39 protein-coding genes (2 of these 39 only partly in view) are annotated in these 57,671 nt (G+C 46.3%); 24 read left to right on the top strand and 15 right to left on the bottom strand.

Annotated features, from left to right (window positions below; all coding sequences use genetic code 11):
- From metH to ACHZA1_RS06375, 5 genes are all read right to left on the bottom strand, one after another.
- A protein-coding gene (gene metH / locus ACHZA1_RS06395; RefSeq protein WP_320054399.1) for a methionine synthase crosses the window boundary here: on the bottom strand, nt 1-1,822 show its 5' end (the start). The gene continues 1,850 nt to the left of window position 1, outside the view; only the first 1,822 of its 3,672 coding nucleotides appear in the window; its start codon is at nt 1,820-1,822; the stop codon falls past the left edge of the window.
- Between the two features lie 235 nt (nt 1,823-2,057).
- Nucleotides 2,058-2,654, bottom strand: a complete 597-nt coding sequence (locus tag ACHZA1_RS06390; RefSeq protein ID WP_320054398.1) for a hypothetical protein — start codon at nt 2,652-2,654, stop codon at nt 2,058-2,060.
- A gap of 22 nt (nt 2,655-2,676) precedes the next feature.
- The gene (locus tag ACHZA1_RS06385) at nt 2,677-3,171 is read right to left on the bottom strand and encodes a sigma-70 family RNA polymerase sigma factor (protein ID WP_320054397.1); all 495 of its coding nucleotides are present in this window, start codon (nt 3,169-3,171) and stop codon (nt 2,677-2,679) included.
- Nucleotides 3,172-3,178: 7 nt separating this feature from the next.
- Nucleotides 3,179-4,024, bottom strand: a complete 846-nt coding sequence (locus ACHZA1_RS06380) for an alpha/beta hydrolase (protein WP_320054396.1) — start codon at nt 4,022-4,024, stop codon at nt 3,179-3,181.
- Between the two features lie 157 nt (nt 4,025-4,181).
- A complete protein-coding gene (locus ACHZA1_RS06375) occupies nt 4,182-5,255 on the bottom strand; it encodes a hypothetical protein (RefSeq protein ID WP_320054395.1) in 1,074 nt (357 codons plus the stop codon).
- A 382-nt stretch (nt 5,256-5,637) separates the two neighbouring features.
- On the opposite strand from ACHZA1_RS06375, the gene ACHZA1_RS06370 reads away from it, so the two are divergent.
- The 8 genes from ACHZA1_RS06370 (at nt 5,638) to ACHZA1_RS06335 (ending at nt 24,195) form a co-directional block, all read left to right on the top strand.
- Nucleotides 5,638-7,878, top strand: coding sequence for a TonB-dependent receptor (locus ACHZA1_RS06370; RefSeq protein WP_320054394.1), 2,241 nt, complete (start codon nt 5,638-5,640; stop codon nt 7,876-7,878).
- Complete coding sequence (locus tag ACHZA1_RS06365) at nt 7,875-8,669, top strand: DUF4249 family protein (protein WP_320054393.1); 795 nt, start codon at nt 7,875-7,877, stop codon at nt 8,667-8,669. The genes ACHZA1_RS06370 and ACHZA1_RS06365 overlap by 4 nt, the downstream gene beginning before the upstream one ends.
- Nucleotides 8,670-9,073: 404 nt before the next feature.
- A complete protein-coding gene (locus tag ACHZA1_RS06360) occupies nt 9,074-9,424 on the top strand; it encodes a helix-turn-helix transcriptional regulator (protein ID WP_320054392.1) in 351 nt (116 codons plus the stop codon).
- 162 nt (nt 9,425-9,586) lie between these two features.
- On the top strand, nt 9,587-9,922 hold the full coding sequence (gene rbfA / locus ACHZA1_RS06355) for a 30S ribosome-binding factor RbfA (protein ID WP_320054391.1): 336 nt from the start codon (nt 9,587-9,589) through the stop codon (nt 9,920-9,922).
- A 29-nt stretch (nt 9,923-9,951) separates the two neighbouring features.
- Nucleotides 9,952-10,728, top strand: a complete 777-nt coding sequence (locus ACHZA1_RS06350) for a class I SAM-dependent methyltransferase (RefSeq protein ID WP_320054390.1) — start codon at nt 9,952-9,954, stop codon at nt 10,726-10,728.
- A gap of 21 nt (nt 10,729-10,749) precedes the next feature.
- Nucleotides 10,750-11,958 carry an ABC transporter permease gene (locus ACHZA1_RS06345; RefSeq protein WP_320054389.1) on the top strand — a complete coding sequence of 403 codons (1,209 nt, stop codon included), beginning with the start codon at nt 10,750-10,752 and terminating at the stop codon, nt 11,956-11,958.
- Between the two features lie 175 nt (nt 11,959-12,133).
- Entirely contained in the window at nt 12,134-23,221 is an 11,088-nt protein-coding gene (locus tag ACHZA1_RS06340) for a gliding motility-associated C-terminal domain-containing protein (protein ID WP_320054388.1), read from the top strand.
- A 17-nt stretch (nt 23,222-23,238) separates the two neighbouring features.
- Nucleotides 23,239-24,195, top strand: coding sequence for a type IX secretion system membrane protein PorP/SprF (locus tag ACHZA1_RS06335; RefSeq protein ID WP_320054387.1), 957 nt, complete (start codon nt 23,239-23,241; stop codon nt 24,193-24,195).
- Nucleotides 24,196-25,357: 1,162 nt separating this feature from the next.
- Here the strand turns inward: ACHZA1_RS06335 and ACHZA1_RS06330 are convergent.
- A complete protein-coding gene (locus ACHZA1_RS06330) occupies nt 25,358-26,737 on the bottom strand; it encodes a Xaa-Pro aminopeptidase (RefSeq protein ID WP_320054386.1) in 1,380 nt (459 codons plus the stop codon).
- Between the two features lie 324 nt (nt 26,738-27,061).
- Between ACHZA1_RS06330 and ACHZA1_RS06325 the strand changes: the two genes are divergently transcribed.
- On the top strand, nt 27,062-27,640 hold the full coding sequence (locus ACHZA1_RS06325; RefSeq protein ID WP_320054385.1) for a hypothetical protein: 579 nt from the start codon (nt 27,062-27,064) through the stop codon (nt 27,638-27,640).
- Nucleotides 27,641-28,153: 513 nt separating this feature from the next.
- Here the strand turns inward: ACHZA1_RS06325 and ACHZA1_RS06320 are convergent.
- Complete coding sequence (locus tag ACHZA1_RS06320) at nt 28,154-29,122, bottom strand: hypothetical protein (RefSeq protein ID WP_320054384.1); 969 nt, start codon at nt 29,120-29,122, stop codon at nt 28,154-28,156.
- A gap of 453 nt (nt 29,123-29,575) precedes the next feature.
- On the opposite strand from ACHZA1_RS06320, the gene ACHZA1_RS06315 reads away from it, so the two are divergent.
- The 3 genes from ACHZA1_RS06315 to ACHZA1_RS06305 all read left to right on the top strand — a co-directional run bounded on the left by ACHZA1_RS06315 (nt 29,576) and on the right by ACHZA1_RS06305 (nt 31,465).
- The gene (locus ACHZA1_RS06315) at nt 29,576-29,704 is read left to right on the top strand and encodes a hypothetical protein (RefSeq protein ID WP_321426999.1); all 129 of its coding nucleotides are present in this window, start codon (nt 29,576-29,578) and stop codon (nt 29,702-29,704) included.
- A gap of 309 nt (nt 29,705-30,013) precedes the next feature.
- Nucleotides 30,014-31,106, top strand: a protein-coding gene (gene prfB, locus ACHZA1_RS06310) for a peptide chain release factor 2 (protein WP_320054383.1) whose coding sequence is annotated in 2 segments (ribosomal slippage) — nt 30,014-30,076 and nt 30,078-31,106 — 1,092 coding nt in all. Because the reading frame shifts where the segments join, the coding sequence is not laid out codon by codon here.
- Between the two features lie 17 nt (nt 31,107-31,123).
- Nucleotides 31,124-31,465, top strand: coding sequence for an ArsC/Spx/MgsR family protein (locus tag ACHZA1_RS06305; RefSeq protein WP_320054382.1), 342 nt, complete (start codon nt 31,124-31,126; stop codon nt 31,463-31,465).
- 59 nt (nt 31,466-31,524) lie between these two features.
- Here ACHZA1_RS06305 and ACHZA1_RS06300 read toward each other — a convergent pair whose 3' ends face one another.
- Nucleotides 31,525-32,979, bottom strand: a complete 1,455-nt coding sequence (locus ACHZA1_RS06300; RefSeq protein WP_320054381.1) for a S41 family peptidase — start codon at nt 32,977-32,979, stop codon at nt 31,525-31,527.
- A gap of 201 nt (nt 32,980-33,180) precedes the next feature.
- Between ACHZA1_RS06300 and ACHZA1_RS06295 the strand changes: the two genes are divergently transcribed.
- On the top strand, nt 33,181-35,583 hold the full coding sequence (locus ACHZA1_RS06295; RefSeq protein ID WP_320054380.1) for a PQQ-binding-like beta-propeller repeat protein: 2,403 nt from the start codon (nt 33,181-33,183) through the stop codon (nt 35,581-35,583).
- Nucleotides 35,584-35,690: 107 nt separating this feature from the next.
- Entirely contained in the window at nt 35,691-37,727 is a 2,037-nt protein-coding gene (locus ACHZA1_RS06290; RefSeq protein WP_320054379.1) for a cytochrome c biogenesis protein CcdA, read from the top strand.
- A 123-nt stretch (nt 37,728-37,850) separates the two neighbouring features.
- Here ACHZA1_RS06290 and ACHZA1_RS06285 read toward each other — a convergent pair whose 3' ends face one another.
- Nucleotides 37,851-38,168, bottom strand: coding sequence for a hypothetical protein (locus tag ACHZA1_RS06285; protein WP_320054378.1), 318 nt, complete (start codon nt 38,166-38,168; stop codon nt 37,851-37,853).
- 285 nt (nt 38,169-38,453) lie between these two features.
- Here ACHZA1_RS06285 and rbr point away from each other — a divergent pair, with 285 nt between their 5' ends.
- Both rbr and ACHZA1_RS06275 read left to right on the top strand, forming a co-directional pair.
- Nucleotides 38,454-39,029: a rubrerythrin gene (gene rbr / locus ACHZA1_RS06280; RefSeq protein ID WP_320054377.1), complete on the top strand. Its 576-nt coding sequence runs from the start codon at nt 38,454-38,456 to the stop codon at nt 39,027-39,029.
- Nucleotides 39,030-39,103: 74 nt separating this feature from the next.
- On the top strand, nt 39,104-40,102 hold the full coding sequence (locus ACHZA1_RS06275) for an acyltransferase family protein (protein ID WP_320054376.1): 999 nt from the start codon (nt 39,104-39,106) through the stop codon (nt 40,100-40,102).
- 337 nt (nt 40,103-40,439) lie between these two features.
- Here ACHZA1_RS06275 and ACHZA1_RS06270 read toward each other — a convergent pair whose 3' ends face one another.
- Together ACHZA1_RS06270 and truA are read right to left on the bottom strand one after the other, a co-directional pair.
- Nucleotides 40,440-40,685, bottom strand: coding sequence for a hypothetical protein (locus ACHZA1_RS06270; protein ID WP_320054375.1), 246 nt, complete (start codon nt 40,683-40,685; stop codon nt 40,440-40,442).
- 13 nt (nt 40,686-40,698) lie between these two features.
- Entirely contained in the window at nt 40,699-41,478 is a 780-nt protein-coding gene (gene truA / locus ACHZA1_RS06265; RefSeq protein WP_320054374.1) for a tRNA pseudouridine(38-40) synthase TruA, read from the bottom strand.
- A 986-nt stretch (nt 41,479-42,464) separates the two neighbouring features.
- On the opposite strand from truA, the gene ACHZA1_RS06260 reads away from it, so the two are divergent.
- The 7 genes from ACHZA1_RS06260 (at nt 42,465) to ACHZA1_RS06230 (ending at nt 50,067) form a co-directional block, all read left to right on the top strand.
- Nucleotides 42,465-44,774, top strand: a complete 2,310-nt coding sequence (locus tag ACHZA1_RS06260) for a patatin-like phospholipase family protein (RefSeq protein ID WP_320054373.1) — start codon at nt 42,465-42,467, stop codon at nt 44,772-44,774.
- Nucleotides 44,775-45,355: 581 nt separating this feature from the next.
- Nucleotides 45,356-45,781, top strand: coding sequence for a GNAT family N-acetyltransferase (locus ACHZA1_RS06255; protein ID WP_320054372.1), 426 nt, complete (start codon nt 45,356-45,358; stop codon nt 45,779-45,781).
- Nucleotides 45,782-46,666: 885 nt separating this feature from the next.
- Nucleotides 46,667-47,158, top strand: coding sequence for a hypothetical protein (locus tag ACHZA1_RS06250; RefSeq protein WP_320054371.1), 492 nt, complete (start codon nt 46,667-46,669; stop codon nt 47,156-47,158).
- Between the two features lie 59 nt (nt 47,159-47,217).
- Nucleotides 47,218-47,757 (top strand): TlpA disulfide reductase family protein, encoded by a 540-nt coding sequence (locus tag ACHZA1_RS06245; protein WP_320054370.1) that lies wholly within the window; start codon nt 47,218-47,220, stop codon nt 47,755-47,757.
- A gap of 51 nt (nt 47,758-47,808) precedes the next feature.
- Complete coding sequence (gene lepB / locus ACHZA1_RS06240) at nt 47,809-48,558, top strand: signal peptidase I (RefSeq protein ID WP_320054369.1); 750 nt, start codon at nt 47,809-47,811, stop codon at nt 48,556-48,558.
- 110 nt (nt 48,559-48,668) lie between these two features.
- On the top strand, nt 48,669-49,178 hold the full coding sequence (locus tag ACHZA1_RS06235) for a DUF4269 domain-containing protein (protein ID WP_320054368.1): 510 nt from the start codon (nt 48,669-48,671) through the stop codon (nt 49,176-49,178).
- 79 nt (nt 49,179-49,257) lie between these two features.
- Nucleotides 49,258-50,067 carry a hypothetical protein gene (locus ACHZA1_RS06230; protein ID WP_320054367.1) on the top strand — a complete coding sequence of 270 codons (810 nt, stop codon included), beginning with the start codon at nt 49,258-49,260 and terminating at the stop codon, nt 50,065-50,067.
- Nucleotides 50,068-50,628: 561 nt separating this feature from the next.
- Here the strand turns inward: ACHZA1_RS06230 and hypD are convergent.
- The 4 genes from hypD to ACHZA1_RS06210 form a co-directional block, all read right to left on the bottom strand.
- Nucleotides 50,629-52,980 carry a trans-4-hydroxy-L-proline dehydratase gene (gene hypD, locus ACHZA1_RS06225; protein WP_320054366.1) on the bottom strand — a complete coding sequence of 784 codons (2,352 nt, stop codon included), beginning with the start codon at nt 52,978-52,980 and terminating at the stop codon, nt 50,629-50,631.
- A 30-nt stretch (nt 52,981-53,010) separates the two neighbouring features.
- The gene (locus ACHZA1_RS06220) at nt 53,011-53,808 is read right to left on the bottom strand and encodes a glycyl-radical enzyme activating protein (protein WP_320054365.1); all 798 of its coding nucleotides are present in this window, start codon (nt 53,806-53,808) and stop codon (nt 53,011-53,013) included.
- A gap of 145 nt (nt 53,809-53,953) precedes the next feature.
- Complete coding sequence (locus ACHZA1_RS06215) at nt 53,954-54,406, bottom strand: hypothetical protein (RefSeq protein WP_321427000.1); 453 nt, start codon at nt 54,404-54,406, stop codon at nt 53,954-53,956.
- A 487-nt stretch (nt 54,407-54,893) separates the two neighbouring features.
- Complete coding sequence (locus tag ACHZA1_RS06210) at nt 54,894-56,357, bottom strand: family 10 glycosylhydrolase (RefSeq protein ID WP_320054364.1); 1,464 nt, start codon at nt 56,355-56,357, stop codon at nt 54,894-54,896.
- 434 nt (nt 56,358-56,791) lie between these two features.
- On the opposite strand from ACHZA1_RS06210, the gene ACHZA1_RS06205 reads away from it, so the two are divergent.
- On the top strand, nt 56,792-57,671 hold the 5' portion of the coding sequence (locus ACHZA1_RS06205) for a glycoside hydrolase family 16 protein (protein ID WP_320054363.1). Its footprint extends 8 nt past the window's final position; the window shows 880 of its 888 coding nt (coding positions 1-880); the start codon lies at nt 56,792-56,794; its stop codon lies beyond the right edge, outside the window.

Genomic DNA, 57,671 nt, shown 5'->3' with positions numbered 1-57,671 from the left:
CGGGGTCGATGGTGTCGTACACCTGAAGCATTCCCGGATTAACGATACCCATATCCATACCAGCCTTAATGGCGTGGTAGAGGAATACCGAGTGGATGGCCTCACGTACGGTGTCGTTGCCGCGGAAGCTGAACGAGAGGTTGCTCACCCCACCGCTGATCTTTGCGTATGGACAGTTCTTTTTGATCCACTCGCAGGCCTTGATGTAGTTAAGCCCGTAGCTGTTGTGCTCCTCAATCCCTGTGGCAATTGCCAAAATGTTGGGGTCGAAAATGATGTCCTGTGGCGGAAATCCTACCTTTTCGGTAAGTATTTTGTACGATTTTTCTGCAATCTCAATTTTACGCTCGTAGGTGTCGGCCTGCCCCTTTTCGTCGAAGAGCATAACAACGGCAGCAGCGCCGTAGCGCTTCACCAGCTTGGCCTTGCGGATGAACTCCTCTTCGCCCTCCTTTAGGCTGATGGAGTTGACCACCGATTTACCCTGTACGCATTTCAATCCAGCCTCAAGTACCTCCCATTTCGACGAGTCGATAACGATGGGCAGGCGGGCAATTTCGGGTTCTGATGCAATTAGGTTGAGGAAGTTTACCATCGCGCTCTTGGCGTCGAGCATGGCGTCGTCCATGCACACGTCGATAAGCTGAGCGCCGCCCTCCACCTGTCCGTTAGCGACCGATAGCGCCTGCTCGAACTTCTCCTCACGGATCAATCTGGCAAACATCTTCGATCCGGCCACGTTGGTACGCTCGCCGATGTTCACGAAGTTCGACTCCTTGGTTACGCTGATGGGCTCCAGTCCGCTGAAGGTAGTTACAGGTTCACGCTTAACGATTTCGCGTGGAGCATGCTTCTCTGCTACCTTTGCAATTGCTGCAATATGGGCAGGAGAGGTGCCGCAGCATCCTCCGATGATGTTCAACAGCCCATCCTTCAAAAATCCCTCAATGATATCGGCCATCATCTCAGGAGTTTGGTCGTACTCGCCAAACTGGTTGGGCAACCCAGCATTTGGGTGTGCGCTTATGTGGAAGGGCGCTTTCGCGCTAATTGTTTCGATGAATGGGCGCAGTTGCTTGGCGCCAAGGGCGCAGTTGAAGCCCACGCTTAGCAGGTTTACGTGCGATACGGATACCAGAAAAGCCTCGGCGGTTTGTCCAGATAGGGTTCGTCCGCTGGCGTCGGTGATGGTACCCGATACCATAACGGGGATGTCTACCCCATTGTCGTCGTTGTACTGCTCGATGGCGAATAGGGCAGCCTTAGCGTTGAGCGTGTCGAATACGGTTTCAACCAGCAGTACGTCGGCACCACCATCAACCAAGCCGCGAACCTGCTCGTAGTAGGCGCGTACCAGCGTATCGAAGCTGATGGCGCGGTAGGCGGGGTTGTTCACGTCGGGCGACATGGAGGCCGTCTTATTGGTGGGCCCTATGGAGCCAGCTACAAAGCGGGGACGATCGGCGGTCGAATACTTTTTGCATGCCTGCTTAGCCAGCCGTGCGGCCTCGAGGTTAATCTCGTACACCAAATCCTGCATCTCGTAGTCGGCCATCGAGATGGCGTTGGCGTTAAACGTATTGGTTTCGATGATATCGGCACCTGCCTGTAGGTACTCCTCGTGGATGGCGGTAATAACCTGTGGCTGGGTAAGCACCAGCATATCGTTGTTACCCTTAACCCGTGCTGCTATGCTAGCAAATCGGCTGCCGCGGTAGTCCTCTTCGGTTAGCTTAAAGCGTTGGATCTGTGTTCCCATTGCGCCATCAAGCACCAGTATCCTGCGGCGGAGCGCCTGCTCCAGATTGCTCCTGTTCGACATATATCTTGCTAATTGATTGAAACGTTGTTGTCTGAGCGGCTAAAAATACGAAAAAAGAGCAGGATTCCCTTTCGGGCACTACCTCATGAATCCCAAATTCTTGTAATTCCGCATCTTTTGAGTTAATCTAGGTTTCGCTTGCAGGGGTAGCGTTAATCTAAAGTTATGAAGGTCGAAATCGGGCAAATTGAAAAGCTCCGTAGGGAAAAACTTATGGTTCGTAGGATAATTCTTCTTACTCCTCCTCGAGCGCGCTGCTTATGGCAGCAACCTCGTCCATCGCCTTCTTCAGCTGATCTAACTCCTGCTTGGTTTTCTTGCGAATGTAAAAGATCAGCGCTGCAAATATCACAATGCCCGATATCCAGATGTAGGTGAAGAACCATGCAGGAAGGGTTGCCTTGAACTGTGGCAGCATCATGCAGAATCCGGCAACGTATAGGCCAAAAATGATGTAGGTAAATGCTCCGTGTATTTTGCGTCGGGTGTTGTAGAAAGAGGTTAGCATCCTAAGATACTCCGTTGTTCCTGTTGTAATATCTATCTTATTTAGGAGCATCACGCTCAACCACTCGACTCCGATGCGGATGCATAGGGCTCCGATCATCAGCTGAATGCCCTTTGCAATGTGGCTGCTATTTCCTTTGGTTATTAGGGCGAATGCTACGAGCATAATAAGGGTAATTCCGAGCACCACGATGGTGGCGACATGCTTTTGGTGCGAGCTCTTTACTCTCTTTTTGGCAATGCCTGCAACGGCGTTTGCGCTATTTTTGGGGGTTGGTACGGGTTGCTTTTTCCAGCCAGATACCATATCGTCGAATTCGTTCATCTTCTTTTCTGATTAAATGATCTTAAGCGTTCTGTGCAACCTTGTTTTGGTAGACAGCTCGGAGCTTCTCCTTTAGCCTGTGGATTTTTACCCTCGTGTTTCCTTCGCTTAATCCTAGCACTTGGGCTATTTCTGGTTGAGGCAGCTCTTCGAGGATCAGCATGGCCAGCACTCTGTCGGGTTCGTCGAGCTGCGCAATGCACTGCTGTAGGATCTCCTGATCGCTGTGCTGCTTCTCGGCCGAGTCGCCCTCCGGTGCTTGGTAGCTCTGTATCCGGTTCTGGTAACTTTTGCTCCTGCGGATTTCGGTGAGGCAGCAGTTTACCGCTATGCGGTACAGCCATGTCGATACCTGGCTTTGGTTCTTGAACTCGTCGTGCTTTTCCCATACCCGGATGAAAACCTCCTGCGCTAAATCGGCAGCCAAGTCGGCGTTCCCCTTCACATAGCCCAAGCATAGGCGGTATATGCTTGGGTAGTGCTGGTTGTAGATGGCTTGAAAGATATCTTGTTCCATTCGTTTGCTATCGCTTTGCAGGTATAAAGCCCTTTAGCTCGTTTAGCAGCACCGTCGGTTGGTCGAACATCACGAAGTGCGCAGAGTTGTCAACAAACTTAACAGTTTTATTCTTTAGGTTGGCGTACTGCTCGTTGTTCATCTTTACAATTTGGTCCTTCGATGGGTACTTCCCGGCTGCGAGCACCAGCACGGGCTGCTGGATGTCCTTAACCGACTCGCGCAGATCTAGGCGCATCAGCTCGGTGTAGCCGTACACGTAGGTCTTGCGATCGGCCTTCATCATCCATTCTACAATTTGGCGCTGGCGGAGCGTGTCGGCGCACATGTTGGCCGCCATCTGCTGCTGCATGGCCCCGAAGGCTGCCTTGTCCATCGCCAGTAACCTTTTATTATAGGGGTTGTCGAAGGTAACGTACTCGGGCTTGAAGTTGGGGATCATCACCATCCCAATGCAGGGGAGCATATCTACCACCACCAATCTTGTAACCCTGCTTTGGGGAGCCGCGCAGAGCATCAGCCCGAAAGTTCCCCCAATGCTATGGCCCACCACGGTTACATCCTTTAGCCCTTTATTGCTGATGTAGCTCTCAATCGACTTCTCCACCGTAGGCAGCCAAAGCGTATCCACGGGAGCAACGCCGTCGAATCCAGCGTAGGTTACCACGTGGCACTCGTGGTTCTTCTTTAGCTCGGCCACCGTCTCGTTCCATACGCTGCCGGGGCATCCGAATCCGGGAAGCAGAATAACGGGCGATCCTTTGCCGGTAACTTCAACGCGAATAGCGCTCTTCTGAGCAAATCCTGTAAATGCCATTAGGATGGCGATGGCTGCAAATGCGAATCTTTTCATTGTTCCTGTTTTTTAGGTTTGCCTTTTGATGCAGCCGGTGGAGGATTGTTACAGGATCGGATGTTTTTTTCAGAATTCTTTTTGATGGCGATGTAGGGAAATAAGAAAGGAGATGCACATCTGCATCTCCTTTCTTGTATGTTGCTAGTAGGCTAAACTAGTTGAAGTCGGGGAAAAGTTCGTTAAAGAGGTTGCCAAAAACGCTTACAACAGTAGCCTTTGTGCCATCGTTGTATGCGATCATAGGTTCGTCGTTCTCCGAGTTTTCTGTAACAAGAACAGTTCCTATTTTGTCGCCAGCAGGGTAGGTGTATAGGGTGAGGTTAATCTTGCTATAGATATTTTCCCCATCCAACGCTTCGGCCATTGTGCCGCTATACGAAATCTTTCCTTCGAGTTTCAGGTTGCTCAGCTGAGCGAAGGCATTCCCGCTTATAGATACTGTTTCTTTCTCGACGTTTATGTTAGCAGCAAGGTTTCTTCCTGTAGATATAATTGTAGTTGAACCATTCTTTAGAAAGCTGTTGTCGGTAGTTTTGTAGCCTGTCTCGGTGGCGCTAAAGCTTTGGTGCGACTCTAGTGTGTAAGGGGCTGCGGTAATGCTCAGGTCGTACGAGGCAACACCCGAAGAGGCAATGCCATCGAGGTTGAGGTCGGCTATTGCAGCCTTATACGAGAACTTAAACACTACAGCACCATCAACTTTAAGTTCGGCCTCAATCTTGGTAGGAACGTACTCTTCCTTCGATTGAATATACTGCTCGCTGTAGGCCGAAATGGTTAATTCTGCATTGTTCTTGGTCCCAGTTTTTGTAGATGGGAAGAGGTATACAATCTTATCGGTCACATCAGAGCTGTGTACAAACTCACCCTTGCTGTAGGTATACTTCCCGGAGTGCTTGGCAAAGTTGAAAGAACTCTTGGCTGGAGCAACGGGCGACATTAGCGGATTGCTACGCGAAGCCAGTAGCTTAACCATGCCGTCGGATGATGCTACGCTTTCAACAGCATCGGGGAATAGCCCATCAGGAGTAAGCTCTACAAGGGTTTTAATGGTAGTAACACCCTTGTTAGTCTCAATACCCGAAATTTCCTGCTTTAGATTTGTGCTGGTGCTCTGGATGGCGGTTGATGCTTCTTCCCTGGTTAGGTTTTTTGCATCATCATCCTTGCTGCACGAAAAGAAAAGAGTGGGTAGTGCCATTGCGGCAACAAAAAGTACTTTCTTCATAAACTAAAATTATTTGTTTTGTGAGTGGCAAATATAGTTTTTTCTTCGAATCGTCGAGCTGCAACTTCTTTATTGTATCTCTTTGAAATTGGCGAATGCTCCTTCTTTTGACTGTTCAATTATGGATAAGTTGATACTTGTGAGCCTAAACTTTTTGCTTTTTTCTGATAGAAGCATTTGATGAGCCTGTTTAGGTTAAGCAGCGCTGCTTGGGTGTAGATGCAAGCTGGCAGACACTACCAGATTGGAGTCTGCGATCCGAAGCTCACTCCTTTTTATCCTTCTTTTCCTCTTCTTTTCTGCTTTTTGCAATCGACTCTATTTCGCAAAATAATGGGTAAGTTTGCGGCGCCTTGCCTCGAACGCATGTCGCTAAATATTTATGAGCTATCGCTTATTAATCTTTTTCCTACCACTCTGTCTTCTAATGCATGTAGGCGCCTTCGGACAGCTGCACCTTAGGGGCACGGTTGTCGATGAGCACTCGCGTAGAAACATTGGGGGAGCCTTAGTTACCATCGAGCGCGCTACTGCGCTTACCGATACCCTAGGACATTTCGACATCCGTCTAAAAAGGCGTGGACGCTACATTGTTCAGCTGACGCATCTGTCGTACGAGGCTGCCACCTTCACGCTTCGCATTACAGGCGACACGACCGTAGTGCTCTCCCTACGTTCCAAGCCCTACAGCCTCTCCGAGGTTACGGTTTCGGGGGTGACCTCGGAGCGCAAAAGCGCTAACCTCACCATTAGCGCAATCGATATGCGGAAGAATATCCCCGTGCTTGGCGAGGGCAATATCGGCCTGGTGCTACAGCAAAAGCCTGGGGTGGCGCATGCCCAGGAGATAAACCCGGGGCTCTTCGTGCGGGGCTTCTCCAACTCGCAGAACAAGGTATTCCTTAACGGGTCGCCCATATTCAACTCTAACCATCTGCTGGGCATCTACCCCTCGGTAAACGCCAATGCGGTTGCCAAAACCCAGCTGCTGAGCGACGATGTGCATCCGCGCTACGGCGACTTCCTATCGTCGTGCTTGGTGATGGAGGGCAACAGCCAACTGGCCGATACCAGCGTGCTGGTGGCTGGGGTAGGGGTGCTTACCTCGCACATCTATAGTCGGGCACCCATCGTTAAGGGGAGGGTTTCGTACGAGCTGGCTGCCCGACGCTCCTACTTCGACCTTATCTCGCGCACCTACAACCAGCTCAACGGCTCCAAAAGCAGCAGCGCCGACAAGCTGCCCGACTATAGGCTCTACGACGTAAACGGGCTGGTAACCATTCAGCCAACCCACGCCGATAGGGTGGTGCTGTCGCTTTTTCATTCGGGCGATAAGCTTTCGCAGCAGCAATCCTACCTTGGCCTCGATGCCACTTGGGGGAATACCGCCGCCAACCTCTGCTGGGATCGAAACCTTTCTAAGGCCCTTAGCATCCGCACCAACGGGGGGTATAGCTGCTACAGCACTCGCACCTCCATCGTTAAGTCCGATGTAAGCCATGTCGCCAACTCTGTAGGTCGGCTTTACCTTTCGGTTGAGGGCACCGCCAAGGTTGGCGCCGCCGTACAGGTTGATGTGGGCCTCTTTGGCGGGCGTACCCGCACCTCCATCGATAACGACTCCCAGGAGATTAACGGCAACGAATCGGTGCTCAGCGAAAAAACTGGCCGATACGGCAGCGCAGGAGGCTACGTTGCTCTTAGCACTCCGTTGGGTCGCTACCTTCAGGTTAAGGCGGGGCTGCGGATGGAGGCCTATGCCGGTAATCGGCCCTACCTCTCGCCTCGGCTCTACCTGCAGTCGCCCATCACCTCTCAGGTAACCCTCTTCGCCTCGTACTCGCAGCGGCAGCAGTTCGACCACCTCTACGCGCCCATGGGTATCAACCTTCCCATCGATATGATCATCCCCAGCGACGACACGCTTAAGCCGCAGCAGTCGCGCCAGGTGGGGGCTGGTGCCGCCGTTAGGCTTGGCCGCTATACGCAGCTGCTGCTCTCGGCCTACTACTCCACGCTCGCCCACCAGGTCGATTTCGTGAACCCCGAGCCGCTCAACGAGGGTTTCTACTACACCGTAGGTCGGGGCGATGCCAAGGGCGTGGAGCTCTCGGCGTCGTACAAGACCGCGGCGCTGTCGGTCGAAGCCTCGTACTCGCTTGCCCAAACGCGCCGTCAGTTCAGCCAAATCAACGGCGGGCGCTGGTTTAGCCCCCCGTTCGACATCCGGCACAAGGCCGACCTCTTCGTCTACCTTCGCCTAACCCCACGGTGGAGCCTCTCCCTGTCGCAGTTCGTGCAGAGCGGCAACATCGTTACCGTGCCAACATCCATATACTACAACCAGGCCAAAAAGCAGCTGGTGCCCGTCTACACCTCGCGCTACAACCTGCGGCTGCCCCTGGCGCATCGGCTCGACGTGTCGGCGCAGTACACCGTGCGCCAATCGTTTGGCGAGCTGCGCCTCAGCCTCGGCATCTACAACCTGTACAACCAGGCCAACCCCTACTTCATCTACTTTAAACCCGAAAAGATGGACGACGAGCAAACCCGCTTCGTCACCAAGAAGCGCTCGCTGCTGCCCATGGTTCCATTCTTTATGATAGAGGTAACGCTATGAAATACGCCACCTTTTTAGCCGGGCTTCTGCTGCTGGCCAGCTGCAAGCTCAACGACGATGTCAACCTGGCGCTGCCCAGCCAGCAGCGCTACTACGTGGTGGAGGCCATCCTGCACCCCGGCCAGCCCATGGAACTCCTCTTTTCCGAGAGCAACCGCATGAGCGATGTCGCCAGCCTCAGCTTCGTCTGGTTTGCCGACGCCTGCTTTGCCATAGGCACCGACACCATTTCGCTCACCAACTACCTCTTCCTGCGCAAGGCCGATAGCGTTATGATCAACTACACCAGCCAGGTGCCGCTGCCCAACCTGCACAGCGGTAGCATCGCGCTTCGCCTGGTGAAAGACCGCGATACCCTTACCGCCACCACCCGCTTCGTGAAGCCCGTCGAGGTCGAAAGTTGCACCGTCAGCGGCCTCGATATTACCGCCACCCTCCGCAACAGCTACGATAGCCACGACCGCTTCTTTAGGGTCGAGGCCTTCCTCTACCAGTCTAGCAGCAAAAAGATACCCCGCTACACCCAACTCTACAACCTCGGCAGCGACACTAGCCCAGAGCTCGCCCTGCACATGCGGGTGGGCAACGTGCCGCGCGACTCGCTCCGGGTCGTCGTCTCCCACATCTCGCGCGAGCACTACGAGTACCTCTACTCCTGCAGCCGCGCCGTCGATGCCTACTTCGACCCCTTTGCCGTGCCCACCCCAATCAAGACAAACATCAGCGGCGGCCTCGGTATCTTTGCCGTGGTGCAGCAGCAGTCCTTCCTCCTCAAGAGCCGCTACCCCTAGCCCTCGGAGCCCCATCCTCTTCTTTTTAGCAGATGGCCTAGTGGTAGGCCTATTGTAGAAGTTGTTTATCTCCTCGTATGGCTACCAGCACCGAATAATCTTTATGAGAGCTTGCAAACGCACGGGTGTAACTTGTAAATGCACGTGAAGGATAGATAAACTCACGTGTATATATTTATAGCGCACGCAACAATATTTGATATATACGATTGTCTGTAGAATCTACGCGGTACATTTTAATATCTACACGATACGCTGTAAATACTACACGGTAATCTGCAAAAAATGCACGATAAGTAGGCGAATTTACACGGTACGCTGATAATTCTACACGAATATGCTTGAAAAATCAACGGGTAATTTCTACATTTAGGGGGTGAGAATTATAACCTTAACCGAAAGCTATGCTAGCATTTAGCCTCAAGCGCATCTTTGCCGCGCGCGGAATCGAAAAGCCATTCACCTACATGGTGAGGCGGGGCTTCTCCGACAACTTTGCCACCGCCATCATCAATGGGCGCAAGCACCAAGTAAACCTTCGCGAGGTAGAGCGCCTGTGCGAGCTGTTCCGGTGTACCCCCAACGACCTGCTGGAGTGGACCCCATCGGCCGAGCAGGCCATCCAGAAGGACCATCCCCTAAAGCCCCTCGAGCGGGTGGAGAAGGTGGCGCAGCTCAACCAGCTGATCAACACCGCCTCGATGGATAGGCTGGAGCAGATCGAGGCCATCGTTAAGCGCGAGCTGGCCGAGTAGGCGCTGGAGTAGCGAGCCTCCTTGGTAAAGTAGCCACTCCTAGCGAAGGGCTATTGACCTTTGCTGCGCCTAAAATCTAATGTCTAAAGTCTAGTATCTAAAATCCACCCCCTACCATCTACCGTATAATATCTTTCGTATCTTTGGCCAAATTTTGGTAAAATGGATTCAACTCGACAGCTCAAGATAGGACGGCTTCTCCAAAAGGATTTGGGCGAGCTCATTCAGCGACAAGGCCTACAGGCGTACGATGGCGCGATGGTTTCGGTTACGACCGTACGCGTATCGCCCGACCTCAGCTTCGCACGGGTGTACGTCAGCATATTCCCCTCGGCCAAGGCCAAGGAGGTAAAGGTAAAGCTCGACGCGCACGCCAAGATGCTCCGCTTCGAGCTAGGGCAGCGCGTTCGCCATCAGCTGCGCATCGTCCCCGAACTGGCATTCTATATCGACGACTCGCTCGACTACGTGGAGCGCATCGACAACCTTCTCAAGTAGATTATTCCTATAATTGGCCGAAAATATTCATGATTAAGTACGTCATTGCGCTAGCAACAAGGTTTATTCCCCGCCACCAGCTGCAAAAGGTTGCCCATACGTTTATGAAGGCAATCACGCCGTTCTACACCGGCACCAACTTCGAAGACCCGATCGATGGGCGCACCTACCGCAAGCTTCTTCCTTACGGGCGTATAACCCCACGGCAGAATGCGCTTGCGCCATACTCCATGTCGCTGGAGCGCCATCGCCTGCTATGGTTGTTCCTAAAGCAGAAAACCAGCTTCTTCAGCAAGCCAGCGAGGATGCTGCATGTTGCCCCCGAGTACTGCTTCATTCCCCTATTTAGGAGGCTGAAGCATATCGAGTACATCACCGGCGACCTCATCTCGCCCTGGGCCGATGTGAAGATGGACGTTCAGGACATCCCCTTCCCCGACGATTCGTTTGATATCATCATGTGCAACCACGTCCTGGAGCACGTCACCGACGATAGGAAGGCCATGTGCGAGTTTTTTCGGGTGATGAAGCCCGGCGGATGGGGCATCTTCGAGGTTCCTGTAGACTACAGCAACCCTAAAACGCTCGAAGATCCAGCCATCAATACGCCCGAGCTGCGCGAAAAGCACTACTGGCAGGACGATCATCTTCGCCTCTACGGCCGCGACTACGCCGATAAGCTCCGCTCGGTTGGCTTCGATGTCACCGAAGACAACCTGCTGATGGAGCTCGCTCCCGAGCAGCGTAAGCGCTACGCCCTTCCCCCACAGGAGATCGTGTACCTCTGCAAGAAACCACAATTGTAAAAAGCCTCAATAGAACTCGAAATGCAGCTGCCACTCTTTTTTGCCCGACGGTACCTCTTCTCCAAGAAGAAGCACACCTCCATCAACATCATGTCGATGATTAGCCTTGTGGGGGTTGCCGTAGGAGCAATGGCGCTGGTGGTTATTCTCTCGGTGTACAACGGATTCGACAGCTACGTTCGATCCCTCTACAGCACGTTCGATCCCGAGCTAAAGATCACCCCCGCCGAAGGTAAATTCTTCAAGTACGACGATGCCCTAAAGGCTAAACTGATGGCGGTCGACGGCGTTCAAACCGTTAGCCGCACGCTCGAAGAGAATGCCCTGGTGCGGTACGCCAACAAGCAGCAAATTATAACCGTAAAGGGGGTCGACGATAGCTACTCAAAGGTGGTGGGCATCGACTCCATGCTAGTTGGTGGAAACTTCATCCTAACGCAAGGCGATATCGATAAAGCCTCGGTAGGCGCCATGATTGCCCAGTCGTTGGGCATTGGCGTAAACTTCATGGATCCGCTCTTTATTTATCTCCCCAATCGGGATGCAACGGATATGCAGTCTCCAGATTCCTTCTCGGAGCGGTACGTTTTCCCCACATCCATCTTTCAGACGAATCTAGACTACGACATGAAGTACGTGATGGTGCCCATTCGTTTGCTGGATGCTGCGTACAACTTCACCAACGAAGCCTCGGCGCTGGAGGTGAAAGTAAAGCCTGGCGCTAATTTATCCGATGTTTACGGCAAGATGAAAGAGGCCTTGGGGAGTAAGTACGAGGTTAAGGACCGCTTCATGCAGAACGAGGTGCTTTTCCGAATCATGAAGTCGGAGAAGTGGATTATATACATGATTCTTTCGCTAATTCTCATCGTTGCCTCCTTTAATATAATAGGATCGCTCTCGATGCTGATGCTTGATAAGCAGGAGGATGTTTTTGTGCTTCGTTCGCTGGGCGCATCGTCGAAGTTGATCGAACGAATCTTTTTATTCGAGGGGTGGCTAATTTCCATTTTTGGCGCCAGCATAGGCGTTGTACTTGGATTAGGAGTAGCTCTTCTGCAGAAATACTATAAAATAGTAAAGCTATCTACCGAGGGAGCCTTTGTGCTTGATGCCTATCCCGTAAAAATTGAAGCTGTAGATTTGCTAGCTGTATTTATTACAGTTGTTCTTATTGGCTATTTTGCGGCTCGCTATCCAATATCTTCTTTAAAGAAGCAATTGGTGTAGTTTTTAGGGTTAAAGCTTGCTCAACTAAACATATTATTCCTGTGAATTAACAAATAATAGAGAAAAAATTTTGTAATAATGCTTTTAAAAGTTAAATTCGTGCAGGCAGTGAACAACTGTTTCCACGTTTAAGTATTAAGGGATAGCTCGTTAAGTATTAAATCTGTTTGTTGGAATGAGGAACTTCTACGTATTTGCTAGGATAGCGATGCTTTTCATCGCTAGTTTTGGTGTTTTGGGGGGATTAGCGCAGTCTCGTTATTGGGTCGGTGGTTCCGGAAACTGGTCGGATAGCCAACACTGGTCGTACACATCAGGCGGAAAGGGAGGTGCTGCTGTTCCAACTCAAGCAAACTTAGTTGTTGTTGATAGAAATTCTTTCAGATCCGAAGGGGTAATTAAGCTCGATCATGACATAAAGGTTGGAGGTCTTTTCTGGAATGAAGACGTTGCATTGTCTGGCTTTGAAGGTAATTACACCATTACGTCTGATGGAAATTTGATATTCGAGTCAACCCGCAGCTGGATGGGGACTTTTGTTCTATCCTCCTCTTCCGAGCGGTATGTTTCGTTTCCTTCTTCAACTATTGGTGCAAATCTCTTATTCGAATCCCAAGCAAATTATTATTTCTTGTCTGGTTTAACAACCAGCGGTACCCTAGAAGTCGAAGGAAATAATGTGAATTTCGGCAACCATAAGATAAAGGCTCAAACTCTTATTGCTCCAAATGGAGTGAAAAAGACTGCTTACAAAACAGGGTTTCTTAAGACAACAGAACCTTCTCAAAATAGTGTTTTTCAAGTTGATTTTGATTTAACTAACATATCTTGTTCAAGCAGTGTTGACGGAAGTATCAAGATTAATAAAGTTACTGCTGGAGTAAAGGATGTTACTTCAACAACAACTTTTCAATGGACAGATGCAGGAGGCAAGGTAATTCCAGGAACTACCTTGTTGTCAAATTTATCTGGTGGAAGCTACTTCTTAAAGATGACTAGTGGAATACTAAAGGATGTTAAGCGATTTGATATAAAGCCTCCAATTCCATTAACGTTTGATGATTTTTTAGTAACCAATGCTTCATGTAATGGAGGTAATGGAAATGTTAGTTTAAGTTTAATAGGAGGAACTGCTCCTTATAAATATGTATTAAACACGAATCCTCCTGTTCCTTTCGATGGGTCGTATTTGTCATTAGATATAGCGGTTGGAACGTATTCGTTATCTATTATTGATAGCCATTCTTGTCTCTATGATTATAGCAATGCCTCTGGTAAAAATGAAATTGTAATCAGCCAACCTGCTCCAATTGTACTAACAGCAACACATACCGATGTTAATGGTTGTTTTGGGAATAGCAATGGTACTATATCTATTGTAGCAACAGGAGGAACTGTCGATAGTCCGCTGGAGGGTTCGTATGATGGCAGCAAGTATGTTCTGTTACCTACAGATGGAAAAAACACTTTTGCATCTCTTCCTGCTGGAATCTATTCTAATGTAATAGTAAGACGCGTTAAGGATGTTAACTGTAAAAGCGTAGCTCCAGCACAAAAAATTGATCAACCTGTTAAACTATCAGCAACAGTTTCTACTGTTCCTGTTTCGGGTTGTAGTGCAACTCCTGATGGGCAGATTGTTATTACAGGTGCTTCTGGAGGCTCGGGGAAATATCAGTTCTCTAAGGATGGCGGAAGTACTTGGTTTAGTAATAGTGGCTCGGCGTCGTATACCTTTACGGGTGTAGATGTTGGTAATTATAAGGTGTGGGTCGAAGATTTAGATAATCCAGGATGTCGTATTCAGCTTAATGGAGGAAGTGACGTTGCTATTACTGCCAAGCCTGCGCTTACTGCAACAGTAACTTTTACCGATATTACTTGTAGCGGGGCAAATGATGGAGTAATCACCATAACCAACCCTCAAGGTGGCTCAGGAATTTATGACTATACAATTTCAGGAGCGGTAGGCTGGAAGGCTGGGGATAACTCCGGTACTGGGGGGCTCGTATCTAGTGCTCTCCCTCCTAAACCTGCACCTGGTTACACCATACAGATTAGAGATAATAAAAATCAAACTTGTGTTAAGGTTATCGGTAATGTTGTAATATCCGATCCTGCTCCATTGAACGCAAGCATTGTTACGGTTCCTGTAACAGGGTGTTATAATAGTAAGAACGGTAGCATAACTTTTTCGAATCCGACAGGGGGGAGAACTGTACCTCCAACAGTATACGAGTTTACAATAGATGGAACAACATGGTCTACCGCTGCCTCTTTCCCTAATCTTGATCCAGGATTAAAGACTCCGATTAAGATGCGAGATCAGGCACATAAGTCGTGCGAGAAGAGTTTTAGTAATCAAACGATTGTTGGACCTGCACAGATAAAATCAGGATTTACATCTACTAATGTTAAGGTTTGTGCTGATGCCGCTAATGGTAGTATTACCTTTGTTAATCCAACAGGAGGGTCTGGAAGCTATGAGTTTTCAATAGATGGCGGTCTTACCTATTCAACTCCAGTTGGAAATGTGTTTGTTGGTCTAGATAAGGGGGCTCGCTCTCTTTTTGTAAGAAATAAAGCAACACACGATTGTGCTGAGCATATAGGAGACGTAAACATTACAGCACCTCCAGTAATGAGTGCTATTGTAACAAGCACGCCATCGTGTTATGGTAAATCTACCGGATCCATTACGGTAAGCAATCCAACAGGAGGTTTATCTGGTACGTATAAGTATTCACGTGATAATGCGAACTGGTTTACAGGTACAGGTGGAGCCTCTGGGAAAGACTACACCTTTACTAATCTGCCTAAGGGGGATTATCCTATTTACATTCAGGATGCTGCGAACCCAACATGCATTAAACTGTTGAGTAGTCCTACAACCTCTGTAGGAGAAACAAATAATCTTACTGCTGACGTCAAGGCGAATCCTGCTACAGGTTGTGCTATAACTAACAATGGCTCCATTGTAATAACCAATCCAGCAGGTGCTGCAACTGGTCAGTACGAGTATAGGCTAAATTCCGACGCTTGGAGTTCATCTGGATCCTTCCCTAATCTTGCACCTGGAGATTATGATGTATTTATTAGGGAGAAGAACTCCGTTTGCGATATTTGGTTGGGTAAGAAAACTGTATCCCCACCATCTCTTTTAACCATTAATTCTATAGATAAGGTTGATCCATCTTGCTTTATAGAAGCGATACCTTCAGGATCTATTACTGTAAATGCATCGGGTGGCACGCCTGCATTAGCTTATACTATTAATACAGGTGAGTTGCCAAAAGGAACTTTGTTTGAGCATTTGAAGGCTGGCAAGTACACCGTTACAGTTACAGATGCGGCTGGTTGTTCTAAATCTTCTGATGTAGAGTTGCTTTCTGCGGCTCAAATTGTTCCAACAGTAACTCATGAGGATGTTAGTTGTGCAGGAAAGGGTAAAATAACCATTACGGCTCTTCCTGCTTCAGGTACGTATCAGTATTCCATTAAAGGAGGTGTTGCTGGAACTTTTTCCTCAAGTGGATCTTTCACGGGTCAAGATGCAGGTTCTTATACAGCTGTTGTTATGGACTCGAAAGGATGCTTATCAAGTAAGATTCCTGTAACCATAAAGGATGCTGTTGTTCTTGATGTGGCAGTTGTAAGTATTACACCCGTTAAGTGTAATGGGGAAAGTAGTGGAATTATCAATTTGAAGATTAATTCGGGAACTCCTAACTACTACTATAATATAGGTGCAGGAATTGTTCCATTAGTAGGAACTTCTATTACAGGGCTAAAAGCAAAGAATGGTTATTCACTTACCATTAGCGACGATGCAGGATGTAGTAAAGATTTAGGTTCGGTAGATGTTGGAGAGCCAGATCCTATTACTGCTACTATTGATAAGCAAGATGATACTGGGTGTTCTGGTAATCCAACAGGTTTTATTAAGATTGTCAATCCTAAAGGTGGTACACCTAGTCTTACTTATTCGTATACTGTTGTTCCATTATTCGGAAATAACCCTAACTTCCTTGGCTTAGCTAAGGGCGACTATCCTGTTGCAATTAAGGATGGAGCGGGCTGTATTCAACCATTGGGAACTGTAAAAATAGGAGATGCTAAATTGGACATCGATCTTGCAGCAACCGCCGTTACGAATGTTGCTTGTAATGGTGATAAAACAGGATCTATTACTGTTGCTGTAATCGGAGGTTCTGGGTCATATGGTTATTCTATAAGTAATGGAGCAACTCCTGTCGGAAATAAGTTTGATAAGCTTGGACAAGGAAATTATGACGTAACCGTAAAAGATAATAATACAGGATGTAGCGTAACTAAGAAGATTCCTGTAACAGAGCCGAGCGCTATTGTACCTCATATTCAGAAGTATGATATCACCTGTAAAGGATTGGGGAATGGTCGTATACTAGTTGCTCCTACAGGTGGTAAAAATACACCAAATCCTTATGTGATAACTCTGACACCTGCTGCAACGTTTGATTATGTTAAGGGCGAATTTAGTGGATTGGGGCCAAATGCAAATTATACGGTTACGGTAGAGGATAATAACGCATGTAAAAGCGTTACGAGTGGAATAGGTATTATTGAACCTTCACCTATTAGTATAACATCACAATTCTCTAAAAATCCTACTTGTAGTAGTAGTGGTATAATTAAAGTTGAAGCTGAAGGTGGAACACCTCCTTTAAAATACTCCTTAATAAAGGATGCTGCTGTTGTTACGTCTAACGACAATGGATCATTCTCTGTAGGTGCAGGCGATTATATTGTTGATGTTACCGATGCCAATAGCTGTGCAAAGGTTAGTACACCATCGATAAAGTTAACATCTCCATCTACTATCGTATTTAGCAATGTTATTGTCCCCAAGATTAACTGTAGTACAGAGAAAACATCACTAACTGTTACTGTTTCTGGTATCTCTGGGACTCCTACAGTTACTCTTGCTAAGGATGGTGTTGCAACAACAGCGCCCAGTGTTACTAAGATAGGGGCAAATTACGAGGTAAAAGCGGCTAACTTGTCGGGTGGTAAGTATACTGTTACCGTTACAGATAGCAACGACCCTACCTGTAAGCAATCTTTGGATATAGATATTATAGAACCAACGGCGCTAACGCTTGATACGCCAGTTATTAACCCTCCAACTTCGGGTAATAATGGAAGTATTTCGATTTTAGCACACAATGGAACGCCAAGTTATACATATACGATTACTCCTGGAACTTTGCCCTCAAATAGCACGGGTATCTTTAATGGTCTTGGTATAGATACCTATACCATTAAGGTTGTTGATGCTAATGGGTGTTCTATTAGCAGTAGTCCAATAGTTCTATCGAGTATAAGCGTTACTGCTGTTGGGGCTGATATCTCGTGTTTTGGAGCAAAAGATGGGAAGATCACCGTTAATATTACGGGCGGAGTCTCTCCTTTTACCATTAAGTTAACGCCTCCATCTCCAGCTGCTGTTCAAACATTTACTGCTGCAGCAAGTCCTTTTGTTATAGATAAGCAGGACAAGGGAACCTATCTTGTTGATGTTGCAGATAAGAATGGAACCTCTGTTGCAACAATGACAGTAACGATTAATGAGCCCAGTGCATTGGTTATTGCATTGCAAAATGCAACATCACGACTTTGCGCTGGAAGCAATACGGGTAAGATTGATGTAGTTATTACTGGAGGGAATACTCCATATGATATCACATGGGTCGGTGACAATGCTGGTGTTCCTACGACAGGAGGTAAACTTGTTGGGCAATCTATCACTGAATTATCTGCTGGTAAATATGTCGTAACGGTCAAGTCTGCAGGAGGTGGGTGTGCTACAACTGCCGAACATACGATTGTTGATAATCCTGCCATAACTTATACGGTTGATCCGAAGAATCCTATTTGTGGAAGTCCTACTTCTGGATCTATAGCGGTTACAGTTACGAGCACAAATAGTGCGGCCACATATTCATATGCTAAAGATGGTGTTACGTTCGATAATACTGATGGAAAGTTTACTGGATTGTCGCAGGGTGCCTATACCATAGCGGTAAACGATGGTTTAGGATGCCAATCAGCGAGTCAGAATGTTAATCTTACTTCACCAACGGCTATAAGTATTGCAGATGTAACCAAAACTGACACTAAATGTGCCATTGGAGGTACTGTTACAGTAAAAGCTGCAGGTGGTGGTGGCGATTTGACATATAAGTTGCTGAGATCGGGCAGTAAGGTGCTTGTTGCATCGAATACTAACTCGTTAGGCGAGTTTACCTTTGTTGACGTTCCTGCAGGGAAGTATTTAGTTGAGGTAACCGATGGTGGAACATGTCCTGCTAGTTGGCCAAACCCTATTACCATTGCAAATGGAGGTGGGGCAACAACAATTAAGGTGGTAACCTATACTGTCGACAATATTAAGTGCTTTGGCGATTTGGGTAAGGCAACAATAAAGGTTATGGGTGTTCAGGGAACGCTCAGCTGTGCCTTTGTGAATAAGACTACAGGGGTAACGCTTACCGAAGGTGTTGACTATACCTTTAAGGCAACACCTGGAGCCAATGCCGGAGATTACACCATAGAGGTTGGAGGATTTACAGCAGGCACTTATAACATGTTTATTAGCGATGATAATGCTTGTCCACAGAAATTCCCATTTGGAATTTCAGGTCCAACGAAGTTGAAGATTGATTCTGTAACAAAGCTGGATCCTTCATCAAATTCTTCTGCCGATGGATCCATCACCGTTGTTGCTTCGGGTGGTGTTAAACTCGGAGCCGCTCCTGGGTATTACACCTACTCCAAGGATGGTGTCGATTTCAGTAATACTACTGGAGTTTTCGATAAGTTGAATCCTGGTAAGTATATTATTACCGTAAAGGATAAGAACCACTGTATTGTTGCTACCGACGAAATTGAGTTGATAGCAAAGTCAAACCTCAATATTGACGACATTATTATTGGGAATCCCAAATGTCATAAAGAATTGAATGGTACTATTGACATTTACGCTTCGGGCGGTAGTGGCAAAATGATGTACTCAATTTATGGGGATAACAAAGACAAATACGGATATGACTCTCATTTCGAAGGTCTACCTGCTGGAAAGTATACGGTTTGTGTAAAGGATGAGGCTAATGTTGTTGCTACTCGAGAAGTCGATCTAGTTGATCCTGACCCTGTAGTTGTAACTCTAATTAAGACTCAAACGCCTTCTGCTAATGGCGCTACTGATGGTAGTATCGTAGTTAAAGCAACAGGAGGTTCCGGAAACTATGTTTACTCGTTGGTTGACGTCAACTCTGGAATGGAGATGTCGAATGTTACCACTGGTAGCGTAGAGGTAAACTTTAATAAGCTGCCAAGCGGTACCTACACCATCACGGCAACCGATGATAATGGTTGTTCGGGCACTGTTGGTCCGATTGTTCTCGAGGAACTCTCTCTATATGTCAACATAACTCATGTTAAGTGTGCTAACGAGAAGACGGGTAAGCTGGATGTCGATGTTAAGGGCGGTACTGAGCCGTTTAAGTTGACGTGGCAACCTGCGGGTGGTACCGTGAATGGTCCTTTTGATGTAACCGACAGAAAGTATAGTATTCCTGATTTGGATGCTGGCGATTACATTATATCGGTTACCGATGGTACTGGTACTACCGAGACTATGACGGCAACCATTAAGCCTGCGGTTACGCTTTTGGCTAGCGTAAAAGCAAAGCCTGAGACAATTTGTGCGGGTACAACCGATGGAAAGGTAGAACTCGACATCTCTGGTGGCAATCCAGGATATAAAATTACGTGGGTGGCTGATACCCCTAGTCCTGAAGGTGCAACGGGGACTGTTACTGGAACCACTATAAGTGGGCTATGGCCTTCGAAGTACCATATTACCATTACAGATGCTGATGGTGCTGGTTGTTCTTTGGTTCTTGATACCGAGGTAGAGAGTTATCCTGCTATAGTTATTGATAAGGTTGAGCCTACACAGCCAAAGTGTAATGGCGATCTAGGGGCAGTTAAAGTTACCGCCTCTGGTGGTGTTGGCGATTTGAAATACTCTGCAACTATTGACGGTGTTGTGGTTGAAAATACTACAGGCCTGTTTGATAAGATGAAACCAGGGTCGTATACCATAAATGTAACGGATACAAAGGGCTGTACTAATAAATCGGCTGTTGTAGAAATTGTAGAACCAAAGGCTATCGTCATTACGGTGGTCGAGGTTAAGGATGTTACCTGTACCTCTAAGGGTAAGATTACTGTTACTGCCGAGGGTGGTACTGGTAAGCTGACATTCTCTAATGGAACCGACACCAATGAAACTGGTATATTCGACAACTTGGATGCTAAAACCTATACCATAACCGTCACCGACGAGGCTTCCTGCTCCGCAAGCAAGGATGTTCCTGTCGTGTCAACCGCTGCGCTCAAGATTACGAACCTAGTGGTGGACGATGTTAAGTGTAACGGGAAATCAACGGGTAAGGTATCGTTCAATGTCGACGGCGCAACCTCTGGTTTGGTCGTTACCGTTAATGGTACTCCTGTTACGCCTGATGCTGCTGGCCTATACGTGGTAGATGGCTTGAAAGCAGGTGCTGTTACCATCAATGCCAAGGACGATTCGGGGTGTGATATTACGGAGCAGCCTACCATTGTAGAACCTACGGCAATAACAGCTGATATTATTGTCACTTCAGTGCCTAAAGATCCCGCCGATCCTTCTGGTTCTATCCAGGTTACCGTTCATGGTGGCTCGGGCGTGTACGATATTATCTGCATCAATCCAGATAATGGAATTAACATGACCATTACTGCTGGCGAAAATGTTGCTGCAATTTTCAATAAGCTTCCTCTTGGTAAGTACACCATTACAATTGACGACGGCAACAGCTGTCCGTATACTGGCGAAGTTGTTATTGCCAACTTAAGCATGACCGCCAAGGGTATTTCTGGTAGCTGTAAGGATCCAAAAGGCTCGATTGAGGTTTCCATTACCGATGGCGCAAAACCTTACACGGTAACCTATACCAAGAAGGGTGATGCCACGGTTATCGAAACAAAGACAGGAAACGAGAATCTGGTAACTTTTGCAGGCGTTGATGCAGGTGATTATACTGTTAAGGTTGCTGACAATAGCGGATTCGAGATTACGGGCGATGTTAATGTACCTACGTATACAGCGCCAGTTATAACCCAAAAGAGCACCTGTAACGTAAATAGCAGCTACTATGTACAAATAGAGGTGGCAAATGCGCCTGCCGATTATACGGTTTCCTGTACTAAGGATGATGGTACTGCCGCCGGAACGTTTGATAAGGCTACCATGTGCATTACGGGGCTTACTCCTAATAGCATTTACCATATTAAGTTAGTCGATAAAATTGGATGTGAGTCTAATGTGATAGATGTCGATCTCAAGGAACTTGCTGAGCTTAAGCTTAAGGCAATAACCCCAACAGATGTGAAGTGTAATGGACAGACAAATGGATCAATTGCGATAGAAGTAGAAGGAGGAACGGCGCCTTTGACTTACTTCCTGTACGATGCTGCCGATAAGGAACTCAAAAATAGTACGACGCCTCTATTTGAGGGGCTAGCCGCTGCTACTTATTCGGTTAAGGTAATCGATAACAACGGGTGTTTTATCAAGAATCCAGTTCCTGTAAGTCAGCCCACCGATATGGTATTTACTCTTGATGACGCTAAGAGCAAAATCAAACTCTGGTGCGCCACTAAGACAGAAGGTGCGCTCGCCTTTAATGTAGCCGACGCAGTTCCTGGATATACCGTCAGCCTAAAGTTGGGCGATAAGCAGATTGGCGAACCTAAAACTTTGGATGCACCTGGTGCAGGCATATACGAAAACCTTGCAGTAGGAGCATATCAGCTGGTTGCTATTGATAATAATGGTTGTCCCAAAACATTGGACCCAAAAATAGATGGTAATCATATTATTGCCGACTACGATTTGAAAAATTCGGAGTGTCGTAGATTCGTAAATCCTGAGGATATTAAAACATCAGGAGGTGTATTTACCCTGAAGGGGCTGAGTGGTAGTTTTGGCGATAATGTAACCTATCATTTTAAGAAGGGACTTAACTTGCGAGAGCAACCTGTCGAGCCTGCATCTGGATTTGATCCAAGTGATCTTTACTACAAGTTTACGCAGGGTGTTCCTTGTACAATTTCGCAGCTGCAAGGGCTAAAATACTCTATTCTTGCGAAGGTGGTTGACCCAGTAAATGGTACTTGCGACGAGGAGTTCCCATTCGAGTTAGGTGTTAATCCGGAGAATGACTTCTTTGCCATTGCAGATCCCGATAAATCGTTCTGTATAAACTCTTCTGTCGACTTTACGGCTCGTATTGATGGCAAAGTTGACCAAAGTAAGTATGAATACGAGAATGGGACGATTAAAGTGGACAACAATTTTAATCCAATACCCAAAAGGTATACTGTAGAGTGGACAAATATCGAGGGGTCTAGCATTTCTACCGAATACGCTGATGGTGTAATTACTAGTTTGACAAAAACGGATAAGCTTACCCCAGAAAAGATAACATCGAAGGTTCCTTATACGCTTGTTAAACCTTACATCTTTAAGGTAACGACGAGCAATAACAAGTGCTACGATGTTGACACCGCTAAGGTGTTAGTTTACCCGTTCTCAAGTCCATACATTTCAGGACCACTGGTTAAGGAGGTTGATGGGGTTGGATACTTTATGCGAATGCCGCTGGGGGCAACCCAAAACCTGCAGCTTAAGTATAAGGTAGAAGGTTTCTCGCCAAAGCTTGTGTGGAATCCTATGGAAGCCGAATGGTTGAATGTTGATGCCGATGATAATACCAAGATATCCATTAACGATAAGTTTGGTGAGGCCGCAAGCCTTCTTGCAACGGTGACGTACAAGATTAGCGATACCGAAACATGCCAGGAGTATGCTGGCTTTAAGATCATGCCGTTAAGTGGAATTAATCCTCCAAATGCCTTTACTCCAAATGGTGATGGTTACAATGACACCTGGAGGGTGATATATGACGAGGAAATGGTAAACTATCCGAACATTGAAGTTGAGATATACAACCGATGGGGTGCTATGGTATACCATTCTAAACCATACAAGAACGATTGGAATGGTAGACACAGCGGAAAAGACCTGCCGGTGGGTACTTACTACTACGTTATTAAGCTGCATAGAGGAAAACTTCCTAATATTAGCGGTGCAGTTTCCATTATACGCTAATTAATGCCGATATGATTATGAGAAGAATAACTTACATACTTTGTACGGCTGTTTCGTTGCTTGTTAGCATTGATGGTGTAAAGGCGCAGCAGGATGCTCAGCTGTCGCAGTACATGTGGAACCCATATATCCTAAACCCGGCCGTTGCCGGAACGTTGGGGAACTATCAGGTGAGGTTTAATAGCCGCTTTCAGTGGGCGGGTATTGCCGATGCGCCACAAACCTACCAAATATGCGCCTACGGACCAGATGTACGCCGGCGTATGGGCTGGGGCGCTCAGCTGTATAGCGATATTGTGGGCCCCATAAGCACAACAGGCTTCCTCGCTTCGTACGGCTATAACGTTCAGCTTAACGAGATGTTCTCGCTATCGGGTGGTCTTTCGTTAGGTGGTCTGCAGTATAAGGTTGATGGCACTAAGCTTGATGCCGGCGACTTGCAGTATCACCCCGAACTTCTCGATTTGTGGGAAAATGACCCCTCGCTGCTAAAGTCTTCCATAAGTGCCTTCGCCCCAGATGCCAATTTGGGTGTATATCTTTATGCAACCAACATGCATTTCGGCCTTTCGGTGCAGCACCTTTTTGGAAGCAAGCTTAACTTTAACAACGAAACGATCGGCATTAACCGACTTCGTCAGAATATTTACATTACGGGAGGATATATCTTCCCCATCAACCGGGAGTTCTCGCTGGAGCCAACCCTGCTGGCAAAGTTTATGAATGGAGCGCCATTTGTTCCCGAAGTAAACTGCAAGGCGAAGTATCGTATAGAGTACAGGCGCGTGGAAAGCGAGCTATGGGGGGGCATATCGTTCAGGTATGGCGATGCTGCAGCCTTGATGTTTGGCATCGTTTACGAGAAAAAGTACCTATTTGGCTACTCGTTCGACTGGTCATACACCCAGCTGGGGCGCTACTCCAACGGAACGCATGAGGTAATGATCGGTGTTCTCTTTGACAAGATCAAGTAGACTCCTTACAATACAGAAATCAGGCCGCCCTTGGGCGGCCTGATTTGTTATATGGCTATATAACGTTTTTGGTGGGGATGCCCTACTTCGGACTCGCTATTCAACCGCAGTGTGGTTGAGATTATGTGAAACCTATTTCCCTGCATTGCAGGTGGTGCTAATAGAATTCAATTCCTGTAAGATTGCAGATTAGCAAACACCATGCGATAATGCTTAGGATTAGTAGAATCTAGCTGTCAATCACAACGATCTGAAGCCCGCAAGGGCTTTAATTTTAATGGCCCCGAGTGAAACTCGGGGTATTTGTTCGGAAGAGGTAAACAACCCCGACGAGCATAGCCGTAAAACTAAGGAGGCTTAGTGCTCTAGCAATAGTGCATGATTGAAACTGGTTATCCCCTCCTTGGAGGGGGCAGGGGGTGGGTTTGTTCGTTAAAATCAACATTTCTCGTTTCACTCGCGTTCTTAACCCACCCCTACCTCCCGCTTAAGCGGGAGGATAATGTGCTACTATTGTGCGTTTATTCTTTTGAATTCAGGCTTAACTTGATGGCTATGCCCAAAAGGGTGAATGTATTCACGAGTAAGCTGTCAAACCCTCCTATACTACCCACCCTATTAGTTATAGAACCTTGTTATATAACCCAAATGTCGAACTTTACCTCTATGCAATTAGAAGAATACTACACTTCTAGTCCGCATGGTAAATGTAGTCTCATCGAATTGCAGTTTCTATTACACAATTTTCGTCTCTTTTTTCGGCTTAAATGGTTGAATATTTGTGTTGTATTACATTGATTTTGCTTTTACAAGTTGAATAAAACGATTATTGGAAGAATGACCAACCAACGGCGGACAGGTGCACTAGTGCAGGATCGCTTTCTTCCGTAAATACCATGGCGAAGCCATACCAGACTGGCACGAATCCCTGTTTGAGCGAGGTCGCCTCCACATCGTTCCTCAATGCCGTAACGGTCTTAGGGCTATTGGTTTATTTGAGGTAGATTCATTTCTCCGCGACCGAGCGAGTTAATTCGTGCCAAGGGTTTTTGGTTCTTTTTGCCCTACAAAAAGAACAGATAAGGAGATTAAATTCTCTTTATACGCCCAAATGCTGAACTTGTACCTTTCAAAGCGAAATCGCTATAAGGCTATTCAATCCCTAGCGCATGCTTTCCACCTCCTCTATCGTAATGGGTACATGCTTACCAAGGCGGCGCGCACCTTCTGGTGTAATTAGGTAGTCCTCCTCGTTGCGTAGCCCACCGAAGTTTCGGTATTCCTCCACCTTATCGTAGTTGATGAACTCTGCAAAGCGCTTTTCTGCCTTCCACATATCTATTAGCTCGGGAATAAAGTAGATTCCAGGTTCGATGGTAAGAACAAATCCAGGCTCAAGTTTACGGGCAAGCCTTAACGACTTCAATCCGAATAGCGTGCTCTTTGGTTGTCCATCGTAGCCCACCCAAACCTCTCCAAGGTTTTCCATATCGTGCACATCGAGGCCCATCATGTGGCCCAATCCGCACTGGAAGAACAGCGCATGAGCACCAGCATTGGCTGCTTCGGCTGCATCGCCGCGCATTAACCCGAGATTCTTCATCCCATCAACAATGGTGCGGGCCGCAAGAAGGTGGATTTCCTTAAAAGGAACGCCTGGTTTAAGCGCTGCTACCGCATTCTGGTGTGCCGCTAGCGCAATTCGGTAGATATCCTTCTGTCGTTCTGTAAATCGCCTGCTAACGGGTATCGTTGACGAAAGATCTCCGGCATAGTGCATCCTATTTTCGGCACCTGCATCCAGCAAAAGCATATCCCCTTCCTTGAGAACATTCCCGTGGTAGTGGTTATGGAGCGTTTGACCGTTGATAGTGGCAATTACAGGAAACGAAATGTTCCCTTCGCTGGCCAGTGCGATTTGTGTAACGGCAGCAGCAACATCTGCTTCCTTCATACCGGGGCGAATCATCCGCATAGCCTCAATATGCATATCCGCGGTAATCGCTACGGACTCCTCTATTTGGATGATTTCCTCCTCAGTTTTGTAGCTGCGCTGGTCTACAACCGCTTTAATAAAGTCAACCGAAGCCGCTTCGGTTTGCATTTTGGGGGTTATACCGAGCAACTCCATCAGCTTAACCTGATGTTCTGCCCTGTAAGGTGGTAGAAAGTGAATCTTTCGTCCGCTTTCCATCGCCCTGGTTAGAATTTCATACAACCGCGCGGTTGGTTCCGTGCGGTTTACCCCAACTAGTAAGCTCTTTTCGCGTACGGTGGGCTGAGATCCCATCCATACGATATGGTCGATGGTTAGCTCATCGCCAAAGATAATCTCCTCGTCGTTGTCGATGTCGATTATGGCAGAAAGTCCTGCATAGTCCGAGCCAAAGAAGTAGAGAAACGTTGAATCTTGGCGGAAATGGTAGGTGTTGTCGGCATAGTTCATGCCGTAGTCATCGTTGCCCAAGAAAAGAAGTATTCCCGATGCAACATCCTTCTGCAGGCGCCTGCGCCTGTCGATGTAAGTTTTAGGTGAAAACATGATGGTATAGGTTTACAGGTAAGTAATTCGGCGCGATGCGTAGCGCATAAAGGGGTGAAGGGCTAGTGCGCTAACAAATCAAGCACTCAAAAAGCCCCTTGTACGAGGCATTGTACCTAAGAAAAAAACGATTGTATAGAATCATTTCGTAAAGCTTAGATTTCAAATATAGAATTATTACGAACACGTGGTAATCGCTTGAGAAACTATTTTATTAATCTAAAATTTCTCGATTAGCGAATAAGCGTATTGCCATTTTACTCTTAACAAATCATTAACGCAATAATATCCAGCACAGGGCGTTATGCTATAAATTATATACCTATGCTTCGGAAAAATATTGGTGCAACAGCTCTGCTTACCTTAGGTCCTTTTTCGCTTTTTGCCCAGGAAGGAATCGTTGATACGCTTAAAAATCGGCCTCATATCCTTAAGCAGGATAAGATCGTAAAATCATCCACCACGATTAACTTTCCCAAACGGTTGGATGTTGAAGTTATAGGATCTTCCTACGGTGCTATCCGCAGGCGACCTCGCTACGGCACCTACTACTTCGACTATAAGTTTGATATCCCGCTCGACTACGTCAAACCCAAAAAAGATAGCGCAATTATGGCCGGATTTATCGTTCCCGATACCCTTCAGGATCCCGTAACTAGACTAGAGATATATGGTAGAAAAAAGCGCTATAAGAATACCCCCGCTGAAGATTTTATTGAGAGGAATATTGTTCCACATGTCCTAAGCTACGATCAGCTGATTTACGTACAAATGCGAAATCCTGTCAAAGTTCCAGAGTATAGAAAACCTTTATCCCAGGTATACCTAGTTCAAAAAACAAGACAAGAGCAAATTGAGGATAGCATCGCGTATGCTAGAAGAAAAAGGGCGAAAAACATGTAGAATTATGTACTTGGATTTGCAATTATCCTTCGTTCTACAAGGCTATAGCTGCTACGTAGTACCTTTGCCTTTCAAACTTTGTCCGTTGGACATTCCGACTTGTAGCATAACCGTTGCAAGCCGCATATTTTCCTCGTAGAGGATATATGGATTCCACATTTTATTACTTTATCAAGCTTTAAAAGTCGCCGATAAGATAAAGAATCGTAGCAATAGCATTCTTAAAAGTAAGTTTCGAAACGCGATCTTCACATCACTATCTCTATGAATTGACATTTCGGGATAGACACGCCTTGCATGCATTTTCTTGTATGTAAAACAAATTGATTAAGAGGGGAATACTATTATTATAACCAAACTAAGTTCGAATTCAAAATGATGAACGCATAATAGCAGCACGTTATCCCCTCCACAGGAGGGGTAGGGGTGGGTTAAAGCAGTAACCAAAACTTACTCTTCGCCTAGCCGGAGGATTACCAACTTTAATCATGCTCAAATGATTGTTTTCTGCACCTACAACCTCTCGATCTCAACCATTACCATCGAAATCTCCTTAGGGTTTACGTATACGGTAAGCACACATGCTTTAAATCCAATTTTCTCCACCACAATCCTGTAGGTCCCCGACTTTATATCCCGAATATTTATCTCGCCATTGCTGTTGCTCAACTTATCGTACACCAGCATCTCCTGTTGTGCCGTTTGGGTATTCAGCGATTTTACCGAAGCATTTTTTCTAACCTTTACGACCCTTGTGGAGTACAACTTTATCGAAGCATTAGCAAGCGGTAGCCCCTCGTACAACACCGTTCCGCTTATGCTAGATTGCTGTTTCTTCGATGTAAACAGCTTTACGTCAAAATAGTCGTGGAAAAGTTTAGGCATTAGCAGCTTGTTTACCTCAATTTTTCGGTTAAGTTGCTTCAGCCGAGCCTGTATCCCCATCTCCATCTCGCTTTTTTGTGCACGTATCTCCGCGTAGGTAAAGTTCGTAGCCGAAAGCTCCCTGCGGATGCTCGATATTCTTGCAAGAGCTACATCTAGCATGTCTATACGATCTTCCGTATAGCCGTACCCTAGCAGCGTCGTTCGCTGCTTTTGCAGATCAGCGTTAATAATCTCGGACTCCTCCAGCAGCTTCGCATCTTTTAGCCGGTTTAGCCTAGTTTTTATCCGTAAACTTTTCTGATTTGCCTCATCTTCCAACTTTATGGAGTGCAGCATTAGGTTTCCCTCAAACGCAAGCGTTCCCAGCTGGTCCATGTACGCCTTGTTTGCTCTTCTTTTCTCCTCAAGCTCTTTCCTAATCTGCGCAATTCTCATATTTATCGCCGCTCTACGGTCGATATCTTTAAGAATATTCTCGGCGATAAGCGTCGTATCTGCAAGCTTTGCTGCTTCTGCCGAGTTAATAACAATGCTACACTTGGTTTCAATTCCATTTTTGGTGGTTTCCTGTAGTGGCTTCATGTTTCTTTTCATTAGTAGACTCAATTTACGAACAGGGTCGCTCAGAATTCAAGTAAATTCATTCATTTTTATGCTATTTTAAAAAATAAATCTTCGAGCCATCTCAAAACATGCGAGCAACATTAAGCTTCCATTCAAAAAGCTACCAGATTATGCCTTCAACAAGCAATTTCGCCCAACTTATTTGACAGAACCTATTGCTTTGTTGTAGGTATCCAATACTTGCAACCTCAAAACCCATTTATTGTAATCCCCGAATTGGGCAATGTAGCAGTTGGAATCACACATTGTAATTATCGAACTAGCCAATGTAATCGTTGAAATCATGCGATGTAATTATCGAATCGATAATTGTAATCGATGGAACACTCAATTGTAATTGCAGAAATAGCCAATGTAATCATTGGAGCTATCTAATGTAACCATTGGAATTACCCGTTGTAATTATAGGAATTATACATTGTAATGGCAGAAAAACTATGGATTTTGCTTTGTCGATTATATGCTGATGATAAAACGATTATTGGATTAACGACTTACCAATGGCGAACAAAATTGTTTCTTTTGGGCCTTCAAAAAGAAAGGGAAAAATAGAGGCCTCTCCAAACTAACAGCAGCGACTATCTTAATTGAAATGTGAAATGTTCATTGGGTTGTTTTTTTATAGCAAGATTTCTACATAACCTATATCCCTCGTAACCTTAATCCTCCGCATTTCCTACATTTTCTTCCATCTCATAGGCGTTTCTGTTGGCATTATCGCTCAATGCGCTATCCTCCAATACCGATTCCCTTCATTTTATCCTCATATTGTCGCCTTAACTGACCAACTGCTGCCTTTAAACCCGAAAAGTAAGCGGCATCAACAAATTTTGTACATTTGTTCCAAAGCATTTTACATTAATGGTAACACAAGAACAGCTAAAGGATATTGTAAGGCGCGAGCAAGCGCTGAGGAGGCATCTTTGACATCGAAAATCGCTTAATACGGCTCGAAGAGGAGGAGGAAAAATCGCACGATCCCAACTTCTGGGACGATCCTAAAAAGGCCGAAGAGCAGCTTAAGAAGATTGCAGAGATAAAAAGCTGGATAACCTCGTACAACGAGGTCAAGAAATCGATAGAAGACCTTCAGGTTATCTTCGATTTTGCCAAAGAAGGCGAAGCAACCGAGGAGGATGTTAACGAGCAGCATCGGCAAACCCTCGATTTAGTCGAAGATTTGGAGATGCGCAACATGCTTCGCAACGAGGAGGATAAGCTTGGCGCCATAATGAAGATCAATTCCGGCGCAGGTGGAACCGAAAGTCTCGATTGGGCGCAGATGCTCATGCGCATGTACGTCCGTTGGGGCGAACGAAACAGCATGCAGGTTCACATTATCGACATACAAGATGGCGAGGAAGCAGGAATTAAAAGCGTAACGCTCGAGTTTACCGGTACATTTGCCTATGGATTCCTGAAAAGCGAGAACGGCGTGCATCGTTTAGTCCGAATTTCGCCCTTTAATGCGCAGGGCAAGCGCCAAACCACCTTTGCCTCCGTATTTGTATCGCCCGCAATCGACGATACCATCGAAATCAACATCAATCCTGCCGACTTGGAGTGGGATACCTACCGTTCGAGCGGTGCAGGTGGGCAAAATGTAAATAAGGTTGAAACGGGGGTTCGTGTGCGCCACATTCCTACCGGAATTGTGGTGGAGAATACCGAGAGCCGCTCGCAGTTTCAGAATAAGGAGAACGCCATGCGTATCCTAAAGTCGCACCTTTACGAACTGGAGCTCCGTAAGCGCATGGAAGTTCAGGCTGAAATCGAGGGAAAGAAGAAAAAGATCGAGTGGGGTTCACAAATTCGCAGCTACGTTCTTCATCCCTACAAGATGGTGAAGGATTTGCGTACCGATCACGAGACCTCGAACGTAAATGCCGTGCTCGATGGCGACATTAACGAGTTCACAAAGGCATACCTTATGCAGTTTGGCGCCGAAGAATAATCATCAACTTACGAGGCATGAAAATATATCACAATCCACGATGTGCAAAGAGTAGGTTAGGGCTAGAATACCTTAAGAAAAAGAATGTAGAATTCGAAGTCTACGATTATCTAAAGAATGGTCTTACCCGAGATGATATGAAGGAGATCCTGCTGAAGACGAATCTTAAGCCAATCGATCTAGTTCGCACCCAAGAAGAATATTTCAAAAAGGAGCTCAAAGGAAAGAACTTCACCGATGACGAATGGGTTAAGATAATTCTGGAGAATCCAAAACTGCTCAAGCGACCCATTGTGGTAGATCGCCTAAAGGCGGTTGTTGCCATCCCTGCCGATAATATAGACTTGCTGATAAGATAGTAAAAGAAATGGGTCGGAAATCTCCGACCCATTTCTTTTATTTCTAGTAGGTAGAATCTCTACTTTAGATGTTTTCTAAAGTCGATCATGCCCTTAAACTGGCGGTCAATCACTTTGTCGTGCATATTTCTAGCCGATTTTATTGTTGCTTTAAACGAACCGTTTGCAATATGGTAAAGTGCCTGACCTAGACGTTCGTCGTTTGCATCGCCCCATCCAACTTTTGGAGTATCGTAAGCCTTTATTCCTGGATATGTCGCTGTACCAGGTGTCATTCCTGCATAGTACCCTCCCTCATCTTTCGAGTTTATCGATTCAAACGATACTGCATACAAATCGTATCCCTCTTTAGTCGTGGTTTGTTTCTCTGTATAACCTATAGGTGTTGCCCAAAAGCCGCAAGGCTTTCCGTAAGTTGTTGTCCCAATTAGGAAAAGTTTGCCGGGAAAGTATGGGCGTAGGTTGTTGATGAGTAGTTCTGATGCAGACGCAGTACTTCCGCTCACTATAAAGTAGAGAGATTCCGGTTGGAAAGAGTTTGTTTTCTCGAAGGTTGAAATTAGTGATGATGGATTATACTTCGACTGATATTGCGAATTCATCTTGTACTTGTACATAACCTGTCCGTTCGCCGAAGCTGGTGCAAGCAATTCGCAAAACTTCTCACAGGTTGCTACAGATCCTCCTCCGTTGTATCGAAGATCAACTATAACGCTATTTACACCTGCGGCTTCGAATTTCGAAATAACGGTATTCAGTTCAGCAACCGCTGGTTCCCCTAAAAACTGGTTGAATACAACATAGCCAATTTTTTTTGTCCCTGCTTCCATTATTTTGTCGAACAGAACGCTGTTGATTGTATACGATCCTGCAGTTAATGAGGCATCGATCTGCGATCCATCAGTCTTTTTAAAGGTAAATTTAGCCGATTGCGAATTGAATAGCGCGTTTACCACCGTAATATAACCGCTCGATTTAGAATCAAGATAGCCATCAGATGTTACGCCAGGATGAACATCGGTACTTCCATTAATGCCCACCAATTCGTACGAACGCTGTACACCTGCTTTTCCTGCTGGCGAGTTAGCGTAGACATAGGTAACGAAGAAGGAAACCTCTTTGGAACTATTTACGTCGGCAATAATCATAAATCCGTAATCACCGCTTGCCGTACCTCCGTTAATTTCACCGCTTAGGTTTCCTATTTTATCAAGAAAACTGTATCTATCAATTGCACTATTAGTTGTTGGATCAATTTTTAGCCCAATTAAGTATTTGAGCGCATCTTCGGGGGAGGCGTATTTTGTAGGATCAAAGGTTGCAGGAAGAGCATCATTCCAAAGATAGATTTCCTTCATGTTTTTGTTGATCTCGTTCGACCATTTCTGCTCTTTAGTTAGTTCTGTAGGCTTCGGAGTAGGTTGCGGATCATCTTTTTTACTACATGATTGAACGGAAAGTCCGAAAAATACTATAAAGCCTAGATAGGCGAGTAGTGTTAACCCTTTTCTCATATTATTTGATTTTTTATTGTGGCACAATATAGCAATTTTCTTTTCTCGGTGAAATATACTTGAATAAATACTAAATACTGTTATGGGTATATTCTAGTGTTCAAACGCTATTGCAGCTAATTACTCTTACTCTATCATTTTAGCGTTGTAATAGTTTACAAACCGCGGTAGTTTTGCCATTACAAACCTGTCAACACTAAAATGAATAAATATAAAGTTGCACTTGCAATCCCTTTTACCCTTGCATCTTTGGCTTTGTCAGCACAAACATATACTGGTAAAGTCTTTTCTGTTCAGACTTCAAAAAAAGGCGTTTCGAAAGAGGTCCCACTTTCGGAGGTCGTTGTTACCGATGGAGTATCTGTAACTTCAACTCGATCCGATGGAACGTTTGAATTGGAATCTTTACCTAAGTCTAGGCCATCATACATCGCAATTACTACACCTGATGAATATTCTACTGCAATCTTCTATCAGCCTGTTAGCGGTAAAGCCCAGCCGTACCAGTTTCAGTTGAACAAAATAGTAGAAAAGAAGGGGCATTCTGCCAAATTTATAATGATTAACGATATCTCTCAAGCACAGAACGAGCGATGGCTGTCAAGCCTAAAGCAGCAGACGTTTTATTTTGGCGTTTCTTTCGTTGTGAGCACTGGAAAGAGCGTTGGTGAGCTCGATTTGGAGAAAGAACTAGGCTTGCCAGTTTACCATGCAGCTTATGGGAATAGTAAAGACGATGGATTTCCCAACAACTATTCGTTTATTAGAGGAGGAGTTCATTTTGTTGTGCTATCAGGTCCTTCCGATAGTATGCAGCATCCTATACATTGGCTGAAGAACATGCTTGTTGGTGTTGGTAGATCGTATCCTACAATACTAATTACAAGTTCTGCTATTGTAAAGCATAACGAGGAATCCCTTTCTGCAAATGGCGATACGCTCTCGCTAAACGATTTCAACGTAAAGGCAATAGTCGATGGCGGCAAGAATATTAACCTATATGATTATACCGGGAAACTTACCACATCAACAATCTGTACTGCACCGCTTACATCTGGTGGCGAAGATCATTCTCCTGCCGGTTTCCGATTGGTGTCGGTAACGGATAAAGGTATTATTACTACCGAAACTATTTTGTCGAACGTTCCTAATAGTGCAACCATCGTTTCTCCTGGCGATACTGCTTACGTGGAGGATAATAAGATTCGTTTCTACGCGAATGTTAGCAGTTCTCAGTCTCCAATTAAGCGCGTTCGAATTGGAATCTCGCGAGATACCATGGCGTATAAGTGGAGCGAACTAAATAACGTTTCGCCATGGACATGGAGCGGGTTTTACGTACTTACACCTGCCGATACTGCCTCTCGTTATTCTGTTAAGCTTGAATCTTTCACCGAAAGCGGGCAGATGATGGTTGCAGAAAAGAATATTTCGTTGGTATTACGGAAAGATTCTACAGTTCTGTCGAAAGGTTTGTGGGGTAATTTAGGAGGAAATGCTGGGCATGATGCGAATATTCTTATTCCGTTTACAGGAAAACTTTGTCATCAGTGGACTGCAAGTCCTCAAGGGGCAACGTTGTTCTCGTCTCCTATGGTAGTCGATTCTGTTGTTGTAACACCTTTGGCTAATGATCTAGCATTTAACAAGTCGGAATTAACCGCATTACATGTAAAGACAGGTAAAAGCCTTTGGCATTTCTTCCCTAAGGGGGCGGTGAAAAATACCTTTATTATTGATGGTAAGAATGTAGTTGCTACCGATATATTGGGTAATGTTTATGCTATTGATGTAAATACAGGTCTACCCACTTGGGAAACATCTCTAGGTAACTATAAAGATTACGACTATGTAGGAAGTTCGTTTGCCGATAGCCTCTACTTTACGGGAAATACTGATCGTATTGCTGCGCTGAGGCTCTCCGATGGTTCTGTAGTTTGGACCTTAGGTGCTGATGTGATATACAATGGTTGCGAATCCACTTTAACGGTCGGAGATGGAGTACTTCTTGCTCAAAATCGTAAAGGTGGCTTATTGGGTATTGATATCCGTACTGGAAAAATTGCGTGGAGCACATCAAGCATAGGCTTTTCTTCGAGTAGTATCTCGTCATCATTTAGCAACGGCGTTTTCCATGTTGTTTCGGGGAACAAATATTATGCGATTGATTCAAAAAATGGAGTTGTAACAAATACTGCAACGCTTCCTTCTGCGATAAGCACTAAGTCAATTCCGCTTATATCCGACAATTTGCTAATCTACGGTAGCGTTAATAATGGCTTGGTTGCTTACGATTTGCAGAATAGCAGGCAGCAGTGGAGTGTTGAAGTTGGAGCAGCACTGGTGAATACGCTTCCTGGAGTTCACGAACATCAAAAAACTGTTGAAACCTCGCCGGTAAGAATTGGCAGCTATGTGGTGTTTGGCGCTTCTGATGGTTACTTATACGTGGCAAACATTTCCAATGGGGCTGTAGAGCAAAAGATTAATCTTGGAGCACCTGTTCTTTCTTCGATTGCTGTTGTTGGCGATATGCTTTTTGTAACTGATCTTTCGGGTAACCTCTCTGCATTCAAACTTTCTCTCGGAAAGCAAATACATTAAAATAAGCGAATACTTCTGGTAATTATTTACTAAAATCGCAAGTTCGTGCGGGCAACTGCGACAAATAGTAAGACCAGTTAGGAATTTTAATAAATAATAATCACATAATGGCTAAACGCACTCTACTAACCATTGTAGCCTTTTTACTAGTCTCAAGTTTTGCCTTTGGGCAGCTGGCTGATCCCGTTTCGTGGTCGTACAAGACAAAAAAGGTAAGCGCCGATGAGTTTGAACTCATCTTTAATGCCCGCATCGATGCCGGTTGGCACCTTTACAACCAGGATCCGCTCAAGGATGGTCCTATGCCGCTGGTTTTTCACTTCGACAAGAACCCTGCCATACAGCTTTTAGGGAAGGTTGTAGAGAAAACTAAGCCTACCAAGAAGTTCGACGAGATGTTCGGGCTTAATGTTAAGTATTTTAGCGATGAGGCTACCTTTGTTCAGCGCGTAAAGGCGCTTACCAATAAGCCAATCACCGTAAAGGGTTCCATCGAGGGGCAGGGTTGCAACGAAGGCAACTGTGTTCCTTTGGAAACAGACTTCTCGTTTAAGGTAACAGGTGCTGTACCTGCAAATCCTGCTTCGGAACAAGCGTTAGCTGTTGCTGCCGATACGGTAAAGTCTACTGCCGCTCCGTCAAAGGATACTGTAGCTAAGGCTACCACCATCAGTCAGGAGGAGTTGGTTAAGGCTGCTGAGCCAACCAAGGCACAAGGCAAGTCGTTGCTGGCTTTTTTCATTGGAGCTTTCCTTGCAGGATTGGCTGCCATCCTCACTCCATGCGTATTTCCGATGATTCCGATGACCGTAAGCTTCTTTATGAAGAAGGATGGCTCGAAGAAAACGGAGCATGGTAAGGCTATCTTCTTTGGTTTCTCAATTATCTTTATCTATACCGTAATAGGTACGCTGGTATCGGTGATTTTTGGCGCTGACTTTGCCAACTTTATCAGTACGCACTGGCTGCCCAACCTGCTTTTCTTTGTCATCTTTATGGTGTTCGCCTTTTCTTTCTTTGGAATGTTCGAGATTACGCTGCCCAACTGGATGGTGAACAAGACCGATGCACAGGTTGACAAGGGTGGTTTTGGTGGTCCATTCTTTATGGCGCTTACGCTGGTATTGGTGTCGTTTTCGTGTACTGGACCAATCGTTGGCTCGGTGTTGGTACAATCAATGGGAGGTAAGGTGATATTGCCTATTGTAGCTATGCTTGGTTTCTCATTAGCCTTCGCTATACCGTTTACAGTGTTCGCACTCTTCCCCAGTTTGATGAATAAGATGCCTAAATCGGGCGGATGGCTCAACTCTGTTAAGGTAATACTCGGTTTTCTTGAGGTTGCCTTCGCCTTTAAGTTCTTGAGCATCGCCGATCAGACCTACCACTGGCATATTCTCGACAGGGAAATCTACCTTGCCATTTGGATTACCACCTTTACACTGATGGGTTTCTACCTATTGGGCAAGATTAAGTTTGCGCACGATAGCGATGTGGAGCATGTTTCAGTTCCCCGCTTGATGATGGCTTTAGCAACCTTCTCTTTTGTGGTGTATATGGTTCCTGGAATGTGGGGAGCACCGCTAAGCGGCATCTCTGGATACCTTCCTCCTCAGTCATCGATGGATTTTGATATGAGTAGAGGCGTTGCATCGGCTACAACCTCTGATATTGGTAAGGTAAAGTATGGCGAATTCCTGCATTTGCCCCACGGACTGAAGGGCTTCTTCGATTTAAAGGAGGCTAAGGAGTATTCTAAAAAGGTGGGTAAGCCAATTTTTATCGACTTTACTGGTCACGGCTGCGTGAACTGCCGCGAGATGGAAGCCCGCGTATGGAGCGATCTTCGCGTGTTGAAGCTGCTGCAGGAGGAGTACGTTGTTCTTGCCCTCTACGTTGACGATAAAATGGAGTTACCCCAGGCTGAATGGAAGACAAACGCCAAGGGTAAGGTGCTGAAGAGCCTCGGAAAGATAAATGCCGACTACCAAATATCGAAGTTTAACGTCAACGCGCAGCCTTACTACGTGCTGATGAATGCCGATGAGAAACTTTTGGTTACTCCTAAGGCATACGACTTGAATCCCGACAACTTTGTAGAGTTCCTTAAGAAGGGTATCGAGGCGTATAAGAGCAAAAAGTAAGCGTTACGCTACAACATAAAAAGGAGCTGCCCGAAACAATTATCGGGCAGCTCCTTTTCTTTTTCTATCTATGCCTGTACTTTGGCGCTGCCTAGTAGTGCAGCCCTTGACTTTAACTTCCGTCTAGTAAATTATAATCATGAAAAGGTAAAGTAGCGCAACGCAGAATACCGATGTCCCAATGTGGTAGAAGAGCTTGTAGCTATTGCCGACAAATGCACTACGCAAGAAGTTTTTCTTATGAACCAGTGCTCCAATACCGCATATAAGAATGGCATCTGCAACCAAACCTAAGATTAGCGCCCAGTAGAACTTGTCGAGTATGTCGAAGAAGTTTCCGTCGATAGCCTTCACATAGGCGACTAGCGCCATATATGATGCCATTATGGTGATTAGTGCAAGGATAATGACGTAGAGGTACGATCTTACTTCAGATTTCATTAGTCGTTTATTTAAATTCGCAACAGCAGCTAGCACTTTCCACAGCACAACAGCAACCGAACTCCTCCAGTTCGGGAATTATGGCGCTAACAATACTTCAAAAGTAGCGAGTTTTTATGTTAACTCATAATGCTAGATGGTGGCGCTATTGGCGATGAGCAGAAATAGATGCTCTATTCCCTTTTGTTTTCTTTCGATATGCAGAAAAATGGTGTGTTTCTTTTTACAATTATCACTCGTTTTTGTACCTTCAGCATCATAAACAAAACTTACTAGTTTGACAATATGGAAAACGTAAAAGGAACAAGAACAGAGCAGAATCTGCTCAAGGCTTTTGCTGGCGAATCGCAGGCAAGCCGTCGCTACAAGATGTTTGCCAAGAAGGCACAAGAGGAGGGGTACGAGCAAATTGCTGCCATCTTCAACGAAACTGCGCTTAACGAGGACGAGCATGCGCGCATTTACTTCAGCTTCCTTGAGGGAGGAATGGTAGAAATTACGGCCAGCTATCCTGCTGGTGTTGTTGGAACGACTGTCGAGAACTTAGCAGCCGCTGCTGGTGGCGAAGAGGAGGAGTGGAGCGTACTTTACCCCGAATTCGCTCGCATTGCCGAAGAGGAAGGCTTCAAAAAAATTGCGACTCACTTTAAGCTTATTGCCGCTGTTGAGAAAACTCACATGGAGCGTTACCGTAAGCTGCAGAAAAGAGTTGAGGAGGAGAAGGTTTTTGAGAGAGAGGAAGAGGTTGAGTGGATTTGCCGAGAGTGTGGCTATCACCATAAAGGGAAGAAGGCGCCCAAGACCTGTCCAAACTGCCTAAAGTCTCAGGCATACTTCGAGGAGTATAACGACAAGTACTAAATTTTATATCTTTACATCAACAAAGGGCTGAGCTGCTTACTCAGCCCTTTTTACTGTCGGAAATTTTATAAGCTATGGTAGTAAGCAGGCATATGGGGCTCGACTTGTTGCGCATTCTCTCGGCGCTTGGCGTGGTGCTTATCCATGTTTCGGCTCCGTTTGTCACCCAAAATATGAAGTTGATAAACGAGACGTTTTGGGCGGCTAATCTTTTTAATACGCTGGGTCGCTTTAGCGTTCCAATCTTTATTATCATTAGCGGGTACTTTGTGCTAAAACCCATTCCGAACCTTGCTGGTTTTTACCGAAAGCGCTTTGTCCGCATATTGCTACCCTTTATTTGTTGGGCGGTTGTGTACATTCTTTGGTCGTTCCTCTTCGATCATACCCGTTCGTCTAAGATTTGGGAGGGCGTGCTCTGGGGAAAACCGTACTTCCATCTTTGGTTTCTGGGAATGCTGATGGGGTTGTATGCCGTAGCCCCGCTGCTAAGCGATTTGCTCCATCGTATAGGGACGCATAACTTTGCTTTTGTTGCGGTTGGCGCCTTTATTCTGGCAATGGGGATTGACGCATGGGATAACTACGCCCACAATCGGGGGTGGATTGGTGTTTGGTGGGTGTCGTACCTGGGATACTTTATGATTGGCGCTTGCCTACGGTCGTTTGGCAATGGTCTTTGCTGCCGATGGAGGTTGACGCTGGTTGCCATCCTTTGCTATGCGATGGTGTTTACCTTTACGGGGCTACTCTTCGAGGCTAAGCACTACGTTTGGTACTTTTACGGCTACCTAAGCATTACCTCGATAGTTGGATCTATTGCTTTGGTAAATCTCTTCCGTATTATTCAGGTTCCAGAGAGCTGGATTTTGTCGGAACTCTCCGATTTAACCTTTGGCATCTACCTTATCCACATGATACCCCTTAGCATCATTAAGCGCTACTGGCACTCCAGTCTTGTGGATGATCCTTATCTTAACATCTTGCTCATCGCCCTGATCGTATTTGCCTCCTCGGCTATTGCCGTTTGGCTCTTGGCAAAGGTGAAGCCTATAAAGAAGCTGATGCTGTAGGCATTTTGATGGGTGATGTACGCATTAAGGTTATGCGAATGCCATTCCTTATCCGTACACCTCTGTAGTTGCAGCAATCCCATCAGGTGAATGCTGCTTGGCTAAGAAAATTCCTATCCTTGGAGTGTCATCCCGTGCTTGCCACGGGATCTAAAGAGTCGCCCAAAGGTTGGAAATCCCGAGAAGCGGGGGCTTTATAGAATCTATTGGATTCCTATTTAGATGCCGGAACAAGCCCAACATGACAGCACTTATTAGAAACCTGTCGCCTTATTCTAACGACATCACCTCTTAAGTGGAATTTCTTTGTCTTGGTACTTCTGTCTTGCGTCTTCTCCTATGCCGACGGTGCGTCGCCAAACTCTACGGTGAGGTTGTAGATGGCTGCCTTCGAGTCGTCGATAATTTTTTCGTTGTTAACCACCATTTCGCGAACGGCGCTTCCTATTTGCTCCTGTATTTGCTCAATGGCTTCCTTTTCGGTTGGTGCCTCTGCGTAGCATTCTTCTAGCGTGGGAGCAACTGCCATGTACAAATCTTCGTCGATTTGCTTTACGATGATCTTAAAAGTTAAGTCTCTCATGTTGGTTGTTATATTATCGGATGTAAAGTAGTGAAATCGGCTTGTCGTTGATCTTATCACCAGGGTAGTAAACGTGCTCGAGGTAGAGCCCCGATGGCGGAACGGTTAGCTTTGCGGGCTCGTCGGAGTGTTGTTCGAAGAAGCTGCGCAGCTTGGATGCGGTTATGTTGCCTCGTCCCACCTCGATGAGCACGCCAACCATGCGGCGAACCATCTTCCATAGGAAGTGCGAGCCGACAACATGGACGATGATGGAGTCGCCTTCGCGGTAAACTTCGACGCTGGTTACCTCCACGATGGTCGACTTGGTCTCGGAATCCTTGTCGCCAAACGAGCGAAAGTCTTTCATGCCAACCAGCATGTCGGCGGCCGCCTGCATATCCACAACGTTGAGGTCGTCCTTTATCCAGTAGGCGTATTTTTTGCCGAATGCGGTCTTTCGCGTGGCAATTTGGTAGACGTAGCTGCGGGCAATGGCGTCGTAGCGTGCGTGAAACTTGAGGTCGACCTCGTCGATGCTGATGATGGAGATGGATGCGGGCAGGTTATCGTTAAGCTTATAGCGCATTTGGGTGGTGGAAAGCTTGGTGGCAACGTCTAGGTGGGCAACCTGACCGAGCGCATGAACGCCTGCGTCGGTTCTTCCCGAGCCGTAGAGCTCGAACTTATCGGTTTTAAACACCTCGCGGCAGGCATCCATTATCTTCCCCTGCACCGAGCTGTGCCCTTTTAGCAGCTGCCAGCCGTGAAAGGCTGATCCATCATATTCTAACGTAAGCTTAAAGCGTGACATCTTTTCCTATTTGCCGTAAAGGTACGCATCAGAAGCGAGAGTAGAAAGAATGATTGGGGTGGATGCTAGGTTTGCGGCTCCGAAACATCCATTTCAGCCTTTCACTTAATAGTATTGCTCAGGATGTTTAGACGTTTTGCGGTTTGAACTATTGTTGGAGGGAGGTAAATTCCTTTTTTCATTTCTTTTCAGGGATGAAAAGAAACGAAACAAAGAAAAATCCTGCACGAAATAACTCGTTCGGTCGCTGCTTAGCGCTACCCCAATATTGGTTGTTGTTGATTGTTTATGGTTATTCATCTGATTATTCTTGTAGATGCTTCGCTCACTCGAACAGATTTCGTGCCTGTCTGGTATGTCCCGTTATCGGAAATTTTCGGGATGTCGGCTAACGCCTCCAGCTACGCCATGTTGTTTACGGGGAAAGGCTGTGCCGCATGGCTATGTTTATCCGCCGTTAGACGGTCTTCACCCGAATGAACGTCTTATTCTAGTAGTCTATGATAATTTCATTTGAAAAGATGGGAATGTTTCACGAATATGAACTGCTGCCTAATCGGAGAGCTGGAAGTCCCCTCTTTTAGCCGAGCAGGAGTAGCTTGTGCAGAAGTGGTTGATGCCGAAACATTGTTTATTGGGTGGTCAACTTCTCGGCTAAGAGAGGGGATTTAGGGGTGAGTCGAAAAATGGAGATGCGGTAAGCCCTTTTCAGGGACGCTTTCATCTATCTTGATGGCTGTGGGCATTAGTCTTTGTCAAATAGAGATATTATCTCTGGTCATCGATCCGTTTCCCATCCATCCTCATTGCTATTTCAACAATCAACGTAAATAGTTTACCTGCGGTATGTTGGAGAGCATACGTTATTGGTTGGCAACCGCTGTTGTTCGGTCGGTATATTTACTACTTTTACTGTAGGCTACCGCTGATTTTAGCGTATGGCGCTTGTTACACTTCCCCGGCTTGCGTCGGAATACATATTTAGCATGAAAAGGCTGATACTGATACTTCTTATTAGCGCGTTTACCTTGCCGTCGGTGGCACAAACTTCGCCGAAGGTGGGCCTCGTACTGAGCGGCGGTGGGGCAAAAGGGTTTGCGCATATCGGTTTGCTGCGGCTTATCGACTCGCTCCACATCAAGGTCGACTACATCACCGGCACCAGCATGGGAAGCGTTATCGGCGGGCTGTACGCCGTGGGCTACAGCGCCGATAGCATCAAGAATATTGTCCTTTCGCAGAACTGGAGTATGATTGTCAGCAACCGGGTGGAGCTTAATGGCATTAGCCCCGATGTGAAGGAGGAGTACGGGAGGTACATCTACGAGATGCCCGTTGATCGGCGCGGTTCTCGTCTGGCTTCTGCGCTGGTGGAAGGGCAGTTTATGTCGAATATGCTGAACTATTTTCTGTATCCGGTGCGTGACGTTAGCTCGTTCGACTCGTTACCCATTCCGATTCACTGCATAAGCACCGATTTGCTCACCGGAGAGAAGTGCGTGCTGCGCGAAGGATCGTTGCCGCTTGCCATTAGGGCTTCGCTGGCTATCCCATCGGTGTTCTCGCCAGTATATTTCGAGGGGCGTTTGATGGTTGATGGCGGTGTTGTCCGCAATTTTCCCGTCCAGGAGGTCAAGGAGATGGGCGCGCAGATCATCATCGGCGGGCATACCGGGTTTCGAACCTTCAATGAGGAGGAGATCCGTAAGCCGGTGAACCAGGTTATTCAGTCGTTTGCCTTTAATGCCATCAGCGATTTTAACGAGCAGCGGAAGATGGTAGACCTGCTGGTGGACTTCAACGACGTTTTGGGCAAGTACACCGCTGGCGATTTTCCGGCGTATAGGGAAATAATTCGGCTAGGTGAGGTTGAAGCACGGAAGCATCTCCCCGAGCTAATGGCGATTGCCGCCGCGCAGCGGTCCGATACGCTGCCTACCGTTGTCGCTCCCCATAGCGCTAGGCGGGTTTCCGTCCCCATCACGGCGGTAAAGATCCTTTCCGAGAAGGGAGAGCCGCTTAGCGAGGATCTGAAGGAGGTGGTACGGCTGCGGTTGGGCATTATTCTGGGGGAGGAGTACACCGCCGGCGAGCTCAACCAGACCATGAACCGCATCTACAGCTCGCTTTTCTTCGCGAAGGTAACCTACGAGTTCGAGCATAACGCCTCGGGGCTTACGCTGGTGGTAAAGGTTAAGGAGAATACTCCCGGATCGCTGAAGTTCGCCATACACTACGATACGAAGGAATCGGCCGGAATTATCCTCGCCAGCGAGTTTCGGAACTTCCTCGTTCCGCAATCGCGGGTAGTTGCCGCCGTCGATCTTTCCGACAGGGTCAAGGTGCGAGGTGTTTTCCACAAATACTTGGGTCATCAGCTCAGCTGGTGGCTGCGCTTTACCAGCGAGCTCGAGAACTACAAGGTTGCAGATGCCTACCTTTACGTCGCCAATAATTCCACGCTCTGCGAAAGAGGGATAAGCCAGAGCCTTGCCATCGGTAAAAACCTCGGTTTATGCAACGCGATATCCCTTTCGGGCGGCTACGAGCGGATGCTCATCAACCGCGATGAAAAGTTTATCTCGTTTATCAGTGGTCCCAATCGGCTATACCGGGGCGACTACTGGACGGCTGCCTTTACCTTCGATCGAAACAAGTTCAACCGGAAGTACTTTCCCACCAAAGGCGCGTCGCTTAAGGTGGAGGTACGGGGCTTCTTCGACAATAGCATGAAGGCGCGCTTTGGCGACACCGCCGAGGACCAGTACCTGAAGGGTATTCTCACCCCTTCCAGCGGCTTCAGCTACCCCAACCAGTACCAGGCGCTCGCCGACTACAGCTACCTGATCCCCATCCATCGGCGGGTTACCCTTTGCGGCAACGTCTACCTAGGGATTAGCAGCTCCGGCGACTCGTTTTTGGGCAGCAGCAGCTACCTTTACCCCTACGCGAAGTTCTACGTTGGCGGCGTAGAAACCCGGTCGAAGGCGAACTTCGTGAAAGCCATTGGGCTTCAGAGCGGCGAATTCTCGGCAGAGAACGTTGCCGTTGCCTCCCTAGACCTTCGCTACAACTTCTACCGCAAGTTCTACTTCGTTCCCTCGGCTAGCTACTGCGCCGATTCGCCGAAACCCCTCACCATCTTCAAGGATGCCCTAAAGGTTCGCGACTCGTTTATTAGCTACGGGGCATCGTTTATGGTCGATAGCTTCTTGGGGCCTGTTACCCTATCCGTTTTCAAGAAGAAAGGTGCCGAATCGTGGCAGTCGTACTTCAGCTTTGGGTATAAGTTTTAGGGATTGAGGGGTAAATTTCGCTTTTACAACTTGAATAAAACGACTATTGGAAGAATGAACAACCAACGGCGGACAGGTATACTAGTGCAGGATGACGTTCCCCCGTAAACAACATGGCGTAGCTGGAGGCGTTAGCCGACATCCCGAAAATTTCCGATAACGGGACATACCAGACCGGCACGAATCCCTGTTTGATCTGGAACATCCCGCTCTGCGGGAGAGCGGAGCCTCCACAACTCTACTCAGTGTAGTAAGGTTGTCAGGGGTACACCCTATAATTGGAATCGCAACATATCACCGCGACCGAGCGAGTTAATTCGTGCCAAGGGTTTTTCGTTCTTTTTGCCCTTCAAAAAGAACAGAAAAGAATATGAAATTCTCGTTGTTAAGCCTAGCCTCTACTAAATGTTGGGTCTTTATCTTTGAAAGCGAAATTCCTTTAGTAATTGTAGAGGCGGGGGAGCAGTTTATTCTTCACCTCTCAAGAAAAAGTAAAGGGATAAGGACGAACTCGACGGTCCCCTACAAGCTTTTGCTCGTCGCAAAGGTCTATCAAACGTAAGATAAAAGTAAAACCAGTGATGATGAACATACGACTACAGCACGATACAACAAATGTTGACTGGAATTTGGTGGTTACTATCCTCCAAAAGGTGGGTATGGCGTACCATACCAGCGAAATCCATCGCCGAGCCTTCGCGAATAGCCATACCGTTGTGTTTGCGTTCGACGGCGAGTTGTTGGTTGGCTTTGGCCGTGCCATTTCCGACGGCGAATACCAGGCTGCCATCTACGATGTTGCCGTGCATCCCGACTACCAAGGCAACAGAATTGGTAAAATGATCCTTCATGACATTGTTCAATCGATCCCCAGCTGCAGCTTTATCCTATACGCCTCGCCCGGTAAGGAAAAGTTCTACGAAAAGGAGGGCTTTAGGCGGATGAAAACGGGCATGGCGCTCTTCGTAAGCAGCGAGCGTATGCAGAAGAACGGCTTTACCGAGTAGAACAGCGTCATACCCGTGACTTTGCGTTTAAAAATAGCTTACTAGCGTTTATGAGTATGGTCGCTATCCTTAGCGGAGCATGGCTGAAATAAGAAATCATCGCTTAACCCATAGGCTCAATAGGGCATATCAGCCTCAAAAATCCGCCATTTTACCTGTAGAAACGTCATACGTGTTAAACTATGTGTTTGCACTGCTTTTTGGCGTAAAGTATTAGCTGTAAAATCGGTAAATGGTATTTTACTATGGTTGATGCCTACTCTAAATTGGGTGAAACACACATTATTTTAGGTTCTATGCACAAAAAAATGGGTGATTTAGGCAATAATTAACGCGATGTATACCAATATGACGGGTAAAATGCCCTTTTTTATGGGTAAAACATGCCTAAAAATGGGTGAAACACCCTTTTTTATGGGTGATTTATTGCTTTACAACGGTCGAAAGCTGCTTTACCATGGGTGATGCAGCCCTTTCTACTGGTGAGGTGCATTCATACAAGCGTAATGCCTAAGAATCCATCGGTGATATGGCGAGTTGCATAAGGCGAATGGCACCATTTGCAGGTGAAGCATACTGCTGTTCCGTTCAAGCTACGCTGCTGCCTGCTACTAATGAGTAAAACGTTTTCAGCAGCCGCTTCCCTCTTGCTGTAATAGTTTAGTAAAAAGGGATATCGTAACCGATTTGTTGCTAACTTGGGCGCATAAGCATTATTGTACCCATTTTTAATCGTATTGCACATGAATTTCTTGCGCCCACTCGTTCGAATGGGGGATGGACTACAAAAATGCTTGGTTGGCTTACCGATATAATCATCAATGAAAGGTGTTGTGAAGGTTTGTATATGGATCTAAACAAGTTGATGCCTAATAGTAAGATAAGATGAAAACAAGAATTGTCTACATATTAATTATATTTTCAATCTTTTGTTCCTGCAGTAAGGTAAAAGACCTGAAGGAAAAAGAAGTGTATGGTATTTTGAATGAGATAATGGAAGATGATAGCTTAATGTTCTCGAAAATTGATGTTGCCTATTTAGATATGCCATTAAACAGCTCATATCTAAATGAGTTTTCATCAAAAGACAAGGAATTTATAAAGAAACAGTATGAGAAAAACAGAATGCAGAAAGTAGATACCAATCAGCTAAAACTTTATAGGCCTAAAAGGAAAGTAGTTTTAGTATATGGGAATGATTCTGTTATTTACAAAGGACCGTCGGCCAGAATTTCATACCCGTATATTTCGATGGATAGGAAGAAGGTATTGCTAATGATTATTGATGACTCTGAGAAAAGTGGAGGTACATATCTTTACATAAAGGAGAATGATCACTGGAAAAAGAAGAAAACACTGGATCGTTGGATTAGTTGAAGTAAGTTAATCCGTGATTCAGACAATATTTAGAAGAACAAATTAAACCAAATACAGCTATGAAGCATTCAAAGATCGTTGCAGCGCTAGCGTTTACCCTACTGCTGCTGGTTAGCACGGGCACTCGTGCGCAGGAAAAGGAGCAGGATAGGGGTTACATTGTAGAGGTTGGGCAAATGGCGCCCGACTTTACCGTTACCACCACCGACGGTAAGACGTTTAAGCTATCCGAATGCCGCGGAAAAGTGGTAATGATTCAGTTTACCGCCAGCTGGTGCGGCGTTTGCCGAAAGGAGATGCCGCATATCGAGAGCGAAATATGGCTACCGCTCAAGAGCAAGGACTTTGTGCTGGTTGGTCTGGACCGCGACGAGGCTAAGGATGTGGTTTCCGCCTTCGCCAAGAAGATGAACATCAGCTATCCGCTGGCTCCCGATCCAAATTCGGGCGTATTTACGCTCTACGCCAAGAAGGAGGCTGGCGTAACCCGCAACGTTATCGTCGATAGGGACGGAAAGATCGTCTTCCTCACCCGCCTCTACGACGAAAAGGAGTTCAACGCCATGAAGGAGGTGCTCTTTAAGCTGGTGGAGAAGTAGATAATATGAGCATGATGTCATTATTTTTTAGTAAAAAACGAATTTAGGTTTATGAGGTTAATATCATTTGTTGCTATTGTTGCTTTCTCATTTGTCTCCGATAGCTTTACCTTTAAAGTGGTATCGTATAGCATGTACAATACTTTGAAAATAGAGCAAATAGTTAATTGTGAGAAGAGCAAGAGCATCCTTCGGAATGATATAATTGTATTTAATGAAGATTACTACTCGAAAGGAAAGGAGGATGCTTGGATTTATAGGGTTATTGGTATTTCAGGTGATAGCGTTAGAATTCGAAATGGAAATGTTTTTGTAAATTCTATAAAGGAAAAGCCTATAAGTAGCATTAAGTTACAATATCAGATTAAGTCAAAGCATGATCTTGTATTAAGCTTTTTAGATGAATCTTCCTGCATTACTCAAACATCCAATGAGGTCGTTGCTTTTCTATCTACGAATGAAATAGCACTTATTAGGAAAACATATCCTTCGGCAAAAATTGCAAGGGTTTGCAACTACTCATCCGAAGGAATTATTTCTCCAGAAGAGGGTGAAACTTGGAATTCTGATAATTTCGGAATGCTTTATATCCCTCGTGTTGGTGACACTGTGAAGATAAATGAGCGTAATAAGCTTTTATATCACGATATTATAGGAGATGGCATGCCTAATGATTCAACAATAGTGGTTAAGGAGAAATTATACTTTGTATTAGGTGATAATCGTTATTCTGCAGCAGATTCAAGATTTATTGGTTTTGTGTCAGAAAGCAAGATAATAGGGAAAGTAGTTAGTAAATAGTATGCTTAACGTTCAATAGATCCTATATTTCATTCTGTCAGATAACATTCTGCGCGAGATGAGAGAACGATTCTAGAGTTTAATTGCTTGTAAATATCAAGAATATCTCAATGATCGACTTCCGCAACATCGCCTACCTACGGCAGGGCAACGCTCGGCAGCAGCAGGCATACGCCTTGCTAACGGAGCACGCCGTTATGGAGACGCTGCAACCCTTTGATCCGATACTCGTGGGGAGTATTCCGCTTAACGTAGGCACCGAAACAAGCGACATCGACATCATCTGCTGCTGGCAGACGAAGAGCGAGTTTGTCGATGCGGTGTTCCGCGCGTTTGGTACAATCGAAAACTTTAGCATTACCGACAAAAATACCGACGAAGGCTGCATAGTTCGATGCCAGCTAACCCTCCACGGTGTCGATATCGAGATATTTGGCAGTAGCGTGCCCTCCGATCAGCAGAACGCCTACAAGCGGATGCTCGCCAAGTACGAAATTATTGAGCGCAATGGCGAAGACTTTCGTCAGGCGGTTGTTAACCTCAAGCAAAAGGGGGTTAAAACTGGCGAGGCCATTCGGATGTTGCTCGAAAACTCAAAAGAATATTTGGATGAACCATAGGCATAATTTTGGCAGAACGAAATAATGAATTGCGAATTGTACTTTTAGAGAGTTGTTGCCATGACAAAACTAGATATGTATGCGAAGTAAATATAATCGATACGTTACTTTTCCAACAAAAAGACTTCTTTTTGTTGGGATTGCCTTAACTACGTTCGGTATAGCCGCAATTGCTATTGCCGCATATCATTTTGATACCATATTTATTCCAAAAGAGAGTCGATGCGACAGCTACTACGATTATTTTATTCAAAGATTAGAGTACGAACAGCGTCAATACAAGTTGGAAAGAGATGGTACAGATGTAAAAATGGTATTTGATGCTGATGCATACTTTAAGATATTTGATCATCTTACCATTAAGAAAGGGTGGGGGTTAGATTGCTACTACTATAGAGATAAAATTGGTAGCTCTCCCTATGTATATGTGAGAAAGTTAAGCAACAATAAAGACAGTCTTTTAAGGACATTGGGGAATCGAGGTATATTTAGATATAGTGATTCTATTGCGTTGAATAAGTATGTAGTACCAACCGACAGTAAAAAGGGGCTATTTCAGCTGCTTGTTCTTGAATTATTAGGGTCAAACTTTGCAGAAGGTTCGCATTTTATGTATAGTCATGTCGATATCATAAGCTCTAAAAGAGCTATGAAGAGATTGATGAAGGTAATAGATTTTGATCCTAAGGTGAAGAAAAGAATTAAGAATATTGATTTCACCATTTCTTCGAAAGATTATCGTGATTCAGTTACGTACAGATGGGTTGTGTTTACTGCTTGGGGAGGCTTTTACGAAGATGTGTTCAGTATAAATAAGAAAACTCCATATACTCATAGAAGAATAAAACGATCTCATTTAGAAGAATATGATTGTGGAATATTGTTCTGATGGACAGTATGCTCTATCTTCTCTTTGCTAAGCGTAAACTCTGCCTATGTTTTATCTCTTACTGCCTTCTGGCGTACCGTGGGCAAGGCTGGTAGCCTTGGCTATTTGAGCGTAGCGGGGACACTAAGCATAACGAAGGTTTAACCCATGATTCAAGCTTGTTTTTGGTTTTTAATTTAGAATAGCTGTTTATCGAATGGGCGTAACTGCCCAATAAAAAGTCCGAAGATGCTGAATTGCACCTTCGGGCTTTCTTTAACATGAGCGTTGCCTGCCTTATTTTGTTCCAAACTCGGTTGCCAGATCGAGCATGTTTAGGAATCCAAGCTTAACAATGCGCTGAATCTTTTCGGTCTCAACCTTATCGGCGGTTAACCGTCGATAAAGTAGAGGCTAGGCTGCTGTTGGTCGCGCCTTGGCGGTATTAAGAAGGGTAAGCCTAGCCGTATCACAAAAAAAGGGGGAGGATGAGAGGGCTAACCCCAACTATCGCTCCCCCTCGGGCAGTATAATATACGATTAAAAACAATTTTACGGCGACAGCCGAGCTGCCAACTACCGCTACACCGTTTCGTGCTCGGTGCGGCTGATGATTTCGTTCTGCAGTTCCGGTCCCAGATCGTTGAAGTAGTCGCTAAATCCGGCAACGCGTACAATAAGATCCCTGTAGAGCTCCGGATGCTGCTGCGCCTTACGGAGCGTATCGGCGTTCACCACGTTAAACTGGATGTGGTGACCGTCGAGCCTGAAGTAGCTGCGCACCAAGCTCGACACCCTGCGGATTGCCTCGTCTCCGTTGAAGAATTGAGGGGCGAACTTCATGTTTAGCAGCGTTCCCCCAGTTCTAACATGGTCTATCTTAGCTGCCGATTTAACGACGGCTGTTGGCCCATGCGTATCGCAGCCCTGCGATGGCGAGATCCCCTCCGAAAGCGGAGTCGTAGCCTTGCGTCCATCGGGCAGCGCCCCGGTAACCTTGCCGAAGTAGATGTGGCAGGTGGTGGGCAGCAGGTCTACACGGTGAACGCCACCGCGCGCGTTAGGTTTTCCATCTACTGCATTGTAGTATATCTCAAATACCTCGTTGAGGCAGCGATCGGCACGGTCGTCGTCGTTGCCATATTTTGGAGTGTTGAAGATAAGCTCGTTTCGGAGCGCCTCATGGCCCACGAAGTTATCCTTTATGGCGTCGAGCATCGCCTGCATGGTAGCGCTGCCCTTCTCGTACACGTGGTAGCGCAGCGACGACAGGCAATCGGTGATGGTTCCCAGCCCAACCCCCTGAACGTAGGTGGTATTGTAGCGAGCACCACCCGAACAGTAGTCCTTTCCAGTGGTAATGCAGTCGTCAATAAGCAGCGACAGGAACGGAACAGGCATGAACTCGCCAAAAATCTGCTCGTTCTTTAGGTTACCCTCAATCTTTATCTGCATAAAATGGTTTACCTGCTTCTCAAAAGCCTCCAGCAGCTGCTCGTAGCTGGTAAACGTGGTAGCATCACCGGTTCTTAGGCCCATCTGGGTGTTCGTTCTCGGGTCAAAACCGTTGTTCAGCGTCAGCTCCAGTATCTTGGGCAAGTTAAAGTAGCCGGTAAGCCAGTACGCCTCGGTTCCGAACGCGCCCACCTCTACGCAGCCGCTTGCACCACCCCTTCGTGCATCAACAATGCTCTTCCCCTGGCGCAGCATCTCCTGCACCATCGCGTCGGTATTGAAGATGGAGGGCTGCCCAAAGCCGGTTTTGCTTATTTTGATGGCACGGTCGATAAAGCTATCGGGATTCTTCTTCGAAAGCTGCACCATCGAGCTAGGTTGCAGCAGGCGCATCTCCTCAATCACGTCGAGGATGAGGAACGAAACCTCGTTTACACCATCAGCACCGTTATCCTTCACCCCACCAACGTTGATAAGGCAGAAATCGGTGTAAGTGCTGCTCTCCTGAGCGGTGATGCCCACCTTTGGTGGCGATGGGTGGTTGTTGAACTTCACCCAGAAGCACTGCAGCAGCTCGCGGGCCTGCTCGTAGGTTAGCGTACCCTCCTCGATTCCTTTCGTGTAGAATGGCTCAAGATGTTGATCAAGCCTTCCCGGATTGAATGCATCCCAAGGGTTGAGCTCTGTCACCACTCCAAGGTGCATAAACCAGTAGTATTGCAGCGCCTCGTGAAAGGTGGTCGGTTTATTGGCGGGAATTTTGCGGCAAACCTCAGCCATTTTTTGCAGCTCATCCTTTCTGATTGGGTCAGCCTCGCTTTTTGCTAGTAGTTCCAGTACATCGGCATGGCGGTTGGCAAAAGTAATGATGGCGTTGGCCGCAATTCGCATGGCCTTTAGCTCCTCAATTTGGGTGATATCACCATTGCTACGCTTCTCCAGCTCCTTATCTATTTGTGCGATGAAGTCATTCATCCCCATCTGGTAGATTTTTCCGCCGCACACCGTATGCCCAGGAGCGCGCTGCTCCATAAACTCGGTGAAGATACCCGCTTCAAAGGCCTGCTTCCACGCTGGACTCATGGATTGCATAATGCGCTCACGGTTATTCTTCCCCGTCCAGTAGGGAGTGATGATATCCCGAAAGTCTTTTCGGGTTTGCTCATCAACCTTAAACGATACATTCTTGCGCGTATTTAGGATATCCAAGTCCTCCTGCGTGTGTACGCATATCTCCGGATAGGTTGGCGTTGCCTTTGGCTTTGGTCCACGCTCGCCAACAATCAGCTCTCCATCGCCGATGTAAAGTCTTTTATGGGTTAGGATGTATTCAAACGCCATCGCGCGCTGTACTGGCACCGAAAGGTTTACGTTTTCAATGCTCTTGTAGAACTCCGTGATAAGTACTCCTCTCTCCGACGATAGCGTGTTGACCGCATTCAGGGTCTCCTCTCTCAGTCTTTTAACTCGTTCGTTCATGGTTCTTGTTATAGCTCGGGTTATTACTTGTTATCCTCCAATTGATACCTTTACTCCTTGCTCCTGGAACAGGGTAAAGTAGCTCTGTAGCTCCTCATTCTTCAGCGATTTATGCTCAAAAAGCGAATTGCTGATGCCCAACCGCTCGTACTTCGACTGGGCGATGGTGTGATAGGGAAGCAGATCAACCCTTACCACGTTCCTCAGCTGGGCAACAAACGACAGAATGCTGCTCATCTCCTCGTCGTTGTAGTTAAAGGTTGGTATTACAGGGATGCGAATCTGTACAGGGACGCCTCGCTCCGACAGCTTCCTAAGGTTATCAAGTATGATGTCGTTCGAAACGCCCGTGAATTGGCGATGCCTCTCCTCGTCGATGCACTTAAGGTCGTAGAGGAAGAGGCTGGTAAAGGGGATGATGCTCTCGATGTTCGTCCAAGGCGTAAGCCCCGAGGTGTCCACCGCCGTATGAATCCCTCTCTGGTGAAGCTTTTCGAGCACCTGCTGTAGAAACTCATGCTGGAGCATCGGCTCACCACCCGAAAAGGTCACGCCACCGCCCGACTCCTCCATAAAAATGCAATCCTTTAGCAGCTCCTTTGTCAGCTCATCGGCCGTTATTTCGTAGCCAATGCTGTAGGGCATGGCGTAATCTACCCCATCAACCTTTACCGTTTTGGTAGATTGCTCTATTTCCTTGCATAAGCCTTCGGGGTTATGGCACCACTGGCAGCGTAGAGGGCATCCCTTTAGGAATACAGCTGTGCGTATCCCAGGGCCGTCGTTTACCGCAAAGCGCTTGATGTCAAATACAACTCCTTTCTCCATAGTATAAATGGGAGTTTGCTATTCGTAAGTACGTTTTTGAAAAAATGTTGGGATGGGAGCACAAGTACGTGCATCCTCGGTGTGGAAGGATGGCGATCAGCAGATCCAGCAGTCGTAAAGGCCTTTGCCCTGCTGGTGGTATTGGTTATTTACGTGGAGCGTAAGCATGGGCGCAATATAGCTTTTTTATCGATATCTCCCTATGGATACAAGAATTAGCAGGAGCGTCGCAACTCCTCGTATCCGTACTGCGTACAGGCCAGCATGCCGTTGGCCGCTTTTTTTGATGGCCATCGGGCTGGCCGATTGCGTCGGAAAGCTGGCCTGCCGGTTCGCCTGTATGGCCATAGCCGAACAGCTGCTGCCTTTGCTTGTGCAGCATGGTGCCGATGGGGCTGCACTCCTCCAACTGCTTGCTGCTATCCCTGCCCGATAGCTTAGTCCTTATCCGTGCCCTCCTTTTATCAACCGCCGATAGGTGTTTTACGGATTCGAGCATCGGATGACCTTCAACGACACGCTTTACCAGGGTAGCCTGCTGTGCCTTTTCTGAGCTTTTGCTGTCGCGCTGCCTCTTTTGTTGCTGAATAACCTCCATTCGAAAGCCGTTTCGGGCTGTAATGCTGGCAGAATACTGCCTGTAACCCGTAGAACGGCAACGGATGGTTGCAGAACTGCGCATAAATGTGGCAGAACCATACCTAAAATATGCAGAACTCTACTAAATATTATCAGAACCGCATGGAGAAGTTGCAGAACTCGCTCAAAAACTGGCAGAACTACGCATGGAATCTTGCATTTTAAACCATGGTTTCATGCTTTAAGTACCTTTTTACGAGATGCTAACGGTTAGCAATAAAAAAACTTACCTCTTTTGGTGTTTTTGTAAGGGCAAAAAGAATCAAATGTATAATCGCTACTTATTGCTGCTACTCTAAGGCATACAAGCTGCCGCTATATGGCTTGCCTGTACAAAAGAAATATCGGCGAAACCTCCAAACATTTATGCCATCATCCACTAGCAAATGTTTTAGAAGCTTCGCCGATATTCTATTACTTATTTCCTAAGCTACGCCAGCTCAGCGTTAGGGAACAACCACAAAGTTCGAATGTATTGACTCCACATTCTCGCTGTTTACCGCCGTTACGTAGTAGATCTTCCCCGACTCCACCTTTGCGGTTAGCTCGGTTCCAATTTGCCTTGTCTTTGCGAGGTACGAGTTGGGCTTATCCCCATTTTTTTCGAGGGCGTATACCGCATACTTGTCGGCTCCCGAAGCGGCCTTCCAGCTAATAGCCGAACCTGCCAGGGTTACCACTGGGGCTTTTGCTACTGGGGCAACACGGGTACCCATAACCGGAGGGAGTGCCTTGCTCTCGTACTTAGCCTTCAGGAAGGCCGATAGTTCCGCATTCTTAACGCTCTGCATTCGGTAAAAGAAGCAGCCAAAGATGTTCGAGCTCTTCTGTACCTCATCCAGCTGCCGTCCAATTTCATCTACGCTGCCATACGCAGGGTAGCTTGGATCTTTGTACTTGTATGCCCCAACGCCAAGTATAATTGGGATGCCCTTTGCGTTGCTATTCCAGAAGGCGGCTTGTTTCCCAAAGTCGGCCGTTTTATGGCCAAACTCCCAGTACACCTGTGGCGCAAGGTAGTCTAGCCACTTATTTTCGAGCCACACAAATGGGTCGGCATACAAGTCGACGCTGTTCTCACGGCGTCCCGATGGCGATATCCCAAACAGCACCTCTGGTTTGGTGCTTTTTATGGCAGCGTAAACCTCCTTTACCATGGTATTTACGTTTTGTTCGCGCCAGGCGGTAATCGATAGCCCATTGCCATACTTTGCAAAAGCATCTCTATCGTCAAATACGAAGGGATCAGAAGCCTTTGCACCTGATGGATAAAAGTAGTCGTCAAACTGAATGGCGTCCACCTTGTAGCGAGTGATAATATCCTTCACCACGGCAACTAAGTGCGCTCTTACCTCTGGAATGCCGGGGTTAAAGTAACGCACCTTATTGAAGGTAACAACCCAACTTGGATTTTTTACCGCTACGTGGTTTGCTGCTAAGGTTAATGATGTTGATCCAATTCGGTAAGGATTAAGCCATGCGTGGAATTGTAAACCCATCTTATGAGCCTCATCCACAGCATATGCTAGTGGATCGTATCCTGGGTCAGTTCCCTGCGTTCCTGTTAGCATATTCGACCAAGGCTCTAGAGTGGAGGCGTACATTGCGTCAGCCATTGGGCGTACCTGAAAAATAACGGCGTTAAAGTTTAGCGACTGACTAGTAGTTAGCAGATTCTGTAGTTCCTTTTTTTGTGCATCAGCATTACTCGTAGTGCTTGGCCAGTCTAGGCTATAAGCGGTGGCAATCCAAGCTGCTCGAATTTCTCTTTTCGGAACAATAATCTCATTCTTGGTGACATCAAAGCCGCCATCTGTCTCGGACGATGAAGAATCTTCTTTACTACACGAGGCTGCTACGAAGCCAAGTAGAAGGGCATAGATGCCCCATTTTAGGTTAACCTTAATCATTTCTTTAGGTGTTTTAAAGGTGTCTTTGCGAATTATTGGCTAATATGCGTTAATTCGACACTCAAAACTAATAAACAAGACTAATTAAATGCATGCGTACGCAATCAATAGTTAACAAAACAATGTTCAACTCAGGCATTTCTTTCTATTATCTTTTATAAAAGGTATGGTTTCCAATTCGGTAGTAGAAGTGCAAGTTGTTGCAGCACCTTCCGGAGTTGTGCTAGTTATTATCTTCCCTTTCTACAAAGATGACTTTCAGAATTTATGGCACGTAGTCCACTAATCAACGAATTCAACTTTAGCACAGCGTATATCGTACATCGACTTCTATCAAACCTGAATGAAAACGAGCAACATTTTTATGTGGAAATGCATATTTTCACTCCGTCTTTTGAATCACCTATAATCAAGAATCTAAAACAAGAAAAGTCATGTTAATCCGAAAAAGGCACCTGCTAGTCTTCATGTTATCAGCTGCATCTTGTACCAATCTGGAGGCGCAAGAAATTGATCCGTATAATACAGACTCTGGTAAGCCTAAAGATATCTATGGTTACCAACTGGTATGGAATGACGAGTTCTCTGTCGATGGAAAACCATCACCCGAAAGTTGGAAGTGCGAAGAGGGTTTTGTACGTAATAAGGAGCTTCAGTGGTATCAACTCGATAATGCAAAATGTTCCGGAGGAGTGCTTACGATTGAGGGGCGTCGCGAAAAGGTAAGTAATCCTAACTACAACCCTACAAGTTCAGACTGGAAAAAGAACCGACAATTTGCCGAATATACTTCAGCAAGCATTAAGTCGGTTGGTCTACGCGAATTTCTGTACGGTCGCTTCGAAATCCGCGCCAAAATCGACGTTGCCAAGGGTGCATGGCCAGCCATCTGGACGTTGGGTAACTCAATGGAGTGGCCTTCCTGTGGCGAAGTCGACTTGCTGGAGTACTATATAGCCAACGGAGTACCTTCTATTCTGGCTAACGTGGCTTCTGGAACGAACACCCGATGGAATGCGAAGTGGAATAGCAAAATTACCCCGCTATCGCACTTTATCGAAAAAGATCCCAATTGGGCGAGTAAGTTCCATGTGTGGCGCATGGATTGGACGCCCGATTCAATTAACTTATACCTCGACGATGAGTTGCTTAACACCACTCTTCTGACGAATACGCTAAATGCTGATGGAAGCCAGCCTTTTCATCAACCTCAGTACATCCTGCTTAACCTTGCATTGGGCGAAAATGGTGGAGATCCTTCGCAATCGAAGTTCCCGATCACCTTTCAGGTCGACTATGTGAGGGTTTATCAGA

The sequence above is a fragment of the uncultured Acetobacteroides sp. genome, from assembly GCF_963667355.2.
GTDB lineage: Bacteria > Bacteroidota > Bacteroidia > Bacteroidales > ZOR0009 > Acetobacteroides.
Note: the sequence above shows the minus strand (reverse complement) of the source record. Positions and strands in the feature narration are given on the sequence as shown.

What these genes read in the sequence shown, in the direction of transcription:
- ACHZA1_RS06390 (WP_320054398.1), bottom strand. Translation starts at nt 2,654, where the DNA reads ATGAACGAATTCGACGATATGGTATCTGGCTGGAAAAAGCAACCCGTA.
- ACHZA1_RS06385 (WP_320054397.1), bottom strand. Translation starts at nt 3,171, where the DNA reads ATGGAACAAGATATCTTTCAAGCCATCTACAACCAGCACTACCCAAGC.
- ACHZA1_RS06380 (WP_320054396.1), bottom strand. Translation starts at nt 4,024, where the DNA reads ATGAAAAGATTCGCATTTGCAGCCATCGCCATCCTAATGGCATTTACA.
- ACHZA1_RS06375 (WP_320054395.1), bottom strand. Translation starts at nt 5,255, where the DNA reads ATGAAGAAAGTACTTTTTGTTGCCGCAATGGCACTACCCACTCTTTTC.
- ACHZA1_RS06370 (WP_320054394.1), top strand. Translation starts at nt 5,638, where the DNA reads ATGAGCTATCGCTTATTAATCTTTTTCCTACCACTCTGTCTTCTAATG.
- ACHZA1_RS06365 (WP_320054393.1), top strand. Translation starts at nt 7,875, where the DNA reads ATGAAATACGCCACCTTTTTAGCCGGGCTTCTGCTGCTGGCCAGCTGC.
- ACHZA1_RS06360 (WP_320054392.1), top strand. Translation starts at nt 9,074, where the DNA reads ATGCTAGCATTTAGCCTCAAGCGCATCTTTGCCGCGCGCGGAATCGAA.
- rbfA (WP_320054391.1), top strand. Translation starts at nt 9,587, where the DNA reads ATGGATTCAACTCGACAGCTCAAGATAGGACGGCTTCTCCAAAAGGAT.
- ACHZA1_RS06350 (WP_320054390.1), top strand. Translation starts at nt 9,952, where the DNA reads ATGATTAAGTACGTCATTGCGCTAGCAACAAGGTTTATTCCCCGCCAC.
- ACHZA1_RS06345 (WP_320054389.1), top strand. Translation starts at nt 10,750, where the DNA reads ATGCAGCTGCCACTCTTTTTTGCCCGACGGTACCTCTTCTCCAAGAAG.
- ACHZA1_RS06340 (WP_320054388.1), top strand. Translation starts at nt 12,134, where the DNA reads ATGAGGAACTTCTACGTATTTGCTAGGATAGCGATGCTTTTCATCGCT.
- ACHZA1_RS06335 (WP_320054387.1), top strand. Translation starts at nt 23,239, where the DNA reads ATGAGAAGAATAACTTACATACTTTGTACGGCTGTTTCGTTGCTTGTT.
- ACHZA1_RS06330 (WP_320054386.1), bottom strand. Translation starts at nt 26,737, where the DNA reads ATGTTTTCACCTAAAACTTACATCGACAGGCGCAGGCGCCTGCAGAAG.
- ACHZA1_RS06325 (WP_320054385.1), top strand. Translation starts at nt 27,062, where the DNA reads ATGCTTCGGAAAAATATTGGTGCAACAGCTCTGCTTACCTTAGGTCCT.
- ACHZA1_RS06320 (WP_320054384.1), bottom strand. Translation starts at nt 29,122, where the DNA reads ATGAAAAGAAACATGAAGCCACTACAGGAAACCACCAAAAATGGAATT.
- ACHZA1_RS06315 (WP_321426999.1), top strand. Translation starts at nt 29,576, where the DNA reads ATGGCAGAAAAACTATGGATTTTGCTTTGTCGATTATATGCTGATGAT.
- ACHZA1_RS06305 (WP_320054382.1), top strand. Translation starts at nt 31,124, where the DNA reads ATGAAAATATATCACAATCCACGATGTGCAAAGAGTAGGTTAGGGCTA.
- ACHZA1_RS06300 (WP_320054381.1), bottom strand. Translation starts at nt 32,979, where the DNA reads ATGAGAAAAGGGTTAACACTACTCGCCTATCTAGGCTTTATAGTATTT.
- ACHZA1_RS06295 (WP_320054380.1), top strand. Translation starts at nt 33,181, where the DNA reads ATGAATAAATATAAAGTTGCACTTGCAATCCCTTTTACCCTTGCATCT.
- ACHZA1_RS06290 (WP_320054379.1), top strand. Translation starts at nt 35,691, where the DNA reads ATGGCTAAACGCACTCTACTAACCATTGTAGCCTTTTTACTAGTCTCA.
- ACHZA1_RS06285 (WP_320054378.1), bottom strand. Translation starts at nt 38,168, where the DNA reads ATGAAATCTGAAGTAAGATCGTACCTCTACGTCATTATCCTTGCACTA.
- rbr (WP_320054377.1), top strand. Translation starts at nt 38,454, where the DNA reads ATGGAAAACGTAAAAGGAACAAGAACAGAGCAGAATCTGCTCAAGGCT.
- ACHZA1_RS06275 (WP_320054376.1), top strand. Translation starts at nt 39,104, where the DNA reads ATGGTAGTAAGCAGGCATATGGGGCTCGACTTGTTGCGCATTCTCTCG.
- ACHZA1_RS06270 (WP_320054375.1), bottom strand. Translation starts at nt 40,685, where the DNA reads ATGAGAGACTTAACTTTTAAGATCATCGTAAAGCAAATCGACGAAGAT.
- truA (WP_320054374.1), bottom strand. Translation starts at nt 41,478, where the DNA reads ATGTCACGCTTTAAGCTTACGTTAGAATATGATGGATCAGCCTTTCAC.
- ACHZA1_RS06260 (WP_320054373.1), top strand. Translation starts at nt 42,465, where the DNA reads ATGAAAAGGCTGATACTGATACTTCTTATTAGCGCGTTTACCTTGCCG.
- ACHZA1_RS06255 (WP_320054372.1), top strand. Translation starts at nt 45,356, where the DNA reads ATGATGAACATACGACTACAGCACGATACAACAAATGTTGACTGGAAT.
- ACHZA1_RS06250 (WP_320054371.1), top strand. Translation starts at nt 46,667, where the DNA reads ATGAAAACAAGAATTGTCTACATATTAATTATATTTTCAATCTTTTGT.
- ACHZA1_RS06245 (WP_320054370.1), top strand. Translation starts at nt 47,218, where the DNA reads ATGAAGCATTCAAAGATCGTTGCAGCGCTAGCGTTTACCCTACTGCTG.
- lepB (WP_320054369.1), top strand. Translation starts at nt 47,809, where the DNA reads ATGAGGTTAATATCATTTGTTGCTATTGTTGCTTTCTCATTTGTCTCC.
- ACHZA1_RS06235 (WP_320054368.1), top strand. Translation starts at nt 48,669, where the DNA reads ATGATCGACTTCCGCAACATCGCCTACCTACGGCAGGGCAACGCTCGG.
- ACHZA1_RS06230 (WP_320054367.1), top strand. Translation starts at nt 49,258, where the DNA reads ATGCGAAGTAAATATAATCGATACGTTACTTTTCCAACAAAAAGACTT.
- hypD (WP_320054366.1), bottom strand. Translation starts at nt 52,980, where the DNA reads ATGAACGAACGAGTTAAAAGACTGAGAGAGGAGACCCTGAATGCGGTC.
- ACHZA1_RS06220 (WP_320054365.1), bottom strand. Translation starts at nt 53,808, where the DNA reads ATGGAGAAAGGAGTTGTATTTGACATCAAGCGCTTTGCGGTAAACGAC.
- ACHZA1_RS06215 (WP_321427000.1), bottom strand. Translation starts at nt 54,406, where the DNA reads ATGGAGGTTATTCAGCAACAAAAGAGGCAGCGCGACAGCAAAAGCTCA.
- ACHZA1_RS06210 (WP_320054364.1), bottom strand. Translation starts at nt 56,357, where the DNA reads ATGATTAAGGTTAACCTAAAATGGGGCATCTATGCCCTTCTACTTGGC.